Source organism: Streptomyces sp. SID12501, assembly GCF_010550245.1.
GTDB lineage: Bacteria > Actinomycetota > Actinomycetes > Streptomycetales > Streptomycetaceae > Streptomyces.
This window is the reverse complement of the sequence record NZ_JAAGLU010000024.1, coordinates 1-57,344: the sequence shown is the minus strand read 5'-3', so window position 1 is coordinate 57,344 and position 57,344 is coordinate 1. Positions and strand designations below refer to the sequence as shown.

At 70.0% G+C, this 57,344-nt stretch carries 49 protein-coding genes, 1 tRNA gene, 1 rRNA gene and 1 pseudogene (1 of these 52 running past the window's edge); 20 read left to right on the top strand and 32 right to left on the bottom strand.

Annotation, left to right across the window (positions count from 1 at the left end; genetic code table 11):
* The 5 genes from G3I71_RS27275 to miaA all read right to left on the bottom strand — a co-directional run.
* A protein-coding gene (locus G3I71_RS27275) for a M1 family metallopeptidase (protein ID WP_164318338.1) crosses the window boundary here: on the bottom strand, positions 1-262 show its start. 1,193 nt of this gene lie to the left of the window's left edge; 262 of the gene's 1,455 nt are visible here — the first part of the coding sequence; the start codon lies at positions 260-262; its stop codon lies beyond the left edge, outside the window.
* 69 nt (positions 263-331) lie between these two features.
* Positions 332-2,572 (bottom strand): bifunctional (p)ppGpp synthetase/guanosine-3',5'-bis(diphosphate) 3'-pyrophosphohydrolase, encoded by a 2,241-nt coding sequence (locus G3I71_RS27270; RefSeq protein WP_164318336.1) that lies wholly within the window; start codon positions 2,570-2,572, stop codon positions 332-334.
* Positions 2,573-2,870: 298 nt separating this feature from the next.
* Positions 2,871-3,740, bottom strand: coding sequence for a diaminopimelate epimerase (gene dapF / locus G3I71_RS27265; RefSeq protein ID WP_164318334.1), 870 nt, complete (start codon positions 3,738-3,740; stop codon positions 2,871-2,873).
* A gap of 150 nt (positions 3,741-3,890) precedes the next feature.
* A complete protein-coding gene (locus tag G3I71_RS27260) occupies positions 3,891-4,382 on the bottom strand; it encodes a hypothetical protein (RefSeq protein WP_164318512.1) in 492 nt (163 codons plus the stop codon).
* Positions 4,383-4,490: 108 nt separating this feature from the next.
* On the bottom strand, positions 4,491-5,429 hold the full coding sequence (gene miaA / locus G3I71_RS27255; protein ID WP_164318332.1) for a tRNA (adenosine(37)-N6)-dimethylallyltransferase MiaA: 939 nt from the start codon (positions 5,427-5,429) through the stop codon (positions 4,491-4,493).
* 181 nt (positions 5,430-5,610) lie between these two features.
* On the opposite strand from miaA, the gene G3I71_RS27250 reads away from it, so the two are divergent.
* On the top strand, positions 5,611-5,886 hold the full coding sequence (locus tag G3I71_RS27250; protein ID WP_164318330.1) for a hypothetical protein: 276 nt from the start codon (positions 5,611-5,613) through the stop codon (positions 5,884-5,886).
* 23 nt (positions 5,887-5,909) lie between these two features.
* Complete coding sequence (locus tag G3I71_RS27245; protein ID WP_164318328.1) at positions 5,910-6,179, top strand: antitoxin; 270 nt, start codon at positions 5,910-5,912, stop codon at positions 6,177-6,179.
* 93 nt (positions 6,180-6,272) lie between these two features.
* On the opposite strand, the gene G3I71_RS27240 is transcribed toward G3I71_RS27245, so the two are convergent.
* The 5 genes from G3I71_RS27240 to G3I71_RS27220 form a co-directional block, all read right to left on the bottom strand.
* Positions 6,273-6,992, bottom strand: a complete 720-nt coding sequence (locus G3I71_RS27240) for a class III extradiol dioxygenase subunit B-like domain-containing protein (protein WP_164318327.1) — start codon at positions 6,990-6,992, stop codon at positions 6,273-6,275.
* A gap of 34 nt (positions 6,993-7,026) precedes the next feature.
* Positions 7,027-7,296 (bottom strand): hypothetical protein, encoded by a 270-nt coding sequence (locus G3I71_RS27235; protein ID WP_164318324.1) that lies wholly within the window; start codon positions 7,294-7,296, stop codon positions 7,027-7,029.
* Between the two features lie 46 nt (positions 7,297-7,342).
* Positions 7,343-8,872 carry a tRNA (N6-isopentenyl adenosine(37)-C2)-methylthiotransferase MiaB gene (miaB, locus tag G3I71_RS27230; RefSeq protein WP_164318322.1) on the bottom strand — a complete coding sequence of 510 codons (1,530 nt, stop codon included), beginning with the start codon at positions 8,870-8,872 and terminating at the stop codon, positions 7,343-7,345.
* A gap of 386 nt (positions 8,873-9,258) precedes the next feature.
* Positions 9,259-9,951, bottom strand: coding sequence for a M24 family metallopeptidase (locus G3I71_RS27225; RefSeq protein WP_164318320.1), 693 nt, complete (start codon positions 9,949-9,951; stop codon positions 9,259-9,261).
* A 177-nt stretch (positions 9,952-10,128) separates the two neighbouring features.
* Positions 10,129-10,596, bottom strand: a complete 468-nt coding sequence (locus tag G3I71_RS27220; RefSeq protein ID WP_164318510.1) for a molybdopterin-dependent oxidoreductase — start codon at positions 10,594-10,596, stop codon at positions 10,129-10,131.
* Between the two features lie 177 nt (positions 10,597-10,773).
* Here G3I71_RS27220 and G3I71_RS27215 point away from each other — a divergent pair, with 177 nt between their 5' ends.
* The 4 genes from G3I71_RS27215 to G3I71_RS27200 are packed head-to-tail and all read left to right on the top strand — an operon-like array spanning position 10,774 to position 13,998.
* On the top strand, positions 10,774-11,160 hold the full coding sequence (locus tag G3I71_RS27215) for a molybdopterin-binding protein (RefSeq protein WP_203731525.1): 387 nt from the start codon (positions 10,774-10,776) through the stop codon (positions 11,158-11,160).
* A gap of 59 nt (positions 11,161-11,219) precedes the next feature.
* Positions 11,220-12,053 (top strand): molybdate ABC transporter substrate-binding protein, encoded by an 834-nt coding sequence (gene modA, locus G3I71_RS27210; RefSeq protein ID WP_164318318.1) that lies wholly within the window; start codon positions 11,220-11,222, stop codon positions 12,051-12,053.
* Positions 12,050-12,922: a molybdate ABC transporter permease subunit gene (modB, locus tag G3I71_RS27205; protein ID WP_164318316.1), complete on the top strand. Its 873-nt coding sequence runs from the start codon at positions 12,050-12,052 to the stop codon at positions 12,920-12,922. The genes modA and modB overlap by 4 nt, the downstream gene beginning before the upstream one ends.
* Positions 12,919-13,998: an ABC transporter ATP-binding protein gene (locus G3I71_RS27200; protein ID WP_164318314.1), complete on the top strand. Its 1,080-nt coding sequence runs from the start codon at positions 12,919-12,921 to the stop codon at positions 13,996-13,998. The genes modB and G3I71_RS27200 overlap by 4 nt, the downstream gene beginning before the upstream one ends.
* A 43-nt stretch (positions 13,999-14,041) precedes the next feature.
* Here the strand turns inward: G3I71_RS27200 and G3I71_RS51360 are convergent.
* Positions 14,042-14,230, bottom strand: a pseudogene (locus G3I71_RS51360) (hypothetical protein); the annotation flags it as partial.
* A 128-nt stretch (positions 14,231-14,358) separates the two neighbouring features.
* Between G3I71_RS51360 and G3I71_RS27190 the strand changes: the two are divergent.
* Positions 14,359-15,357, top strand: a complete 999-nt coding sequence (locus G3I71_RS27190) for a TAXI family TRAP transporter solute-binding subunit (protein ID WP_164318312.1) — start codon at positions 14,359-14,361, stop codon at positions 15,355-15,357.
* 22 nt (positions 15,358-15,379) lie between these two features.
* On the opposite strand, the gene G3I71_RS27185 is transcribed toward G3I71_RS27190, so the two are convergent.
* Both G3I71_RS27185 and G3I71_RS27180 read right to left on the bottom strand, forming a co-directional pair.
* Positions 15,380-16,792 (bottom strand): HAMP domain-containing sensor histidine kinase, encoded by a 1,413-nt coding sequence (locus G3I71_RS27185; protein ID WP_164318310.1) that lies wholly within the window; start codon positions 16,790-16,792, stop codon positions 15,380-15,382.
* 9 nt (positions 16,793-16,801) lie between these two features.
* Positions 16,802-17,488 carry a response regulator transcription factor gene (locus G3I71_RS27180; protein ID WP_164318308.1) on the bottom strand — a complete coding sequence of 229 codons (687 nt, stop codon included), beginning with the start codon at positions 17,486-17,488 and terminating at the stop codon, positions 16,802-16,804.
* A 340-nt stretch (positions 17,489-17,828) separates the two neighbouring features.
* Here G3I71_RS27180 and G3I71_RS27175 point away from each other — a divergent pair, with 340 nt between their 5' ends.
* The 8 genes from G3I71_RS27175 (at position 17,829) to G3I71_RS27145 (ending at position 24,520) form a co-directional block, all read left to right on the top strand.
* Positions 17,829-18,605, top strand: coding sequence for an amino acid ABC transporter ATP-binding protein (locus G3I71_RS27175; protein WP_164318306.1), 777 nt, complete (start codon positions 17,829-17,831; stop codon positions 18,603-18,605).
* Positions 18,606-18,756: 151 nt separating this feature from the next.
* Positions 18,757-19,596 carry a glutamate ABC transporter substrate-binding protein gene (locus G3I71_RS27170; RefSeq protein ID WP_203731523.1) on the top strand — a complete coding sequence of 280 codons (840 nt, stop codon included), beginning with the start codon at positions 18,757-18,759 and terminating at the stop codon, positions 19,594-19,596.
* A 113-nt stretch (positions 19,597-19,709) separates the two neighbouring features.
* The gene (locus G3I71_RS27165; RefSeq protein ID WP_164318302.1) at positions 19,710-20,378 is read left to right on the top strand and encodes an amino acid ABC transporter permease; all 669 of its coding nucleotides are present in this window, start codon (positions 19,710-19,712) and stop codon (positions 20,376-20,378) included.
* A complete protein-coding gene (locus G3I71_RS27160) occupies positions 20,375-21,259 on the top strand; it encodes an amino acid ABC transporter permease (protein WP_164318300.1) in 885 nt (294 codons plus the stop codon). The genes G3I71_RS27165 and G3I71_RS27160 overlap by 4 nt, the downstream gene beginning before the upstream one ends.
* 279 nt (positions 21,260-21,538) lie before the next feature.
* Entirely contained in the window at positions 21,539-23,281 is a 1,743-nt protein-coding gene (locus G3I71_RS27155) for an FAD-dependent monooxygenase (RefSeq protein ID WP_164318298.1), read from the top strand.
* Between the two features lie 61 nt (positions 23,282-23,342).
* The gene (locus tag G3I71_RS52965) at positions 23,343-23,495 is read left to right on the top strand and encodes a putative leader peptide (RefSeq protein WP_369335575.1); all 153 of its coding nucleotides are present in this window, start codon (positions 23,343-23,345) and stop codon (positions 23,493-23,495) included.
* A gap of 81 nt (positions 23,496-23,576) precedes the next feature.
* Complete coding sequence (locus tag G3I71_RS27150; RefSeq protein ID WP_164318296.1) at positions 23,577-24,122, top strand: cysteine dioxygenase; 546 nt, start codon at positions 23,577-23,579, stop codon at positions 24,120-24,122.
* Positions 24,113-24,520, top strand: coding sequence for a rhodanese-like domain-containing protein (locus tag G3I71_RS27145; RefSeq protein ID WP_164318506.1), 408 nt, complete (start codon positions 24,113-24,115; stop codon positions 24,518-24,520). Before G3I71_RS27150 ends, G3I71_RS27145 begins: the two co-directional genes overlap by 10 nt.
* Before the next feature lie 121 nt (positions 24,521-24,641).
* Here G3I71_RS27145 and recX read toward each other — a convergent pair whose 3' ends face one another.
* From recX to G3I71_RS27125, 4 genes are all read right to left on the bottom strand, one after another.
* Positions 24,642-25,586, bottom strand: coding sequence for a recombination regulator RecX (gene recX, locus G3I71_RS27140; protein WP_164318295.1), 945 nt, complete (start codon positions 25,584-25,586; stop codon positions 24,642-24,644).
* 6 nt (positions 25,587-25,592) lie between these two features.
* Positions 25,593-26,723 carry a recombinase RecA gene (recA, locus tag G3I71_RS27135; RefSeq protein ID WP_164318292.1) on the bottom strand — a complete coding sequence of 377 codons (1,131 nt, stop codon included), beginning with the start codon at positions 26,721-26,723 and terminating at the stop codon, positions 25,593-25,595.
* A 376-nt stretch (positions 26,724-27,099) separates the two neighbouring features.
* Positions 27,100-28,401, bottom strand: coding sequence for an AI-2E family transporter (locus G3I71_RS27130; RefSeq protein WP_164318290.1), 1,302 nt, complete (start codon positions 28,399-28,401; stop codon positions 27,100-27,102).
* 82 nt (positions 28,402-28,483) lie between these two features.
* Positions 28,484-28,678, bottom strand: a complete 195-nt coding sequence (locus G3I71_RS27125; RefSeq protein ID WP_164318288.1) for a DUF3046 domain-containing protein — start codon at positions 28,676-28,678, stop codon at positions 28,484-28,486.
* A gap of 80 nt (positions 28,679-28,758) precedes the next feature.
* Here G3I71_RS27125 and G3I71_RS27120 point away from each other — a divergent pair, with 80 nt between their 5' ends.
* Positions 28,759-29,703 (top strand): hypothetical protein, encoded by a 945-nt coding sequence (locus G3I71_RS27120; RefSeq protein ID WP_164318286.1) that lies wholly within the window; start codon positions 28,759-28,761, stop codon positions 29,701-29,703.
* A 27-nt stretch (positions 29,704-29,730) separates the two neighbouring features.
* On the opposite strand, the gene G3I71_RS27115 is transcribed toward G3I71_RS27120, so the two are convergent.
* Genes G3I71_RS27115 through G3I71_RS27105 form a run of 3 tightly spaced genes read right to left on the bottom strand, consistent with a single transcriptional unit; the run spans position 29,731 to position 31,660 of the window.
* Positions 29,731-30,039, bottom strand: a complete 309-nt coding sequence (locus G3I71_RS27115; protein WP_164318284.1) for an AzlD domain-containing protein — start codon at positions 30,037-30,039, stop codon at positions 29,731-29,733.
* A complete protein-coding gene (locus tag G3I71_RS27110) occupies positions 30,036-30,770 on the bottom strand; it encodes an AzlC family ABC transporter permease (protein ID WP_343243095.1) in 735 nt (244 codons plus the stop codon). Before G3I71_RS27110 ends, G3I71_RS27115 begins: the two co-directional genes overlap by 4 nt.
* Complete coding sequence (locus tag G3I71_RS27105) at positions 30,671-31,660, bottom strand: AraC family transcriptional regulator (RefSeq protein WP_203731521.1); 990 nt, start codon at positions 31,658-31,660, stop codon at positions 30,671-30,673. The genes G3I71_RS27110 and G3I71_RS27105 overlap by 100 nt, the downstream gene beginning before the upstream one ends.
* 307 nt (positions 31,661-31,967) lie before the next feature.
* Between G3I71_RS27105 and G3I71_RS27100 the strand changes: the two genes are divergently transcribed.
* The 3 genes from G3I71_RS27100 (at position 31,968) to G3I71_RS27090 (ending at position 38,613) form a co-directional block, all read left to right on the top strand.
* Positions 31,968-36,803 carry an ATP-dependent helicase gene (locus tag G3I71_RS27100; protein WP_164318280.1) on the top strand — a complete coding sequence of 1,612 codons (4,836 nt, stop codon included), beginning with the start codon at positions 31,968-31,970 and terminating at the stop codon, positions 36,801-36,803.
* A gap of 102 nt (positions 36,804-36,905) precedes the next feature.
* On the top strand, positions 36,906-37,745 hold the full coding sequence (locus G3I71_RS27095; protein WP_164318278.1) for an Fpg/Nei family DNA glycosylase: 840 nt from the start codon (positions 36,906-36,908) through the stop codon (positions 37,743-37,745).
* A 103-nt stretch (positions 37,746-37,848) separates the two neighbouring features.
* Positions 37,849-38,613, top strand: a complete 765-nt coding sequence (locus G3I71_RS27090; protein ID WP_164318276.1) for an SDR family NAD(P)-dependent oxidoreductase — start codon at positions 37,849-37,851, stop codon at positions 38,611-38,613.
* On the opposite strand, the gene G3I71_RS51355 is transcribed toward G3I71_RS27090, so the two are convergent.
* The 9 genes from G3I71_RS51355 to G3I71_RS27050 form a co-directional block, all read right to left on the bottom strand.
* Entirely contained in the window at positions 38,561-38,875 is a 315-nt protein-coding gene (locus tag G3I71_RS51355; RefSeq protein ID WP_239149386.1) for a hypothetical protein, read from the bottom strand. The two genes, G3I71_RS27090 and G3I71_RS51355, sit on opposite strands and share 53 nt — an antisense overlap.
* A 304-nt stretch (positions 38,876-39,179) precedes the next feature.
* Complete coding sequence (locus tag G3I71_RS27085) at positions 39,180-39,554, bottom strand: helix-turn-helix domain-containing protein (RefSeq protein ID WP_164318274.1); 375 nt, start codon at positions 39,552-39,554, stop codon at positions 39,180-39,182.
* Between the two features lie 109 nt (positions 39,555-39,663).
* Positions 39,664-40,209, bottom strand: coding sequence for a CinA family protein (locus tag G3I71_RS27080; RefSeq protein ID WP_164318272.1), 546 nt, complete (start codon positions 40,207-40,209; stop codon positions 39,664-39,666).
* Positions 40,206-41,045, bottom strand: a complete 840-nt coding sequence (gene pgsA, locus G3I71_RS27075) for a CDP-diacylglycerol--glycerol-3-phosphate 3-phosphatidyltransferase (RefSeq protein WP_164318270.1) — start codon at positions 41,043-41,045, stop codon at positions 40,206-40,208. Before pgsA ends, G3I71_RS27080 begins: the two co-directional genes overlap by 4 nt.
* Positions 41,042-42,613, bottom strand: coding sequence for a 30S ribosomal protein S12 methylthiotransferase RimO (gene rimO, locus G3I71_RS27070; RefSeq protein WP_164318267.1), 1,572 nt, complete (start codon positions 42,611-42,613; stop codon positions 41,042-41,044). Before rimO ends, pgsA begins: the two co-directional genes overlap by 4 nt.
* 104 nt (positions 42,614-42,717) lie before the next feature.
* Entirely contained in the window at positions 42,718-43,566 is an 849-nt protein-coding gene (locus tag G3I71_RS27065) for a RodZ domain-containing protein (protein ID WP_164318265.1), read from the bottom strand.
* 270 nt (positions 43,567-43,836) lie between these two features.
* A complete protein-coding gene (locus G3I71_RS27060) occupies positions 43,837-46,548 on the bottom strand; it encodes a DNA translocase FtsK (protein ID WP_164318264.1) in 2,712 nt (903 codons plus the stop codon).
* Positions 46,549-46,706: 158 nt separating this feature from the next.
* Positions 46,707-47,393 carry a two-component system response regulator gene (locus G3I71_RS27055; RefSeq protein ID WP_164318257.1) on the bottom strand — a complete coding sequence of 229 codons (687 nt, stop codon included), beginning with the start codon at positions 47,391-47,393 and terminating at the stop codon, positions 46,707-46,709.
* Positions 47,394-47,700: 307 nt separating this feature from the next.
* The gene (locus G3I71_RS27050) at positions 47,701-53,172 is read right to left on the bottom strand and encodes a HAMP domain-containing protein (RefSeq protein WP_343243091.1); all 5,472 of its coding nucleotides are present in this window, start codon (positions 53,170-53,172) and stop codon (positions 47,701-47,703) included.
* A 319-nt stretch (positions 53,173-53,491) separates the two neighbouring features.
* Between G3I71_RS27050 and G3I71_RS27040 the strand changes: the two genes are divergently transcribed.
* The gene (locus G3I71_RS27040; protein ID WP_164318254.1) at positions 53,492-56,239 is read left to right on the top strand and encodes a SpoIIE family protein phosphatase; all 2,748 of its coding nucleotides are present in this window, start codon (positions 53,492-53,494) and stop codon (positions 56,237-56,239) included.
* 50 nt (positions 56,240-56,289) lie between these two features.
* Here the strand turns inward: G3I71_RS27040 and G3I71_RS27035 are convergent.
* From G3I71_RS27035 to rrf, 3 genes are all read right to left on the bottom strand, one after another.
* Positions 56,290-56,365: transfer RNA gene (locus tag G3I71_RS27035), tRNA-Thr, on the bottom strand.
* An 83-nt stretch (positions 56,366-56,448) separates the two neighbouring features.
* The gene (locus tag G3I71_RS27030) at positions 56,449-57,111 is read right to left on the bottom strand and encodes a DegT/DnrJ/EryC1/StrS family aminotransferase (protein ID WP_164318504.1); all 663 of its coding nucleotides are present in this window, start codon (positions 57,109-57,111) and stop codon (positions 56,449-56,451) included.
* A gap of 114 nt (positions 57,112-57,225) precedes the next feature.
* A 5S ribosomal RNA gene (rrf, locus tag G3I71_RS27025) occupies positions 57,226-57,342 on the bottom strand.
* Positions 57,343-57,344 lie beyond the last annotated feature (2 nt).

Genomic DNA, 57,344 nt, shown 5'->3' with positions numbered 1-57,344 from the left:
AGAAGTCGAGGTTGATCCGTTCGAGTTCGGTGGTCGTCCAGGCGTCGATGGTCGTGACGGCGGACAACGGCTTGCTGTTGGTTCCGGAGTAGCTGAAGGCGAGGTCGTACGACGCCACGTCGTACCCGGGGTTGCCCAGGTGCGGGAAGAGGCGGTCGCCGACGCCCAGGGGTGCCGCGGGGGCACTCGCGGCGACGAGGCAGACGGAGACGGCGGAGGCGAGCAGCGCCGACGTGAACCGGGTACGGGGGTTGAGCAGCATGCACCACCGCTACCAGCGCCCGCCCGCCGGAGGGCGCCGACTCGCGCCGGGCCCACCCGAACGGGTGCCTCAGGGAACCGCCACGTGATGCTGCGCCCGGCTCACGTCGTACACGCCCGGCACATTGCGCATGGCCCGCATGAGGGCCGGAAGGTGCGCCGCGTCCGGGAGTTGGAGCGTGTAGGTGTGGCGTACGCGCTGCTGGCTGGGGGGTTCGACGGTCGCCGAGACGATCGCGACGCCCTCCAGGGCGATGGCTTCGGTGAGGTCGGCCAGCAGATGGGGCCGCCCGAACGATTCAGCGACCAGGGTGACCCGGGCCTCGGTGGTGTCCCCCCAGTGCACGCCGACCTCCGCGCGCCCCGTGCTCTTCATGTGCGCCACCCCGGCGCACTCCACCCGGTGGACGGTCACCACTCCCCCGCGCACGGCGAAGCCGGTGACCTCGTCGGGCGGTACGGGCGTACAGCAGCCGGCGAGCCGTACGGTCGCGCCGGGCTGGTCGACGACGGCGGTCGCGGCGGGGTCGGCGGACTCGGCACCGCCCTGGGCCGAGCGGGCGTCGACGGCCGCTCGGGCGGCCTCGGCGGTGGCCTCCTCGGCCTCCGAGGGGTCCCCTGAGGATCTCGGCGGCACATCCGCCGGATCGCTGTGCGCCGGATGGGCGGCCAGCCAGCGCTGGATGGCGATCCTGGCGACGGGCGTGTGCGCGTGGTCCAGCCACTCCCTGGAGGGCTCGGAGGCCGGGTCCTGCCCCATGAGGAGCTGGACGGTGTCTCCGTCGCGCAGGACCGTGCTCAGCGTCGCCAGCCGGCCGTTGACCCGGGCGCCGATACAGGCGTGCGCGTCCTCGCCGTACAGCGCGTACGCGGCGTCCACGCAGCTCGCGCCCTCGGGCAGCCCCAACGAGCCCCCGTCGGCCCGGAAGACGGTGATCTCACGGTCCTGGGCGAGGTCCTCGCGCAGGGTGGACCAGAAGGTGTCGGGGTCGGGCGCGGCCTCCTGCCAGTCGAGGAGACGGGACAGCCAGCCGGGCCGGGTGGGGTCGATGCGCTCACCGTCGGCGTCGAGGTCGGCCCGCGCCCCGTCGCCGCCGGTCTGCTCCTCCGAAGGAGGAGCGTAGGGATTGCCGAGCGCGATGACACCGGCCTCGGCGGCCTTGTGCATCTGGTGGGTACGGATGAGGACTTCGGCGACCTGGCCGTCCGCACGGGCGACGGCGGTATGCAGCGACTGGTAGAGGTTGAACTTGGGTACGGCGATGAAGTCCTTGAACTCCGAGACGACCGGCGTCATACAGGTGTGCAGCTCGCCCAGTACGCCGTAGCAGTCGGCGTCCTCGTTGACGAGCACCAGGACCCGCCCGAAGTCGGAGCCGCGCAACTGGCCGCGCTTGCGCGACGCCCGGTGCAGGGACACGAAGTGCCGGGGCCGGATGAGGACTTCGGCCTGGATCCCCGAGTCGCGCAGCACCGCGCGTACCTCGTCGGAGATCTCGGCGAGCGGGTCGTCCGCGCGGGCGGCGTTGTCGACGATCAGCTCCCGGGTGTGCCGGTACTCCTCGGGGTGCAGGATCGCGAAGACCAGGTCTTCCAGTTCGGTCTTGAGCGCCTGGACGCCGAGCCGCTCGGCGAGCGGGATGAGCACGTCCCGGGTGACCTTGGCGATGCGTTCCTGCTTCTCGGGGCGCATCACGCCCAGGGTGCGCATGTTGTGCAGCCGGTCGGCGAGTTTGATCGACATCACGCGGACGTCGTTCCCGGTGGCGACCAGCATCTTGCGGAAGGTCTCGGGCTCTGCGGCGGCGCCGTAGTCGACCTTCTCCAGCTTCGTGACGCCGTCGACGATGAAGCGGACCTCGGCGCCGAACTCCTCACCGACCTGATCGAGCGTCACGTCCGTGTCCTCGACGGTGTCGTGGAGCAGAGACGCCGTCAGAGTCGTGGTCTCCGCGCCGAGTTCGGCGAGGATCAGGGTCACAGCGAGCGGGTGCGTGATGTACGGCTCGCCGCTCTTGCGCATCTGACCCCGGTGCGAGGACTCGGCCAGGACGTAGGCCCGGCGCAGCGGTTCCAGGTCGGCGTCGGGGTGGTGGGCGCGATGCGCCTCGGCGACATGGCCGATGGCGTCGGGCAGCCGGTCGCGGGTCGCGGAGCCGAGGAACGCGGCCCTGCCCAGTCGGCGCAGGTCGATCCGGGGGCGGGACCGTCGGCGGGGCGCCAGAGCCCCGTCCTGTTCCAGCGGGGCCGTGAGCTTGGGCGAGGACGTCACAGCACCTGGGCTCGCGGGATTCGTGGCCTCCGCACTCATGGGCACCTCCGGCTACCTGGACCGGCGGACGGGATGCCCCATGGCGGACGACGGCTCAGGGGATGGCGTTGTTCCCCCGTCCGGGCCGGTGCTTGATGCTACCGAGCCCACCACGTGCGACCGACCACCTCTCGTCGAGCGTGAAACGGATCACCCATTCGAGCGACGACCCAGACACCCGTGCCTCCGAGCCACCTGGGCCGAGGCCAACCCCCACTTCGAACCATAGCGAGCCCTATAACCTGCGTTTCCATAGCCCACAGGACCTACAGCCTGCACTGTCAAGTCAACGACCGCTTCAGCGTGCCGCGATTTCCAGCCACTCCGCGTCGATCTCGCCCTCGGCGACGATCACTGCGGGACCCGTCATCTCGATCTCGCCGTCGATCCTCTCGGTGATCACCAGGCGCCCGCCGGGCACATCGACGGTGTACGTCACCGGCGTGCCGGTCACGGCCGGGTCGGCACCGTCGCGCCGGGCGGCGGCCACGGCGACGGCACACGCGCCCGTGCCGCACGAGCGGGTCTCACCGGACCCGCGCTCGTGCACGCGCAGCGCGACATGTCGCGGGCCCCGGTCGACCACGAACTCGACGTTGACCCCGTCCGGGTAGACGGAGGCCGGGCTGACCGGCGGCGCGGTGAACAGATTGCCCGCGTGCTCGAGATCGTCCACGAAGGCGACAGCGTGCGGGTTGCCCATGTTCACGTTCCGCGCGGGCCAGCTCCGCTCGTCGACACGCACGGTGACCTCCCCTTCGGGAAGGAGCGCCTTGCCCATACCGACGGTGACGTCGCCCTCTTTGGCGATGTGTACGCGCTTCACGCCCCCGCGCGTGGCGACAGCGATGTCCCCTTCGGTCACCTGTCCGGTCCGCTGGAGGTAGCGCGCGAAGACCCGCACCCCGTTGCCGCACATCTCCGCGATCGAGCCGTCGCCGTTGCGGTAGTCCATGAACCACTCCGCCTCGGCCGCCATACCCCTGGCCTCGGGATGCGCGGCGGAACGCACGACGTGCAGCAGCCCGTCACCCCCGATGCCCGCACGCCGGTCGCACAGGGCGGCGACGGCGGCCGGGGGGAGGTCGATGACGTTCTCCGGGTCGGGGACGATCACGAAGTCGTTCTCGGTCCCGTGCCCCTTGAGGAAGGCGATCCGCGTGCTCATTCCTCGATCGTACGGGGCGGGTACGACACGACGGGCCGTGGCTGGTTCGCAGGCCGGGCCATGCGCGTCCAGCCCGTCCGGCGCTTGAGGACGAGGCCGTTCAGGCCGAACGGGGGTCCGGGGGCAGAGCCCCCGATGACGGCGCCCGCCTCACCGCAGCCGGGCCACTCTCCACACGGCGAGCCCGATGACCACGACCACCATCACCACGTACGCCGGGACGACCCGCCAGTCCCGGCGGCTGCTCTCGCCGAGCCCCGGAGCCGTGTAGCCGACCCGGCGGGCGGCCATCATGCCCCAGCCCGCCGCACAGGAGCAGATGAGCAGTCCCAGCATGGCGATCACGGCTCCGCTGTCTCCGAAGTCGAACGCCAGCGGGAAGGCGAACATCAGGGAGCCCAGGGCTGCCAGGACCACGATCGGGGCGAGCTGCCAGATGCGCAGGCGGCGCTGCGGCCGGAGTTCGACCTCGACCTCGGGCCCGAGGAACATCTCGTCCGGTTCGGGTCCGTCGGCGGTCACGCCGCCCTGTGTCTCGTCGGGCCCGTCGGGGCTCAGACGATCCTCGTCCCGTTCCGCTTCGCCACCGTCACTTGTGACGTGTCCCGCGCCTTGTGCGGTGTCGCGAGGGGCGGCTTCCATCGCCACGCGCCCTCCCAACTCGGACTCCACTTGGTCGATCGAAGCTCGATGATGGCACGGCGCCGGAGGCCTGGATGACGGCCTGAGCGTCCCGATGCCAGGACGTGATCAGGCTGTGACCGGTCGTTCGACCAACGCCAGTGCGAGATGCGGAAGTTCTGTGAGATCCGCCGCAGCCCCACTCAACCAGTGCACCCGGGGATCGCGTCTGAACCACGAATCCTGACGGCGCGCGAAGCGCTTGGTGGCGCGCACGGTCTCGGTACGCGCGTCGTCCTCGTCGCACTCCCCCGCGAGCGCCGCGAGCACCTGCTGATAGCCCAGCGCGCGCGATGCCGTGAGCCCTTCGCGCAGGCCGTGCGCCTCCAGCGCGCGCACCTCGTCCACGAGCCCCGCCGCCCACATCCGGTCGACCCGGCGGGCGATGCGCTCGTCCAGCTCGGGGCGGGAGACGTCGACGCCGATCTGCACGGTGTCGTACACGGAGTCGTGACCCGGAAGGTTGGCGGTGAAGGGCTTGCCGGTGATCTCGATGACCTCAAGGGCGCGGACGATACGGCGGCCGTTGCTGGGCAGGATCGCCTGCGCGGCCTCGGGATCGGCGGCGGCCAGCCGGGCATGCAGGGCGCCGGAGCCGCGCAGTGCCAGCTCCTCCTCGAGGCGGGCCCTGACCTCGGGATCGGTGCCGGGGAACTCCATCTTGTCGACGGCGCCACGGACGTACAGACCGGAGCCGCCGACCAGGACCGGCCAACGTCCCTCGGCGAGCAGCGCGTCGATCCGCTCGCGGGCGAGCCGCTGGTACTCGGCGACGCTGGCCGCGACGGTCACGTCCCAGATGTCCAGCAGGTGGTGCGGGATTCCGCCGCGCTCCTCGGGCGTCAACTTGGCGGTGCCGATATCCATCCCTCGGTAGAGCTGCATCGAGTCGGCGTTGACGACCTCGCCGCCGAGACGCTGAGCGAGAAAGACGCCCAGATCGGACTTTCCGGCTGCCGTGGGGCCGACGACGGCGATGACTCGTGGGGTGGGGGCTGCGCTGCTCACCGCCACAGTCTCGCAAACCCGGGACGCGTCCTCGAACGAGCGACGTGACGGCGGCGATCCGGGGTCGTTGCCAGTTGCGAGGTTCGCGCCGCCGGATTCGGGAGGCGGTGACGGGGGCGACGCAAACGGACGCACCGGGCGACGCGGGATTTCGCCCGCAAGAGTAATATATGGAGTAGATATGGGCGTTTTTGCACGGCTTCTTGGACGGTCGAAGACCACGGAGGAGGCGTCGACCGCCGACGAGCAGTCCGTCGTCGTGACGGACGGGCCGGCGGCGGAGGAGACGGAAGCGGCGAAGGGGTCGCCCGAGGCCGGCAGCGGTGACGGGACGGAGAGCACGGCGGACATGACGGAAGCCGTGGCCGTGCCCGCCACCGAGGTCGTCGAGATCCCCAAGCAGCAGTCCGCCGAGGAGGCCGCCGACAGCGAGGCCGGTGAGGGCGCCCGCAGGTAACCGCCCGCGAGGGAAGGCGAAAAATGGGTCTGCTGGACAATCTGAAAGCAAAACTCGCCCCGGCCAAGGAGAAGGTCGCGGACTTCGCGCACCAGCACGAGGACCAGATCGAGCGAGGTCTCGACAAGGCCGCGAAGGTGGTCGACGAGAAGACCAAGGGCAAGTACAGCGACAAGATCCATACGGGCACCGGCAAGGCGAAGGGCGCCGTGGACCGACTCGCGCACAAGGACGGTGGCACCCCGGACGACACGTTCACGCCACCGCCGGACGCACCACCACCGGCTTCCTGACCGGCGCGAACGACAGCACGACACATCGACGGACGGCTGCGGAGCCCACGCTCCCGGCCGTCCTCCGTGTCACGGCAACGGCAGCAACAACTGCTACGACCAGGCCGCGACCACGTACCCCACGCCGTAGGGCGCGTCCTCGTACAGCAGTGTGCCCGCGAGGTCGGCGTTCTCGGCCGCGCCCGCGAGGACCTGCCAGGGCGCCCGGCCCGAGACCTTCAGTTCGTACGCCAGTTCCGCGTCCAGCGCCTTGAGTGCCGCCACGTCCGCCGAGCCGAGCGCCCGCGCGATGTCCGCGTCGAACCCGGCCGCCCGCTCGTCGAGGTACCCCGGTGCCTTGAGCGTGCGGCACGCGCCGGCGTCACCCATCACCAGCAGGGCCACCCTCTCCGGCCGCCCGCCGATCTCCCTCCCGACCGCGATGCACCGCTCGGCGGCCAGAGGCTCCCCCACACCCAGGCCCTCCACGGGCGCCTGGCACCAGCCGGTCCGCTCCAGCAGCCAGGAGGCGACGGCGAGCGAAGGCGGCAACTCCCGTTCCGTCGCTGCCGGACCGGCGTTCCCGGTACCCAGGCGTACGTCGAGGTCGACGCCGAAGCCGCGGAACGAGCCCCGGGTGCCCTCCGGGTGCGGTCCGCGCCCGCTCTGTCCGGCAGGCCCGACCACCAGCAGGCGGTCGGGGAGGGACGCCGCGAGCACGCCCAGCGCGTCCGTGCAGGCGGCGCGCGCGGTGTCCAGCTCGGGTGCGGCGCCCGCGGCCACGTCGGGGACGAGGAGCGGCGGACAGGGGCAGACGGCGGCGGCGACAAGCATGATCGGCAGGGTAACCCCGGAGGACGGCCCGGTGTCAGTCCTCGATGAGCACGTCGGTCAGGTCGATGACCGTGAGGAGGAGCACCACGAGCTTGCCGTCACTGATCACGTACTCGATGAAGAGGTTGCGGGAGAGGGCGATCTCACGCGTTGTCTCGTCACCGCGGACGGAGTGGGAGAGCTTGTGCCGCGGGTCGGTCACCAGTATGGCCAGGCCACGCTCCAGCATGTCACGCCGGTCGGTGGACAGGCTGTCGCGTACATGGGCGGCTTCTTCGGTGAACGCGACTCTGTACGGCAACATGTGGTGCTCCTTTCCACCCGCTTTCCACTCGCATTGTGGCAGGACGTCAGTCGCAGCCGCAGCCGCTCCCCGCGGCCACCGGCAGCGGAGCCGGCGCCCCGATCCCCGGCAGGCCCAGCATCACGCCCGCCGGCTTGACGGCCTCCGCGGTGTTGCGCTTCTCCCAGGCGTCACCCGCGCGCGTGGGACGCACGTTCAGGACGGCGCCCTCGGCGAGGAGGTGGTGCGGGGCGGCGTACGTGATCTCGACAGTGACCACGTCCCCGGGGCGCACCGCGGTGTCCGGTCGGGTGAAGTGGACCAGGCGGTTGTCGGGGGCGCGGCCGGAGAGGCGGTGGGTGGCGCCGTCCTTGCGGCCCTCGCCCTCGGCGACCATCAGCTCCAGGGTGCGGCCGATCTGCTTCTTGTTCTCGTCCCAGGAGATCTCCTCCTGGAGGGCGGCGAGACGCAGGTAGCGCTCCTGGACGACCTCCTTCGGGATCTGGTTGTCCATGGTGGCGGCAGGAGTGCCGGGCCGCTTGGAGTACTGGAAGGTGAACGCCTGCGCGAACCGCGCCTCGCGCACCGCGTGCATCGTCTGCTCGAAGTCCTCCTCGGTCTCGCCGGGGAAGCCGACGATGATGTCGCTGGTGATCGCCGCGTGCGGAATGGCGGCCCGCACCTTCTCGATGATCCCCAGGTAGCGCTCCTGGCGGTACGAGCGGCGCATCGCCTTCAGGATCGTGTCCGAGCCGGACTGCATGGGCATGTGGAGCTGCGGCATCACGTTCGGTGTCTCGGCCATCGCGGCGATGACGTCGTCGGTGAAGTCGCGCGGGTGCGGGGAGGTGAAGCGGACGCGCTCCAGGCCGTCGATCCTCCCGCAGGCCCGCAGCAGTTTACTGAAGGCCTCGCGGTCACCGATGTCGGAGCCGTACGCGTTGACGTTCTGGCCGAGCAGGGTGATCTCACAGACGCCCTCGTCGACCAGCGCCTCGATCTCGGCGAGGATGTCGCCGGTGCGGCGGTCCTTCTCCTTGCCGCGCAGGGCCGGGACGATACAGAAGGTGCACGTGTTGTTGCAGCCGACGGAGATCGACACCCAGGCCGCGTACGCGCTCTCGCGCCGCGTCGGCAGCGTCGACGGGAACGCCTCCAGGGACTCGGCGATCTCGACCTGCGCCTCCTCCTGCACGCGCGCGCGTTCGAGCAGGACGGGCAGCTTGCCGATGTTGTGCGTACCGAAGACGACGTCCACCCAGGGCGCCCGCTTCACGATGGTGTCGCGGTCCTTCTGCGCGAGGCAGCCGCCCACGGCGATCTGCATCCCGGGACGCTTCGTCTTCATCGGGGCGAGCCTGCCGAGGTTGCCGTACAACTTGTTGTCGGCGTTCTCGCGCACGGCACAGGTGTTGAAGACGACGACGTCCGCATCGCCGTCCGCATCCTTGGGAGCACGCACATAACCGGCGTTTTCGAGCAGACCGGACAATCGCTCGGAATCGTGGACGTTCATCTGGCACCCGTAGGTGCGGATTTCGTAGGTGCTGGTTCTCTGAACGTCCACTACCGGGCTCCGGTCACTGCTGCTGGTCATGTTTCAAGAGTAGGCGGTCGAGAACGGGGTCCCATCTCAGCAGTACGGCAGGCTCGACGCTGCCGCGGGGGAGGAACAGGACGATGAGGCAGGCAGTGGCGCGCTGGTGGCCCACGACACGATCGGTGCTCGCATGGTGGGTGTGTTTCACGCTTGCTCTGTGGCTGTTGGGCAAGGTTCTCGGTCAGGCTGCGGAGCTCGCCCCCTGCGCTGCGTCCGCGGGGTTGCTGGTGGCGATCGGGGAGGCGGGCGACTGGCTGCGACGGCGGTGGAATGCGCGCCGCCGCGCCGAATGAGTCCCGGTATCGCACGCCGCTCCGAGATCCCGCCGACCCGCGATCGTGTCTGGCCGGCCGGCTCGTTCTCCATGAAACCGGGGTGCCGGATCAGCCGAGGGTGAGCAGCTCCTCGTAGAAGCCGCCGAACTCCCTTTCCTGGTCGATGAGATGGATCTCCAGGATCCAGTGGCAGCGGCGACCGGCCTTGTCGGTGCGCCGCAGTGGGGTGTCGTTGGCGGGGGCGATGTACGACTCGGTGTCCGCGCCGTCGATCCACTCGTGCGGGAATTCGCCGACCAGGTGTCCGGCGTGCCAGCCGCCCAGCTCCCACCCGGCTTCCTTCGCGAGCCGTTCGACCTCGGCGTACAGCCGTGCGCCGGTGATGTCCGGGTCGGCTTCGAAGAAGCGGCGGCCGGCCTCGAAGACCTTCGGCAGGTCGTCGCACAGTCGGTGTCTGACCGGGTCGTCGCCCAGCACGAACGTCCGGCCGAAGTCGGCCTCGTACTCCTCGAAGATCGGGCCGAAGTCGGCGAACACGATGTCGTCCGCGCCGATCACCCGGTCCGGCGGGTTCTCCCGGTAGGGCTTCAGCGTGTTGGGTCCGGAGCGCACGATCCGCTTGTGCCAGTGCCGGGTCGTGCCGAACAGCTCGTTCGCCAGGTCCCGGACACGGTCGCTGACCGCCCGCTCGCCCTCGCCCGGCGCGACCAGCCCGCGCGCCTCGATCTCCGTGAAGAGCCGTTCGGCCTTGGCCTGGGCGTCCAGCAGTCGTGCCGTGCGTGTGGGTTCGTCGTCCGCCATGGGCCCGAAAGTAGGCTGCGGGATCGTTTCTCGGCAACCGAGAATGGCCACGGGGAGAGGTCTCGGTCGGCACCGGATCCTCCGCCCGGGTCCGGCACGTCCGCCCGTCCGCCCGTCCGCCCGTCCGCCGATGGGACGGGGCTCACCGTGATCCTCTCGTCAAGGTCATCCCCCCGTTCACGGCCACGCGCGGTATCCGCCGTCCACGCGGATCGCGTTGATCCCGCTGATGTGCCGGGCCCCGCAGCGGTCCTGCGGGAGGACGAGCTGCGGGCCGGCCCGGTCGAGCGGGGTGTCGTCGATGGTGACCGCGAGGAGCACGGGAGCACATCCGAAGTCGGGATCTATCTCGGCCCAGGACAGCAGGGCATGGTGGCCGTCCGCCCCGGCCACGGCGATCAGGAAGCGCAGGCGGTCCTTGCGGCGGGCGGGGTCGAATCCTGGCTCGGCCGCCGACAGCACGTCGTGCAGCAGTGGTCCGGTGAAGCGGTGGTGCCGGACGCCGCTGGTGGCGCACTCGAAGCTGACGTCGGCCTCGCGCTGGGGCCAGGCGAGCAGGTCGGGCACCGTCAGCCGGGACGGCCGGGCCAGATCACCGGCAAGGGAGAGCTCCGCCATCGGAACGGCGGCCGTACCCGCGGCCATATTGGCGGCTGTATTGGCGGCTGCGAGGGACTGACTCACGGGCTACCACCTCCCGGATGACCGTACCCGGACCCGCCTGCCGTGCAAACGCACATGCCATCTCTATGAATCAGAGTTCCAGCTCATGCGAAGCCACAGGAGACTTTCACCTTGCATCTGCGGCATTATCATCAGCGCATGCACACCTACCGGATCGGGGAAGCCGCCGCCCTGCTCGGTGTCAGTGCCGACACCGTGACGCGCCTGGTCGACGGCGGGAGACTCACCGCCGAACGGGACGAGCAGGGCCGCCGGATCATTCCCGGGCCGGTCCTCGCCGCCTACGCCCGTGAGACGCATCGCGCGGAGCGGGAGTCCACCGGCTCCTCGGCCCGCAACCGCCTGACCGGCATCGTCACCGACGTGATCCTCGGTGATGTGTCGGCGCAGGTGGAGATCCAGGCCGGACCGTTCCGGGTGGTGGCGTTGGTCAGCCGTGAGTCGGCCGATGAACTGGAGCTGGAGCCCGGTGTTCCGGCGGTTGCCGTGATCAAGTCGACCAACGTGGTCGTCGAAAGACCGTAGATGGTCCGCCAGGACCACAGGTGATTGTGTCCGTCAGGACCAGAGGGAGCAGACCCGTGATGACCCGTACCGCGCACCGGACCCGTCGGACCCTGCAGGTGACCGGTGCGGGCGTCGCCGCGCTGCTGGCCCTGAGCGCCTGCTCGTCGTCCGACGACTCCTCGTCGGCGAAGTCGGACCCCTCGGCGTCCGCGGCCACCTCGGCCTCGGACAAGGTGTCCGGCACGGTGACCGTGTTCGCCGCCGCCTCCCTCAAGGAGAGCTTCACGGCCCTGGGCGAGCAGTTCGAGAAGGCACACCCCGGTACGAAGGTCACCTTCAGCTTCGGCGGCAGCGACTCCCTCGCCGCGAGCATCACCGGCGGCGCCCCCGCCGATGTGTTCGCCTCCGCCAGCCCCAAGACGATGAAGATCGTCACGGACGCCGGGGACGCCTCCGGCACGCCCGCCACCTTCGTCCGCAACCAGCTGGAGATCGCCACCCTCCCGGGCAACCCCGACAAGATCGCCTCCCTCAAGGACCTCACCAAGGCGAGCCTGAAGGTCGTGCTCTGCGACAAGACGGTGCCCTGTGGCGCCGCCGCGCAGAAGGCCCTCGACGCCGCGAAGCTGAAGCTCACCCCCGTCTCCTACGAGCAGGACGTCAAGGCCGCCCTGACGAAGGTCGAGCTGAAGGAGGCCGACGCGGCCGTCGTCTACAAGACCGATGTGCACGCGGCGGGTGACAAAGTGGAGGGCGTGGAGTTCCCCGAGTCCGCCGGCGCCATCAACGAGTACCCGATCGTCCAGCTCAAGGACACCGAGAACGCCGAGGCCGCCAAGGCCTTCATCGCGCTGGTGCAGTCCGCCGAGGGCCAGCAGATCCTGACCGAGGCCGGGTTCCTCAAGCCGTGACCCTCCCGACCGACGAGTCCGGTGCCGCGGCCGAAACCCTCAAGGGCGGTCCGCGCCGTCGGCGTGTCCGGACGGGCGGACGCGGCGTCGGCCAAGGCGTGCCACTCGCACTGCTGGTGCCCGCGCTGATCGGTCTGGCGTTCCTGCTCGTGCCGCTGATCGCGCTGCTCGCACGGGCCCCGTGGCGCGGCCTGCCCGAGCTCCTGAGCAGCGCCGAGGTGTGGCAGGCCCTCCAGCTGTCCCTGGTCTGCGCCACGGCCGCGACCGCGGTGAGCCTGGTCGTCGGTGTGCCGCTGGCCTGGCTGCTGGCCCGGGTCGAGTTCCCCGGACGGGGCCTTGTACGGGCGCTGGTCACCCTGCCGCTCGTGCTGCCGCCGGTGGTCGGCGGTGTGGCGCTGCTGATGGCGCTCGGCCGCAACGGCATCGTCGGGAGGTCGCTGGACTCCTGGTTCGGGATCACGCTCCCCTTCACCACCGCCGGGGTCGTGGTGGCCGAGGCGTTCGTAGCTATGCCCTTCCTGGTCATCAGCGTCGAGGGCACCCTGCGCGCCGCCGACCCGCGCTTCGAGGAGGCCGCCGCGACGCTCGGCGCCTCCCGCTTCACCGCGTTCCGCCGGGTCACCCTCCCGCTGATCGCGCCGGGCATCGCGGCCGGCGCGGTACTGGCCTGGGCCCGGGCGCTGGGCGAGTTCGGCGCGACGATCACCTTCGCCGGCAACTTTCCGGGCCGTACCCAGACCATGCCGCTCGCCGTGTATCTCGCCCTGCAGAGCGACCCGGAGGCCGCCATCGCCCTCAGCCTGGTCCTGCTGGCCGTGTCCATCGCGGTGCTGGCGGGCCTGCGCGACCGTTGGATGACAGCAGGATGACCGAGACCCGTCACTCCGCTGCCGCCGACCCCGCCCTGGACGGCCTAGACGCCCACCTCGTCGTCGAGCGCGGCGCCTTCCGTCTCGACGTGGCACTGCGCGTCGCGCCCGGCGAGGTCGTCGCACTGCTCGGCCCGAACGGCGCCGGAAAGACCACCGCCCTGCGCGCCCTCGCCGGCCTGACGCCGCTCACCGGCGGCCGTCTGCGGCTGGACGGCACGGCGTTGGAGCGTATGCCGCCGGAGTCCCGCCCGGTCGGCGTGGTCTTCCAGGACTACCTGCTCTTTCCGCACCTGACCGCCCTGGACAACGTGGCGTTCGGGCCGCGCTGCCACGGCTCGACCAAGGCGGAGGCACGTGCGCAGGCCGCCGAGTGGCTCGGCCGCCTGGGCCTCGCGGATCACGCCGGCGTCAAGCCGCGCAAGCTGTCCGGCGGCCAGGCCCAGCGCGTCGCCCTGGCCCGCGCACTGGCGACCCGCCCCCGCCTGCTGCTCCTCGACGAACCGCTCGCCGCGCTGGACGCCCGTACCCGCCTGGAAGTGCGCGCCCAACTCCGCCGCCACCTGGCCGAGTTCGAGGCCGTCGCCGTCCTGGTCACGCACGACCCGCTGGATGCCATGGTGCTGGCGGACCGGCTGGTCGTCGTCGAGGACGGCCGGGTCGTCCAGGAGGGCAACCCCTCCGACATCGCCCGCCATCCCCGTACGGACTACATCGCCCAGCTGGTCGGCCTCAACCTCTACCGGGGCGAGGCCGACGGCCACACCGTCCGCCTCGACGCCGGCCCCTCCATCACCACCACCGAGGCCCTGGTCGGCCCGGTCTTCGTGGCGTTCCCGCCGAGCGCGGTCACCCTCTACCGCGACCGTCCGACCGGTGCCAGCGCCCGCAACCTCTGGCGCTGCGAGGTGGCCGGCCTGGAGAGCCACGGCGACCAGATCCGTGCCGACCTCACCGGAGAACTTCCGCTGGCCGCGGACCTGACCACGGTCGCCGCCGCCGAACTCGATCTGCACCCGGGCGCGGAGGCCTGGGCGACGGTGAAGGCCGCGCAGACCCACGCCTACCCGGTCTGAGGACACGCCAGAGCCGAGCCCCACCCGACAAGGCAGGCAGTACGTGAATCAGGGCCGTGCCGTACGCGACGTACACGACGTCGGCCAGCTCGTGCGCCAGCCGGTCCAGCGGGCCCGTGACCGCGACCTCGGCGGGCGCACCGCGGGTCTCGAGGCCGAAGGCGAGGTGGATCTCCCGGACGAGGTCGGCGGGAGAGAAGTGGGAAGCGGAAGGAGAGGTACCGGGGCGCATGCGGTGACTCCGGCGACCTCACGCCGACACTCCGGGCGCCGATCCGATCGTCGTACAGGCAGGTACGGCAAACACCTCTCCCCCTATTTCCTGGCCAGCACGGGGGCCGTACTGGCAGGATCTCGCGCATGTTGAAGGTGCTCCCCAGGATCCGCAGGCGACAGGCCCTCATGGGCTCGGCCGCCGCATTCGTGGTCTTCGGGCTGCTGCTGTGGTGGCTGCTGCCGCTGGACGAGGACCCGCCGGCCGGGACGATCACGTTCAGCACCGGATCTCCCGCCGGCGTCTACCAGCAGTACGGCTCGGGGCTCAGGACGGCCTTCGCGAAGGACATGCCGAACCTGGACGTACGGCTGTTGAACAGCCAGGGATCGCAGGAGAACGTCGAGCGGGTGGCCACGGGCCACGCCGACTTCACCATCGCCGCGGCCGACGCGGTGGAGACGTACAAACTGAGGAAGCTGCCGGGGGCCGACACCCTGCGCGGGGTCGCGCGCCTGTACGACGACTACGTGCAGCTGGTCGTTCCGCGCGACTCCAAGATCTCGACCATCCAGGACCTGCGGGGCAAGCGTGTGGCCATAGGGCTGGAGAACTCCGGCGTACGGCTGATCGCGAACCGGGTGCTGGCCGCCGCCGGTCTCGATCCGACCAAGGACATCAAGCCCTTCGCCGACGGCATCGACACCGGGCCCGGGCGGCTCCGGAAGGACCAGATCGACGCTTTCTTCTGGTCGGGCGGACTGCCCACGAACGGTCTGGTGCAGCTGGCGAAGAACTTCGCCTTCCGCTTCGTCCCGATCGACGCGGACCTGGTCACCAAGCTGCACGAAGAGGGCGGAGCCTCCCGCTACTACCGGGCCACCAACATGCCCGAGTCGGCCTACCCGTCCATCCAGGACGGCTCGACCGTGGCGACGCTCGCGGTGTCCAACCTGCTCATGACACGCGAGGACGTGGACCCGAGGCTCACCGAGTGGCTGACCCGGTCGGTGATCAACAGCCGGGACCGCATCGGCGCCCACGTCCACTCGGCACAGCTCGTGGATCTGCGGACCGCCATCTACACCGACCCGTTGGCCCTGCACAAGGGCGCCCGGCGCTACTACCGCTCGGTCAAGCCGTAGGGCCGGTCGCGACACGGGAACCTCAGGACGCCGGGCCCGACCTCGGCACGCACACCGTCACCTTCAGGCCGTGCGGCTCGTGATGGTCGTACGAGATCGTGCCGCCGCCCGCTGCCAGCAGGACCCGGGAGATGGACAGACCGAGGCCCGAGCCCTTGACGTTCTGATGCCTGCCGCTGCGCCAGAAGCGGTCGCCGATACGGGCGAGTTCGTCGTCGGTGAGGCCCGGGCCGCCGTCGGTGACCACGACCGTCGAGGTCGCGCCGTTCGACGCGACCGACACCCGCACGCACTCGTCCCCGGGCGTGAACTTCACCGCGTTGTCGATCACCGCGTCCAGGGCGCTGGACAGCGTGACCGGGTCCGCCCAGGCGGTGGTGGCCGGGCAGTCGCCGACCAGGCGCACGCCCTTGGCCTGGGCCAGCGGGGTCCAGGCCGCGACGCGCTCGGCCGTCAGCGCGCCGATGTCGGTGAGTGCGAGGTCCGCCTCGGCGTGCTCGGCCAGCGCCAGGTCGAGAAGGTCGTCCAGGACCTCGGCCAGGCGCTTGCCCTCGGTCTGGACCGAGGCGATCTCCTCGTTTCCCTCCGGCAGTTCGAGTGCGAGCAGTTCGATCCGCAGCAGCAGCGCCGAGAGTGGATTGCGCAGCTGGTGCGAGGCGTCGGCGACGAAGGCACGCTGCTGCTCCAGCACGTCCTCGACGTTGTCCGCCATCTCGTTGAACGCCCGGGCCAGCCGTCTGAGTTCCGGCGGCCCGCCGGCCACGGCCACCCGGGACTTCAGGCTCCCGGTCGCGATGCTGTGCGTGGTGGCGTCGAGGACGCGTACGGGCCTGAGCACCCAGCCGGTGAGGCGCAGCGCGGCGCCCACCGCGAGCAGCATCGCGGCGATCTCGCCGGCTCCGATGATGAGCCAGCCGTGCAGCGTCCGTGAACGCATCTGCCCGGTGGGCGAGTCGGTGACCACGACGGCCACGACGTCGCCGTCCCGGATGACCGGCGACGCGACGACGAGCCGGTGCTCCTGCCAGGGCCAGACCTGTTGCGGATCGTGGCTGCGACGGGAGAGGAGCGCCTCGGCGAACGCGTCACGCACCTCGCCCGTTTCCGGTAGGTACCAGTCGGTCGGCGCGTTGGCCATGGGTGCGTCGTTGCGGTAGAAGACACCGGAACGGATGCCGTAGACGTCGTAGTAGCTCTCGAGTTCCCGTTGGAGGGTCTCGCCGCGCTCGTCGGTGTCCGCGTCCTTGACGCGGGACCCGGTGGGCCGGTCGGTGACGAACTGGGCGAGCGCCGCGAAACGCGCGGTGTCGTCGATCCGGTCGACGACGACCGTCTGCTGCTGGGCGGCGGCCACGCTGATGGCGAGCGGGATGCCGAGCGCGAGCAGAACTGCCGCCATCAGGACGATGAGCAGGGGAAGGAGACGTGTGCGCACCCGTACCCGCTACCGCGTCGGGGCGACGAGCCGATAGCCCACGCCGCGGACGGTCTCGATCAGCGCCGGCATGCGCAACTTGGCGCGCAGGGACGCGACATGCACCTCCAGAGTGCGGCCGGTCCCCTCCCAGCTGGTCCGCCAGACCTCGCTGATGATCTGTTCGCGGCGGAACACCACTCCGGGACGCTGCGCGAGAAGGGCGAGCAGATCGAACTCCTTGCGGGTCAGCTGGACCACCGAACCGTCCACGAGGACCTGCCGGTTGGACAGTTCGATCCGCAGCGACCCAAGGAGCAGCGCGTCCTCCCCTGCCTCGGCGGCGTCCTCGTGGACACTGCGCCGGCTGACGGCGTGGATCCGGGCGAGCAGTTCCCCGGTGTCGTACGGCTTCACCACGTAGTCGTCGGCGCCGAGATTGAGGCCGTGGATGCGGGAGCGGATGTCGGAGCGCGCGGTGACCATGATCACGGGAGTGTTGGTGCGCTTGCGGATCTTGCCGCACACCTCGTACCCGTCCTGGTCGGGCAGGCCCAGGTCGAGCAGCACCACGCCGAAGCCGTTTCCTTCCGGGACGAGCGCCCGGAGGGCCTCCTCGCCACTGCGGGCGTGCGTGACGTCGAAACCGTGCCGCGCCAGGACCGCGGAGAGCGCGGCGGCGACATGGTTGTCGTCCTCGACGAGGAGCAGTCTCATCGCGACCCCTTTCGGTTCACAGGCTTCATGGGCTTCATGGACTTGGGTTCATGAGAGCTTCGGTCCGTCGGCCGTGCGGTTTCGACTTGTACACCACACGCTGGTGCACCAAACGCGGTGCACCAGCGGAGTACACCATGTGGACACACGCACGCGCGTGCCTGGTTCCGGCTGCGGAACGCTTCCGTTATCCAGCCGGTACACCTCTTTCGGGGGACGCCACAAAGCGTGTTGACCTGACATCAGATCGTTATCCTCAAGTTCCCCTCAGATGTGCTGACGCTGGTCTCGCGGGGTCACTACTGTCCTCCGAAACCGAGCAGGACGGAGCCAGCAAGCCATGACCGAAGTATCGATGGCCAAGGACGACGTGGCCGCGACCGGCGATCTGGTCGTCCTGAAGAGCGTCAACAAGCACTTCGGCGCGTTGCACGTGCTCCAGGACATCGACCTGACCATCGCCCGCGGCGAGGTGGTCGTGGTCATCGGACCTTCCGGGTCCGGTAAGTCGACCCTGTGCCGTGCCATCAACCGTCTGGAGACCATCGACTCGGGAGACATCTCGATCGACGGCAAGCCGCTGCCCCAGGAGGGCAAGGCGCTGGCCCGGCTGCGGGCCGACGTCGGCATGGTGTTCCAGTCCTTCAACCTGTTCGCGCACAAGACCGTGCTCGAGAACGTGATGCTGGGCCAGATCAAGGTCCGCAAGGCCGACAAAAACGCGGCCGAGGAGAAGGCCCGCGCCCTGCTCGACCGGGTGGGCGTGGCCACTCAGGCGGACAAGTACCCCGCACAGCTGTCCGGCGGCCAGCAGCAGCGTGTCGCCATCGCCCGTGCCCTGGCCATGGACCCCAAGGTCATGCTCTTCGACGAGCCGACGTCGGCGCTCGACCCGGAGATGATCAACGAGGTCCTCGAGGTCATGCAGCAGCTCGCCCGCGAGGGCATGACCATGATCGTCGTCACCCACGAAATGGGGTTCGCCCGTTCGGCCGCCAACCGAGTGGTGTTCATGGCGGACGGCCGCATCGTCGAAGAGGCTGTGCCGGACCAGTTCTTCAGCAACCCGCGCAGCGACCGCGCGAAGGACTTCCTTTCCAAGATCCTTCACCACTGATCCCACGGCTCTTCCCACAGCCGGCGCTCCACTCGGCGCCTCCCGCAGCAGTGAGGGAAGCCGCCCCACGGGCGGTTTCCGAACCACGGACGAACTGCGTCATCCGCACGTGACGGCCCGCATTCACTTCATCACTCAAAGGATGTTCACCATGAAGCTTCGCAAGGTCACCGCCGCGACCGCCGCAGCTCTTGTCCTCGCCCTCACGGCGACGGCCTGTGGAGGCGACGACGACAAGGCCGACACCGGCTCGGGCGGCGGTGACAAGATCAAGGTCGGCATCAAGTTCGACCAGCCCGGTATCGGCCTGAAGCAGCCCGACGGTTCCTTCGCCGGCTTCGACGTGGACGTGGCGACGTACGTGGCCAAGCAGCTCGGCTACGAGCCCGCCCAGATCGAGTGGGTCGAGACCAAGAGCGCCGACCGCGAGACCGCGCTGGCCCGTGGCGACGTCAAGTTCATCGCGGCCTCGTACTCGATCAACGACAAGCGCAAGGCGAAGGTCGACTTCGCCGGCCCGTACCTGCTCGCCCACCAGGACCTGCTCGTCAAGTCGGACTCCACGATCGCCAAGGGCACGGACCTCAACGGCAAGAACCTGTGCTCCGTGACCGGCTCCACCTCGGCGCAGAACATCAAGGACACGATCGCCCCGAAGGCCAACCTGCGTGAGAACTCGGGCTACTCGGAATGCATCGCCGCCCTGCAGAGCGGTGCCGTCGACGCGGTGACCACGGACGACTCGATCCTCGCGGGCTTCGCCGCCCAGGAGAAGTACAAGGGTCAGTTCAAGCTGGCGGGCCTCAAGCTGAGCAACGAGAACTACGGCATCGGCGTCAAGAAGGGCGACACCACGACCGTGGACAAGATCAACACCGCGCTGGAGAAGATGGTCAGCGACGGCGCCTGGGATACCGCGGTCACGAAGAACTTCGGTCCGGCCGGCTACAAGAACGAGCCGGCTCCGAAGATCGGCACGATCGTCAGCTAGCACAGGGTTCCGCAGGTGCGCCGCCGCCCACCGCGATCAGGGCAGCGGCGCACCGCGTCTGCCACATACACCTCGTACGCCACATACGCCTCACACCCGGAAGCGCGGGGATCGTGTTCGACTTTCTTGATGGTTACGACGTCCTCGGGGCGTTCTGGATGACGGTGAAACTCACCGCCCTCTCCGCCCTCGGCTCCCTGGTCTGGGGCACACTGCTGGCCGCCATGCGGGTCAGCCCGGTCCCGCTCATGCGCGGTTTCGGCACCGCCTACGTGAACATCGTCCGCAACATCCCGCTGACGGTCATCATCGTCTTCACCTCACTCGGCCTCGCCGACATCTTCGGCATGACGATGGGCGCGTCCGACGACTTCGAAGCCCAGGGCTTCCGGCTGGCGGTGCTCGGCTTCGTCGCCTACACCGCGGCCTTCGTCTGCGAGGCACTGCGCTCCGGCATCAACACCGTGCCCCCGGGGCAGGCCGAGGCGGCCCGCGCCATCGGGCTGAGCTTCAGCCAGGTGCTGGGCCTCGTCGTGCTGCCGCAGGCGTTCCGGTCGGTCATCGGCCCACTGGCCAACGTACTGATCGCGCTGACCAAGAACACCACCGTGGCGGCCGCGATCGGCGTGGCCGAGGCCGCGAGTCTGATGAAGTCAATGATCGAGAACGAGGCTCAGTTGCTGCTCATCGGCGCGGTCTTCGCCTTCGGGTTCGTGGTGCTCACCCTGCCCACCGGACTCGCCCTCGGCTGGCTGAGCAAGCGACTGGCGGTGAAGCGATGACCTCCGTCCTCTACGACGCGCCGGGCCCCCGCGCCAAACAGCGCAACGTGGTCCTCACGATCGTCTTCTTCGTCCTGCTCGCCCTGTTCCTGTGGTGGATCTGGCGGACGATGGACGACAAGGGCCAGCTGAAGTGGGCCCTGTGGGAGCCGTTCACCACGTCACAGGCCTGGACGACCTATCTGCTGCCCGGCCTCGCCAACACCCTGAAGGCCGCGGCGCTCTCCATGGTGATCGCCCTTCCCCTGGGTGCGGCCCTGGGTATCGCACGGCTGTCCGACCACCGGTGGGTGCGCGTTACGGCCGGTACGGTGGTCGAGTTCTTCCGGTCCATTCCGGTGCTGCTGCTCATGCTGTTCGCCGCCGCGTTCTACGTCAGCTCCACGGACATCAGCAGTGAGGACCGCCCCCTCTACGCGGTCGTCACCGGCCTGGTGCTCTACAACGCCTCGGTGCTCGCCGAGATCGTACGAGCGGGCATCCTGTCCCTCCCCAAGGGACAGACGGAGGCCGCCCTCGCGATCGGTCTGCGCAAGGGCCAGACGATGACGAACGTCCTGCTCCCGCAGGCCGTCACGGTCATGCTGCCGGCGATCGTCAGCCAGCTCGTCGTCATCGTGAAGGACACGGCGCTGGGCGGCGTGATGCTCAACTTCACCGAGCTTCTCAACGCGCGCAGCACGCTCGCGGCGAACTACGCCAACGTCATCGCGAGCTTCATCGTGGTTGCTGCCATCTTCATCGTGATCAACTTCCTCATCACCACCTTCGCGAGCTGGCTCGAGGGCAGGCTGCGGCGCGGCAAGAAGTCGACCGGTGTGGTGCTCGGAGCGGCGACGGTGGCCGGCACGGAGGCGACCGGCGCGGGCGGCTCCATCTGACGGACGCTCAACTCATGTGACCTGCCCCGGAGGCAGTGATGTGACCGACACGGAGGCAGTGGCGCGTTCGCCACTGCCTCCGTCGTCTGACGCCGGCACCGGGTGCACATGCCGTACCAGGGGAAACGCCGAATGTGTCGGGGCGGGCTCCTGGGGTGCGTCCAGCTTGACCGGGTGGCGCGGAGTCTGTTGCATACGTTTTGTGATCGTGCACCCCGCTCCAACTTCCTGTTCACTTGTGTCGATGAAGACGTCGCTCTGGGCAGGGGGCGCCGCGCCATGGACCCGGTGATCATCGTCGGAGCGGGGCCGGTCGGGCTCACGCTGGCGCTTGCGCTGGCGCGCCAGGACGTCCCCTCGGTCGTCCTCGACGAGGGGCCGGGCAAGGACGACCAACGCCCCGCGCGCACGGTCGTGCTGCGCGAGGACACCGCCGCGCTGCTGGAGCGGCTCACCGGTACGCCGGTCGCCGACGCCGGTTTCCACTGGGCCGGATGGCGGTCGATGCGGCGCAAGCAGGTGATGCGTCAGATCTCTTTCGGCACCGAGGAATCGGACGGGCCGACCGACGCGCTCCCGTCGGGATTCGGGCAGGGGCTCGGGTCGGGGCTCGTCACGGAACCCGGCACGGAATCCGATACCCCCCTGCACATCGCCCAGCACGTGCTGACCGGTGCCCTGCGGACCGCCATCGCGCACGAACGGCTCGTCAAGGTCGCCGTCAACAGCCGCCTCGACTCCGTCGAGCAGGAGCCGTCCGGCGTCACGGCACACACCCGCGGCCCGGGCGGCACCTGGTGGCGCGGCAGTTACCTCGTCGGCTGCGACGGCCCACGCTCCACCGTGCGCAAACTCCAGGACATCCGCTTCCCCGGACGTACGGCCGTGGAACGACACGCCGTGGCCGCGCTGCGTACGGAACTTCCATGGCCCGGCGAGGCCTTGTTGCACCGGATGCCGCCGTGGCGGACGACCGGGCCCTCGGCCGGGGAGATCACCGCCCGCCCGCTCCCCGACGGTGTGTGGCGCCTGGACTGGCTGCTGCCGCCCGGCAAGGACCTGGTCACGCCCGAGCTCCTGGTGACCCGCGTCCGGGAGACCCTCGCGGGCTGGAGCGGCGGCACCACACCGCCGTACGACCTGCTCGACACGGGCGTCCACATCGTCCACCACCGGCTCGCCCGACGCTGGCGGGCCGGCCGGGTCTTCCTCGCCGGGGACGCCGCGCACCTGCTCGGCACGCTCGGCACACAAGGGCTGGACGAGGGCCTGCGGGACGCCGACAACCTCGCCTGGAAGCTGGCCCTGGCCTGGCACCACGGCCCGCACGAGGCCCTGCTGGACAGCTACCAGATCGAACGGCGCGCGGCCGTCTCCGCCCGGCTGCGCGCCGCCGACCAGGCGCTGCCGCTGCTGCGCGGGGGTGCGGGGCTGCGGTCGTACGTCCCCGGGTCGGCCCGCGGACACGACTCGCTGCTCACGGACGGTCACCTGGGGCGCGGCATCCTGGGCGAGCCGGGGACGTACGGCCGTTCGCCGCTGGCGCCCCAGCACATCGAGGCGGAGATCTCGGTGGACACCCCGCCCGGCGCGCAGGTGACGGACGTACGGGTCACCGCCGAGGACGGTTCCTTCGTACGGCTGCGGGAGCGCCTGGGCCGCGGTGCGCTGCTGGTGGTGCTGATCGCGCCCGGTACGGGTGTGTGGGAGCGCAAGCACTGGGTGAGCGCCGGGATCATGCCCCGGCTGGCCGCCGCGGTGGCCGCGCTGCCGCATCCCGCCGAGCTGCTGGTCACGGAGAGCTATCCGGGCGCCGCCGCCCACACCGTGCTTCTGGTCCGCCCGGACGGTCACCTCGTCACGGCGCTGAGTGGGGTACGCCCGGCCGACCTGTACGCGGCGGCCGAGGCGACGCTGGGCGGACCTCCGCAGGACAGGACGAACGACAAGGCCGACAGGACGGGCAGGGCCGACAGGACGAACGCGACGGCGAACGCGGAAGCCGCGGCAGGCACCCGCTGACACCCGCCCTCCGTCCGCGCCCGCTCTCCCCTCTCCCGCCCTCTCCCGCCCTCTTGTCACCATGCGTCCACATGGTGACAACGAGTTGACCGGTCAGCACCGTCATGCTGTACTCCGGAGCGTGACCGACGCTGACACCGATGTGCGCCTGTGGCGGAGGGTCCATATGGACCTCGTCCGCTATGCGGGCTGCGTGTGTCGTCCGTCCTGCTGAATTCGCATCCCTTTTCTCGCGCGCGCCGCTCTTCTCTCCGCGCCGCTGCGTGCTCCCCGCGAACGCACCAGGACGGTACCCGTGTCCGTGTCACCCCCTGTATCCGTAGCCGCCCGGGTCTCCGGGACTTCCCGGACCCCGACGCAGGCGGACCTGCTCGACTTCGTACGACGTACGGCCGCCGACGCCGAGCTGATCGCCTCCCTGCCGCTCGACCCCGAGGGCCGCACCTGGGTGCGCCTCGATGGTCCCGGCGGCAGCGAGGCCTGGCTGATCGGCTGGCCGCCCGGCACCGGCACCGGCTGGCACGACCACGCCGACTCGGTCGGTGCCTTCCTCACCGCGGCCGGTGAGCTCAAGGAGAACTCGCTCGCCGCCCGGCTGCCCACCGACGGCTGGCAGACCCTGGAACTCACCGAGGGCGTCGACCGGAAGCGGCGGCTGCCGGAGGGCCAGGGCCGGGGCTTCGGCCGCCATCATGTGCACGAGGTGCTCAACGAGTCCCGCGACCAGCACGCGATCTCGGTCCATGCCTACTACCCGCCCCTGCCCCAGATCCGCCGCTACAGCCGTACGGGACAGGTGCTGCGACTGGAGCACGTCGAGCGCCCGCAGGACTGGCAGTGAGCGAACAGCCGGTCGGTATCGACGAGTTGCTGGACCGCGTGCGCGAGACCTACGCGCGCGTGGAGACACACGAGACGTACGAGGCCGCGCAGGCCGGCGAAGCACTGCTGGTGGACATCCGGTACGCGGCCCTGCGTGAGCGCGACGGCCTGATCCCCGGCGCGCTCGTGGTCGAGCGCAACGAGTTGGAGTGGCGCCTCGACCCGCTGGGCAGCCACCGCGCCCCTCAGGCGACCGGCCACGACCTGAGAGTCGTAGTGATCTGCAACGAGGGATACGCGTCGAGCCTCGCGGCCGTGTCCCTGCACCGGTTGGGGCTGCGCAGGGCGACCGACCTGGTCGGAGGGTTCCAGGCGTGGCGGGCGGCGGGGCTTCCGGTGACGGCGCAGGCAGCCTGACGCCCGAAGCCGCCGTACCGTCCGCCCGGCCCCGAACGCGGTCGGCGCCCCCGCGCGTCCAGCGTGTTCAGGGCCGGGGCGCAGACCTCTCGGGCCAGCCGCACCTCCGGCACCACCGGGCTCAGAACTCCTCGTCCGCAAGGAACTCGGTGTCCTCGCCCTCCTCCTCCAAGGCCTGCCGTACGACCCGCAGGGCCATGCCCTGGGGGTAGCCCTTGCGGGCGAGCATGCCCGCAAGGCGTCGCAGCCGCTTGTCGCGGTCGAGGCCGCGTGTCGCACGCAGCTTGCGGGCGACGAGTTCACGCGCGGTCGTCTCCTCCTGCTCGGAGTCGAGCTGCCCGACAGCTTCATCGATGAGTGTCGCGTCCACGCCTTTGGTACGCAGTTCCTGTACGAGTGCCCGCCGGGCCAGTCCCCGGCCGTGGTGGCGGGACTCGACCCAGGCGTCCGCGAACGCGCTGTCGTTGATCAGTCCGACATCCTCGAACCTCGACAGCACCGCCTCGGCCACCTCGTCCGGGATCTCGCGCTTGCGCAGGGCGTCCGCGAGCTGCTTCCGCGTTCGCGGGGTCCCGGTGAGCAGGCGCAGACAGATCCCCCGCGCCCGCTCAGCCGGGTCCGCCGGCGACTCCGCCTTCTCGGCCCTCGACGAGGAGACGGAACCTCCGTCCTGTGGGTCGCCGCCCGACTCGCCGAAGCCACGCTGCCGACGCCGGCCACGCCCTCCGTGTGAGCCCTCGGCGCGTGAGTCCTCACCGCGTGAGCCACCTTCGCCGTACGGGCCGCTCTCGCCGCTCAGGGCACCGCCGCCACGGCGTCCCCCGGCTCCCGGAGAACCGCCGCCGCGACGTCGACCGTCCCCGGGCGGACCGGCACCGCGCCGCGGTCCGGCGTCTCCGTCACCCTCGTACACCCCGTCGCCTTCACGGGCACGGGCCCCGTGGCCACCCCCGTATGGCCCGGCATCCCCGTGGGCGCTGTCACCGGCCCCGGCGGATCCCCCGCCGCCCCGGCCTTCCGAGGCACCGGGGTGAGCGTGATCGGCCCAGTCGGTTCGTCGTGTCACGGCGGGCTAGCTCTTGACCGCCGTGGCCGTTGCCTTGGCCTTGGTGGTCTTGGCCGCCGGAGCGGGCACCGTCTTGGCGGCCTCGTCCGAGGCGACCGTGACCGCCGCGTCCGCGCCCGGCTCGGCAGTGGGCTTCTCCGGCTTCACACCGACCCCCAGCTTCTCCAGGATCTTCTTCTCGATCTCGTTGGCGAGGTCGGGGTTGTCCTTCAGGAAGTTGCGCGCGTTCTCCTTGCCCTGGCCTAGCTGGTCGCCCTCGTACGTGTACCAGGCGCCGGCCTTGCGGACGAAGCCGTTCTCCACGCCCATGTCGATCAGACCGCCCTCGCGGCTGATGCCCTGCCCGTAGAGGATGTCGAACTCGGCCTGCTTGAACGGTGGCGCGACCTTGTTCTTGACGACCTTGACGCGGGTGCGGTTGCCGACCGCGTCCGTGCCGTCCTTCAGCGTCTCGATGCGACGGATGTCGAGTCGCACCGAGGCGTAGAACTTGAGCGCCCGGCCGCCGGTCGTGGTTTCCGGCGAGCCGAACATCACGCCGATCTTCTCGCGGAGCTGGTTGATGAAGATCGCGGTGGTCCCGGACTGGCTCAGCGCACCGGTGATCTTGCGGAGTGCCTGGCTCATCAGACGAGCCTGCAGACCCACGTGCGAGTCGCCCATCTCGCCCTCGATCTCCGCGCGCGGCACCAGGGCTGCGACGGAGTCGATGACGATCAGGTCGAGCGCGCCGGAGCGGATCAGCATGTCCACGATCTCCAGAGCCTGCTCGCCGTTGTCCGGCTGGGACAGGATCAGGTTGTCGATGTCGACGCCGAGCTTCTTCGCGTACTCCGGGTCGAGGGCGTGCTCCGCGTCGATGAAGGCGACCTGGCCGCCGGCCTTCTGCGCGTTCGCCACCGCGTGCAGGGTCAGGGTCGTCTTGCCGGAGGACTCCGGGCCGTACACCTCCACCACTCGGCCGCGCGGCAGGCCGCCGACACCGAGGGCGACGTCGAGCGCGGTCGACCCGGTGGGGATGACTTCGATGGGCTCATTCGGCCGCTCGCCCAGGCGCATCACCGCGCCCTTGCCGAACTGCCGTTCAATCTGCGCGAGCGCGGCGTCCAACGCCTTGTCGCGGTCGGTTCCTGCCATGGGTTCCACCCGATTTGCTTGAGTCGATCGCTTCACGTCAAAGACGCTAACGCCTGCCACTGACAATGCGCCCCGACGCCCGTCCGGCCTGTGGATAACTCGGGCACATCTCTATGAAAACCCTGACGAAATCCCCGTCGAGAGCCTCGCCGGAACCTCAATCAGAATGGATGTTCGATTTCCGTGTCAAGCGCAACACCCGGCACCTCCGAGACTAGGTTCACGGTCAGCCGAGGTCCGGGATGTCGGGTTCGACACCCCAGTGGCACCTGGCACGGGGCACCTACGACCGGACAGGACGGTGCCGAGCACCCCTGTCACACGGCAGGCGGCTGCACGGCGTCCGTCGCGGGCAGGGCGGCGGCCAGGGCTCCGCTCAGGCGGGCGTGGAGCCTTCCCCCGACGACGGCCCCGACCCCGGTTCGGGCGCCTGGGCGGAGTGCGCCGAGTCCTCGGCGCCGGCACCCTGCCGCCCCTCCAGCAGACTCCGCAGCCGCGTGAGGATGCTCGTGCCCCGATTGCGGTGCCCCTGGACACGAGGGTCGTCCGTGACGTCGTACCGCTTCACGTACGCCCCCAGGAACGCCTGGAGCGTGGCGACCGCAGGGATGGCGATCAGCGCGCCGACCGCGCCGAGGAGCGCCGTGCCGGCGATGACCGAGCCGAAGGCGACCGCGGGATGGATGTCGACGGTCTTCGCGGTCAGCTTGGGCTGCAGCACGTAGTTCTCGAACTGCTGGTAGAGCACGACGAAGACCAGCACCCACAGCGCGTACCAGGGATCGACGGTGAAGGCGATCAGCATCGGCAGGGCACCCGCGAGATACGTACCGATGGTCGGGAGGAACTGCGACACCAGCCCCACCCAGACGGCGAGCACGGGCGCGTACGGCACGCTCAGGAACTCCAGCAGGACGTAGTGGGCGACCCCGGAGATGAGCGCCATCAGACCACGCGAGTACAGATAACCGCCGGTCTTGTCGACGGCGATCTCCCACGCGCGCAGCACCTCGGCCTGCCGGGCGGGAGGCAGTACGGAGCACAGTGCGCGGCGCAGTCTCGGCCCGTCGGCGGCGAAGTAGAACGCGAACAGTGTGATCGTCAGCAGCTGGAAGAGCCCGCCCAGCACCTGGCCGGAGACGTCCAGGACGCCTGTGGCGCTGTTCTGTACGTAACTGCGCAGCCAGTCGGAGCGGAGCAGGCCCTCCTGGACGTCCACACGCTTCAGGTCGGTGCTGAAGTGCACGTTGATCCAGTTGATGACGGAGTCGAGATAGGCCGGGAAGTCCTCGACGATCTTGATGATCTGGCCCGCGAGCATGGAGCCGAGCAGGGTGATGAACCCGGCGATCGCGATGAGCAGGCCGATGAAGACCAGGAAGGTGGCCAGTCCCCGGCGCATCCCGCGCGACGCCATGCGGCTCACCGCGGGTTCGATCGCGAGCGCGGCGAAGAACGCGATGAGGATGTTGATCAACAGGCCTGTGAGCTCGTGGAAGGCCCAACTGCCCAGCTGGAACAGGCCGACGAGGGCGAGCGCCAGCATCATGGCGCGGGGCAGCCAGCGAGGCATGCGCGCGCCCTGTCCGGCGGTGTGCCCGGCCGGGGGTGTGGGCGGCGTCGCGCCGAACGGGGCCGCCTGCTGTCCGAGCTGTCCGGTCTCGTCTGTGGATGCCACGGTGCAAGTCTCGCCCACGCCAACGGCAATGAGTCGCCACCCTGCGGTCTACGGGGTCGACCGGCGTCGTTTCAGTGCGATTTCACCGGTTCTCCGACGGAACGTTCATGGCCGCGCACACCACACGCCACACGTCCTTCGCCTCCCAGCCGGCGTTCAGGGCCTCGTGCACGGTCCGTCCGCCGAGCTCCGTCATCACGTGATCGCGCGCGAAGGTGTCGGCGTACCCCGAACCGAAGTGCTCCGCCATCCGCTGCCAGAAGACCGTCAACCGCATGACTTCAGTATCCCGCCCCTGGGGGTGGGCCGACGCCGGGACCGCTCGCCGGGACCACTCCGCGCCCTACGGTCTGACGCATGGCCGAAACAGGAGCAGCCCCACTCCCCCCGACGCCCCCCGCGCGTTCCCCGCTCTTCCGTGCCGAGCACTTCGTGTGGCTCACCGCGCGCGTGCTGGAGCAGCGCCGCTTCGCGTACCACTTCCTGAACGGAGGCGCCGACGCGGTCGAGACCGCGCTGGACGCCTACCGCAACGAGGACGGCGGATACGGTCATGCGCTGGAACCCGATCTGCGCGGCCCCGTCAGCCAGCCCCTGCACACCGCGCACGCGCTGCGTGTCCTGGACGCCATCGGGCGCTGCGGCGGGCAGCGGGTGGAGCGCGTGTGCCGCTATCTGACCTCGGTCTCCGCACCGGACGGCGCGCTGCCGGCGATCCACCCCAGCCAGCGCGGCTATCCGGCGGCGCCGTTCATCCCGATCGCCGCCGACCCGCCGAGTGAGCTCCTCGCCACGGGCCCCGTAGTGGGCCTGCTGCACCGCAACGAGGTGTGGCACGCCTGGCTGTTCCGGGCCACGGACTTCTGCTGGCAGGCGGTCGACTCCCTGGAGAAGTCCCATCCGTACGAGGTGGAGGCCGCCGTGGCCTTCCTGGACTCGGTCCCGGACCGCTCACGCGCGCAGGCGGCGGCCGACCGGCTGGGCCGCCTGGTACGCGAACACCGGCTCGTGGCACTCGACCCGGAGCGCCTCGACGCCTCCCCGGTGGCGCCCGGCTACGCCCCGGGCGAGCACCACTTCCCTTACGACTACGCGAGGGCACCGGGCTCACTCGCGCGCGCGTGGTTCACGGACGAGGAGATGACGCGTTCCCTGGACTTCCTCGCGAGCGAGCAGAGCGAGGACGGCGGCTGGCCCATCCGCTGGCGTGCGTGGGCACCGGGCACGTCCCTGGAGGCGCGCCCCATGGTGACGGTCGAGGCCCTGCGCACCCTGAAGGCGTACGGCCGCCCCATCGGCTGACGTCAGGACCGCGGGCACGGCCGACGTTCAACCGGTCATCGCCCTGACCCCCGCCGTCACCACCACTGCCGCCGCGACGACGACCAGGAAGGGAGCACGCAGCACCAGCGCCACGGCGGCTGCGGCGAGCCCTGCGGCCTTCGCGTCCACAACGAGCACCCGCCCGTCGGCGAAGGCCTGCTGGGCCGTGAGAGCGGCGAGGAGAGCCACGGGAAGCAGGGCGGCCAGCCGTCTGACGAGTGGACGTTCCAGCACACTGGTGGGCACGAGGAATCCGACGAGCTTGACGACGTAACAGCCGAGGGCGGTCACACCGATCGCGATCCAGACGTTCAACGGTCCTCCTCCTTCCTGTCCCGTTTCCTGTCCCTCTGCCCGTTCCTCGCCCCACGACGGCCCTGGGCCCAGAGGACGGCGGGCGCCGCGAGCGCGGCCACCAGAACCGGCACACCGGCCGGCAGTACGGGCAGCATTCCGAGCCCCAGCACCACCGCGAGGCCCGCGACAGCGCGCTCGACGCCGGACTTCAGCATCGGCGCGAGCAGCGCCAGGAAGACGGCGGGCCCTGCTGCGTCCAGACCCCAGGCGTCGGTGTCCCCGATGGCCTCGGCCCCCAGCCCGCCGAGCAGCGTCGTGAGGTTCCACAGCACGTACAGACTGAGCCCGGTGACAGCGAACCCGATACGGGCGCTGCGCCGCGTGGGCTGCGCCAGGGCGACCACCGTGGTCTCGTCGATGACCCATTGGGCCGCGAACGGACGCACCGCGCGCGGGAGGGCCAACAACTGCGACAGACGCAGCCCGTAGAAGGCGTTGCGCACCCCCAGGAAAAAGGCACCCGCTGCCGCGGTGAGCGGATTGCCGCCGGCCGCGAGCGCGCCCACGAGCGCGAACTGGGAGGCCCCGGTGAACACCAGAAGGCTGAGCGCACAGGTCTGGAGAAGCGTGAGCCCGTTGCCTACCGATGTCACCCCGAAGGCGAACCCGGACAGTCCGACGGCGACCCCGACTCCGAGGGCGTCTCGTACGACGGCGGCGTCCGGTTTGCCTCCGTCGTCGGCACGTATGTCTGCGCGAGCTGTCTGTTCTGCCACCCGTCGGATGGTAGGAGCAGGTGCCCCGTCGGGTCTTGTACGTTCTTGCGCTCGCGCTGGTACGCCCCTGGGGGCACGCCCACGATCCGGGTGAAATGCCGGTTGAGGTGCGGCTGATCGGTGAAGCCGACGGCGACTGCCGCGTCGGCGGGTGCGGTCCCCGCGTCCAGCAGCCGTCGCGCCCGACGCACGCGCGCGTCCGTCAGCCAGGCGTGCGGCGGCAACCCGTACGTGTCCCGGAACGCCCGCAGCAGCGCGAAGGGGCTGGTGCCCAGGTCTCTGGCGAGTTTCTCCAGAGTCGGCGGCCCTGCCATCGTCTCCTCCAGCACGGCACGCGCGCGTGCCGCGATCCGCGCGCCGGCCGTGGGCACCACCCGTTCCTGAAGGGTCCCGCCGTTGAGCCGGAGGAGCCGGGTCACCACCACCCGCAGCAGCGTGTCGGCCGCCAACGCGTTGCCCTGCTCGGCCGCGCGCAGCACGTCATGTACGAGAGTGACCGAGTACGGATCGTCGAACACGGGAGCGACAAAGCCCGGGGTCCCCCGAATCACGGTGGTCTCCGCGGCGATCTCGGCCACCACATCGGGTGCCGGGTAGACAGCCCCGTACCGCCACCCCTCGGGAACCCCGGCACGCCCCGTATGCGGCGTATCGGGATTGACGAGCGCGAGCGCTCCCGGCCCCGCGTACTGATCGACCCCCCGATGACGGAAGACCTCCGCCCCTTCCGTGATGGCGGCGATGACGAAGTTCTCGTGCGTGTGCCGGACAAAGGTCTTGTGGATGTACCGCGCACGCAGAAGATCGACACCGGGCAACTCCGCGTACTGCCAGTGCCGAGCCAGCTCACCCGAACCCGCCATACCTCCATTCTCCGCGAAGGAGACGCGGCCCGCCGAGGCGCACCTCCGGGGACGTGCCGGGGGTGTCCGCCCACAGCGGTCGGCGCGCCGACACCGCCAAGTCGGTGAGCAGCCGATTCCGCGCCAGACCGACGACGGACACCCCCCGGCGCGGCCCCGACCCACAACGCGACAGCAGGCACGACCACCGGCCGGGCAGCCCGCACACAGCCACACCGGCTCGCCACCACCCCGCCCAACCGCCCCACCGCCGGAGGCGAACTCGCAGGTCAGGGCAATTGTCAGTGCCGGGGTGCAGGATGGACGCATGGTCAGCTCCGCACACCGAGCCCTCGACGGCTTCTCCCCCGCGACCCGCGACTGGTTCACGGGGGCCTTCTCCGCGCCCACCGCGGCCCAGGCCGGCGCGTGGGCGGCCATCGGCGAGGGCTCGGACGTGCTGGTGGTCGCCCCGACCGGCTCCGGCAAGACCCTGGCCGCGTTCCTCGCCGCCCTCGACCAGCTCACCTCGGCACCCCCGCCGGCCGACCCCCACAAACGCTGCCGCGTGCTCTACGTGTCACCGCTCAAGGCCCTCGCGGTCGACGTGGAACGCAACCTGCGCAGCCCTCTCACGGGCATCCGCCAGGAATCAGTACGCCTGGGTCTGCCCGAGCCCGAGGTCAAGGTGGGCATCCGCTCCGGCGACACCCCGCCCGCCGAGCGCCGCGCCCTGGCCACCCGCCCGCCGGACATCCTGATCACCACCCCGGAGTCACTGTTCCTGATGCTCACGTCGGCCACGCGCGACGCGCTGACGGGCGTGGAGACGGTGATCCTGGACGAGGTGCACGCGGTCGCGGGCACCAAACGCGGCGCACATCTCGCGCTCTCGCTGGAGCGGCTCGACGAACTGCTGCCGAGGCCCGCCCGGCGCATCGGCCTCTCCGCGACCGTCCGCCCGGTCGACGAGATCGCGCGTTACCTCTCCCCCCAGCGCAAGGTGGAGATCGTCCAGCCCAAGTCCGACAAGGAGTTCGACCTCTCGGTCGTCGTCCCGGTGGAGGACCTGGGCGAACTGGGCGGCTCCCCGGTCGCCGACGCGAACGAGGGGGCCGAACGGCCGTCCATCTGGCCGCACGTCGAGGAGCGGATCGCCGATCTCGTCCAGGCGCACCGCTCGACGATCGTGTTCGCCAACTCCCGCCGCCTCGCGGAGCGCCTGTGCAACCGGCTCAACGAGATCGCGTACGAGCGGGCCACCGGCGAGCCCCTCGCCGAACACCACGCACCCGCCGAGCTGATGGGCGGCTCGGGCGCGGCCCAGGGCGCCCCTCCGGTCATCGCCCGGGCCCACCACGGATCGGTCTCCAAGGAGCAGCGCGCGCTCGTCGAGGAAGACCTCAAAGCGGGTCGGCTGCCCGCCGTGGTGGCCACCTCCAGTCTCGAACTGGGTATCGACATGGGCGCCGTGGACCTGGTCATCCAGGTCGAGTCACCCCCGTCCGTGGCCTCCGGGCTGCAGCGCGTCGGCCGCGCCGGGCACCAGGTGGGCGCGGTCTCCACAGGCGTCGTCTTCCCCAAGTACCGGGGTGACCTCGTCCAGGCGGCCGTGGTCACCGAGCGTATGCGTACGGGTTCCATCGAGTCCCTGAGGGTCCCCGCCAACCCCCTTGACGTCCTCGCCCAGCAGCTCGTCGCGATGGTCGCGCTGGACACCTGGCAGGTCGACGACCTGCTGGCCACGGTCCGCCGAGCGGCGCCCTTCGCCTCCCTCCCGGAGTCGGCGTTCACCGCGGTCCTCGACATGCTCGCGGGCCGCTATCCGTCCGACGCGTTCGCGGAGTTGCGCCCACGCGTGGTGTGGGACCGCGTCGCCGGCACCGTGACCGGCCGCCCGGGCGCGCAGCGGCTCGCCGTCACCTCCGGGGGCACGATTCCCGACCGCGGGCTCTTCGGGGTCTTCCTCGCCGGCGCCGACCCCAAGAAGGGCGGTGGCAGGGTCGGCGAGCTGGACGAGGAGATGGTGTACGAGTCCCGCGTGGGGGACGTCTTCACCCTCGGTACGAGCTCCTGGCGCATCGAGGACATCACCCGCGACCGTGTCCTGGTCTCCCCCGCTCCCGGGGTACCGGGCCGCCTCCCCTTCTGGAAGGGCGACCAACTGGGCCGCCCGCTCGAACTTGGCCGTGCGGTGGGCGCGTTCCTGCGCGAGGTCGGTTCCCTGCCCGAGGAGGACGCCCGCCTCCGCCTCCTCGCCGCCGGCCTCGACACCTGGGCCGCCGGCAATGTGCTCTCCTACCTGGCCGAACAGCGCGAGGCCTGCGGCCACATCCCGGACGACCGGACCATCGTCGTGGAGCAGTTCCGCGACGAACTCGGCGACTGGCGGGTCGTCGTCCACTCCCCCTTCGGTGCCCAGGTCCACGCCCCGTGGGCGCTCGCGCTCAGCGCCCGCCTCTCCGAGCGGTACGGCATGGACGCCCAGGTCATGCACGCCGACGACGGCATCGTGCTGCGCCTCCCGGACGCCGATCTGATGAGCCTGGACCTGCTCGACCAGGAGCCGGTGAAGACCGGCCTGGAGTACGACGCCGAGAAAGCTCCCGTAGGCGCCGCCGACATCGCCTTCGACAAGGGCGAGGTCAACCAGATCGTCACCGACCAGGTGGGCGGCTCGGCCCTGTTCGCGGCCCGCTTCCGCGAGTGCGCCGCGCGCGCCCTGCTGCTCCCGCGCCGCAGCCCCGGCAAGCGCACCCCGCTGTGGCAGCAGCGTCAGCGGGCCTCCCAACTGCTCCAGGTGGCAAGCGAGTTCGGTTCGTTCCCCATCGTTCTCGAAGCGGTCCGCGAGTGCCTCCAGGACGTCTTCGACGTCCCCGGGCTCGTGGAGTTGATGGGCGACATCGAGTCCCGCAAGGTGCGCCTGGTCGAGATCACCACCCCGGAGCCCTCCCCCTTCGCCCGCTCCCTCCTCTTCGGGTACGTCGCGCAGTTCCTGTACGAGGGCGACTCGCCGCTGGCCGAGCGGCGCGCCGCCGCCCTGTCGCTGGACTCCCGGCTGCTGGCCGAGCTGCTGGGCCAGGCCGAGCTGCGCGAACTGCTCGACGCCGAGGTCCTGACCGAACTGGAGCGGGAACTCCAGTGGCTCACCGAGGACCGCCGCGCGAAGGACGCCGAAAGCGTCGCGGACCTGCTGCGCCTGCTCGGCCCGCTCACCGACGCCGAGCTGGCCGAGCGCGGCGCCGATCCGCAGTGGGCCCGGGAGCTGGCCGGCGCCCGCCGCTCGATCCGGGTCCGCATCGGCGGCGCCGACCACTGGGCGGCGATCGAGGACGCGGGCCGCCTGCGCGACGCGCTCGGCACAGCACTGCCTGTCGGCGTCCCGGAGGCCTTCACCGAGCCGGTCAAGGACCCGCTGGGCGACCTCCTCGCCCGCCACGCCCGCACCCACGGCCCGTTCACCTCGGCCACGGCGGCAGCCCGTTTCGGCCTGGGTGTGGCGGTCACCGAGGGCGCGCTTCGGCGTCTGGCGGCCGGCAGCCGTGTCGTACAAGGGGAGTTCCACCCGGCCGGCATCGGCCAGGAGTGGTGCGACGCGGCGGTCCTGCGCCGTCTCCGGCGCCGCTCCCTGGCCGCGCTGCGGCACGAACTGGAGCCGGTGCCGCCCGCGGCGCTCGCTCAGTTCCTGCCGCAGTGGCAGCACGTCGGCAAGGGCCACGGGCTGCGTGGCGTCGACGGACTGGTGCGCGCGGTCGAGCAGTTGCAGGGCGCCTCCGTGCCGGCGTCGGCCCTGGAGAAGCTGGTCCTGCCGTCCCGGGTGTCGAACTACGCCCCCGCGATGCTCGACGAACTCACGGCAGCCGGGGAAGTCGTCTGGGCCGGGGCGGGCGCCCTCCCCGGCAAGGACGGCTGGGTGTCCCTGTACCTGGCGGACACGGCCCCACTGCTCCTGCCACCGCCCCACCCACTGGAACCCACCGCACTCCACCAGTCCGTCCTGGACGCCCTCACCGGGGGCTACGGGCTCTTCTTCCGCCAGATCGCCGACCAGGTCCGTGCCACCACGCACCCGGACGCCACGGATCCTCAGCTGGCCGACACCGTCTGGGAACTGGCCTGGTCGGGCCGGCTCACGAACGACACGCTCGCCCCGATGCGCTCCCTCCTCGGCTCAGGGCGTACGGCAGGATCGACGGCACACCGGGCCAAGCGCGCCGTCCCGCGCGGCAGGTACGGCTCGCTGACGGCCGCCGCACGCCCCGCCTCGCGCAGTGGCCCGCCGACCGTGGCCGGCCGCTGGTCCCTGCTCCCCGAACCTGAGCCCGACCCCACCGTCCGCGCCCATGCCCTGGCCCGCACCCTGCTCGACCGCCACGGGGTGGTGACGCGGGGAGCCGTTTCGGCGGAGGGTGTCGAGGGCGGCTTCTCAGCCGTGTACCGCATCCTCTCCGCATTCGAGGACAGCGGTCAGGCCCGTCGCGGCTACGTGGTGGAGGGCCTCGGCGCCGCCCAGTTCGCCATGGACGGCGCGGTGGACCGCCTCAGGGCAGCAGCGATCGTCCGAGACCGCGGCGACTCCCGCCCCGCCCCGGCCTTCGGCACCGGCACGGCCGACACACACGACGTCGCGTTCCCTACTGGCCACGACTTCGCAGCGGACTTCGACCTCGACTTCAGTGCCGAGTCCCCACATGCCCCCGCCGCGCAGAACAGACACGCCTACACGCACGGTTTCGCCGGAAACGCCCTGTCCCGGGCCTCCTCCTCCGAAGCCGCCCGTGCCGTCGTCCTCGCCGCCGCCGATCCGGCGAACGCGTACGGTGCCGCGCTCCCCTGGCCCGAACCTCCGACCGGCGCCGGCCACAAACCGGGCCGCAAGGCCGGTTCACTGGTGGTACTGGTCGACGGAGAGCTGACGCTCTACATGGAGCGCGGCGGTAAGACACTGCTGGCCTGGCCCTCCGAACCGGACGGCCGGACCACCGATGACCCGCGTCTGCGCGCAGCATCGGAAGGCCTGGCCGCAGCGGCCCGCGCGGGTTCCCTGGGCACGGTCACGGTGGAGCGAGTCAACGGCGCCTCAGCCCTGACCTCCCCCTTCGGCACCCTCCTGGAAGGAGCGGGCTTCATAGCGACCCCCCGCGGACTGCGCCTGCGCGCCTGATCACCTACCACCTGCCTCCCGCCACCTGCCACCTGCTCGCCCGTCGCCTACTCGCTCGCCCGCTCAAGGCCCCGTCCCACCCCGACATGTCACCCTGGACCCATGCCCGAAGGTGACACGGTCTGGCAGGCCGCGAGGCGGCTGCACAACGCACTCGCCGGCGAGGTGCTGACCCGTTCCGACCTCCGTGTGCCCAAGTTCGCCACGGCCGACCTCACCGGCCGCACCGTCCTGGAGGTCACCCCGCGTGGCAAGCACCTCCTCACCCGCGTCGAGGGCGGCCTGACCCTGCATTCGCATCTGCGGATGGACGGCTCCTGGAAGGTGTACGAGAACGGCCGGCGCTGGAGCGGCGGCCCGTCGCACCAGATCCGGGCGATCCTCGGCACCGCGGACCGCACCGCCGTCGGCTACCGCCTCCCCGTACTCGAACTCCTGCGCACCACCGACGAACACCGGGCCGTCGGCCATCTCGGTCCCGACCTCCTGGGCCCGGACTGGGACCCCGACCAGGCTCTCGCCAACCTCCTCACGGACCCCGCCCGCCCCCTGGGCGAAGCCCTGCTCGACCAGCGCAACCTCGCAGGCATCGGCAACGTGTACAAGAGCGAGCTGTGCTTCCTCCTGGGCGTCACCCCGTGGCTCCCCGTCGGGGGCCTGCCCGCCGACCGCACCGCGAAGCTACCCACCCTCGCGAAGAAACTCCTCGAAGCCAACCGGGACCGCCCGGTCCGCAGTACGACGGGCCGCCCCGGCCAGAACCTCTTCGTGTACGGCCGCGCACCGCGCCCCTGTCTGCGCTGCCAGACGCCGGTCCGCATCGCCAACCAGGGCGACGGCTCCCGCGAACGCCTCACCTACTGGTGCCCGACCTGCCAACCGGGCCCGACCCCCACCCCCGGCGCCCCCAGAGCACACCGGAAGCCACTCCCGTACAACTGACACCGCGCACACCCCACAACGGGAACCTCACGCCGGCGCCTCGCAGAACCGAACCGTGCCGGAACAATTGACGACCCGTCAGAAACCCTCGTACCGTCCCAGCATGCCCGTACAGGCGTACGACCTCACCGGACGCACCGCATTCGTCACCGGGGCCGCCAGCGGCATCGGACGCGCATCCGCCGTACTGCTCGCCGAGGCGGGTGCCCTGGTGCACTGCGCCGACCGCGACGCACAGGGACTGCACGAGACGGCGACGCTGATCAAGGGCATGGGCGGCACGGCCCGTACCCACCACCTGGACGTCACCGACCGGGCCCAGGTCCGGCAGGCCGTGGCCGGGTGCGAGCGGCTGGACGTCATGGCGGCGGTCGCCGGGATCATGCACAGCAGCCCCGTACTGGAGACCCTCGACGAGGATCTCGACCGGGTCCTGGGCATCAACTTCAAGGGCGTGCTCTACGCCTGCCAGGAGGCGGCCCGCCTGATGATCTCCGGGAACACCAGGGGCAGCATCATCACCATGGCCTCGGGCGCCGTCGACACCGGCAACCCCGGCCTGCTCTGCTATGGCGTCGCGAAGGCAGCCGTCGTCCAGCTGACGAAGACGCTGGCCGCCGAGATCGGCCGCCACGGCATCCGCGTCAACGCGGTCGCGCCGGGCTGGATCCGTACACCGATGACCGACCGCCACGACGGCGAGGCTCAGGCCCACACCGAGGCGCTGATGGCCCGGATGGCCCCGCTGGGCCGGGTCGGCGAACCGGAGGAGGTCGCCCACGCGGTGCTGCACCTGGCGTCCGACGCGTCGGCGTTCACGACGGGCCAGATCCTCCGCCCGAACGGCGGCGTGGCGATGCCCTGGTAGACCCGCGACCGCCGCCGTCACCGTCACTCGCACCGACACCCGCACCGATGCGCCCCCGCACCGCCCCCGTGACCCCCATGACCCGCGCCGCCCGAGCCTTCGGTACACAGTGCACCGGCAGCAGACTCAGCCCCCACCCCCCGGCCGCGACCGTCCCCTCCAGCACCCCCGCACCGGGTGCCAGCGCGAGCCGCAGGACGGCCCACCACCACACGGCTCCAAGCCCCAGAAGCGCCCCCCAGCGAGCTATACGTACCGCCATGGCCCACCTCCAGCCCCACGCTAGAACGCGACGCTCTCCCGCACACAGGGCGCATCACCGGCACAGAGGCGCACCGCTTTCCCAAGGACGGACACCCGGGAAACCCGCACGCGCCCGCCTCCTCCCCACCATGACCGCCCCACGCCCCACCGGCAAACGCACCCATGGACGGCCCACGAGAGTGCGCAGGCAGGTGCCCAGGGCGTGTGCACAACGCGAAAAACCCCGACCGCTCCTCCGGGTCTCCCCGGAGAAGCCCCGGCCGGGGCTCTCACACACTCACTGCTCGTACTGTTCGCGCACCTCAGGCGGCGACGACGTCCACCGCTTCGGCGGGCGCCTTGATGGTCACCCGTTCCGGTGGCACACCGGCCACCGACACGGAACCCAGCCTGGGACGCACCGGTGTGGGTACAGGTTCGTTGGCCGCAGCAGACTGGGCCAGCTCGGCGAGAGCGAGATCGTCGCTCACTTCCCGCATGAGCTCGGACATCCGTACGTCCAGCGCGTCGCAGATCGCGGACAGCAGCTCGGAGGATGCCTCCTTCTGCCCCCGCTCCACCTCGGAGAGATAGCCGAGTGAGACTCGGGCGGACGAGGAGACTTCGCGCAGAGTACGGCCCTGGCGCTGGCGCTGCCGACGCAGCACGTCACCCAACAGGCGACGGAGCAGAATCATCGGTGGCTCCCTCCTCGGACCGTGTAGCCGCATCCTTCACGCCCCACCGTACCGCCTTGCGCCGCGGCCGTGCGGGGAGCGATGTCGTGTTCACTCAGGGCTGCAAACATCAGGTCCCCCCGTTCTGTTCCGTATCCTGTGCCCGCTCGTTTCCGGTCTGTTCGCCCGCGATCTCCTCCAGGAGGAGTGCGAGTACGCTCCGTACACTCTCCTTACGAATTTCCGCCCGGGAGCCGTTCAACCGCAGCGACGCCACTTTTCCGCCACCTTCGAAACCGGAATCCGCTGCGCGAGGGCCGGCCACGGCCACGAAAACCGTTCCGACGGACTGCCCGTCCTGCGGTTCCGGGCCGGCGACACCGGTCGTCGCGATACCCCAGTCGGCGCCGAGAACCCTGCGGGCGCCGGCCGCCATCTGGGCCGCGACCTGCGGATCCACTGCTCCTCGGGTGGCCAGCAGGGCTGCGTCGACACCCAGCACCTGGTGCTTCAGTTCGGTCGCGTACGCCGTCACCGCGCCCCGGAACGCCTTGGAGGCCCCGGGCACCGATGTGATCTCCGCCGCGACCAGACCACCCGTGAGGGACTCCGCGACAGCGAGCGTCTCACCCCTCACTGTCAGTAGTCTCACCACGTCGGCGGCCACGGAACTCACCGTTCCGCCTCCATGGACGCGGCCTCGCGGTCGGTGATTCCCTGGCGGCGCAGCACAATGGCCTGTCTTACATAGTCGAGCCCGGTCACCACGGTCAGCACCACCGCCGCGGCCATCACCCAGAACCTCAGCGTCGCCAGCGGTCCCGTCAGCACCAGCACGTACATCCCGACGGCCACGCCCTGCGTGAGCGTCTTGAGCTTGCCGCCGCGGCTCGCGGGGATCACGCCGTAGCGGATCACCACGAAGCGCAGCAAAGTGATCCCGAGCTCACGCCCGAGGACCACTCCGGTCACCCACCATGGCAGATCACCGAGTGCGGAGAGACAGATCAGCGCCGACCCCATGATCGCCTTGTCGGCGATGGGGTCGGCGATCTTCCCGAAGTCGGTGACAAGGTCGTACGTACGCGCCAGATGACCGTCGAAGATGTCGGTGATCATGGCGACGGCGAAGGCCGCCCAGGCGAACGAGCGCCATGCCGGATCGTACCCGCCTTCGGCCAGCATCAGGGCCACGAAGCCCGGCACAAGCAGCAGGCGGATCATCGTAAGAATGTTCGCGATGTTCCAGAGGCTGGCCTGATTGACGGCCGCGGCGCCCAACTTCCCGCCACGCACCGCCTTCCCGCCCTCCTGATCGCCAGAATCCAGGGAGTCGACAAGAGGCTCGGACACCCCGGAAACCACAGCGGCGCCGAAGGCCCCGGGGGCGACCGAGGGGCCGACGGCCCCGGTGGCACCCATCGCGCCCGGCACAGCCACCGCACCCGGCACGCTCTTGGCGTTCCGCGCGCCGGAGGAGCCGCCCGCTGCGGATGCCGGGACTCCGGTCATCTGGCCGCCTCCTCTGAATGCGAACACGCGAGCGAGCCAACCGGGCCCGGGAGCAGCTCGGCCAGCAGGTCGACACCTTCTGTACCGACCACTTTCGCCTCGACCATACGACCGACACTCAGCTCTTCGCCGCTCGTGAGACCGGCGAAGTCCTCGAAGTTGGTGAACAGCACCTGCCCGTCGGTCTCCGGCGCCTGGTGCGCGCCACGGCCGTACGCGCCGTCCTCGCCGCCGACCGACTCGACCAGCACGTGCACCGTCTCGCCGACGCGCTCATCCGCGCGCTGCGAGACCAGTTCCTCGGCCAGCCGCGACACCCGGGCGAGCCGCGCCTCGACCACGTCCTCGTCGAGCTTGTTGTCGTACGTCGCCGCTTCCGTGCCGTCCTCGTCGGAGTACCCGAAGACACCGATGGCGTCCAGACGCGCGTTGGTCAGGAACCGCTCCAGCTCCGCCAGGTCGGCCTCCGTCTCACCGGGGAAGCCCACGATGAAGTTGGACCGCACGCCGGCCTGCGGCGCCTTGCCCCGGATGGTGTCGAGCAGCTCCAGGAAGCGGTCGGTGTCACCGAAGCGCCGCATCGCGCGCAGCACGTCGGGCGCGGAGTGCTGGAAGGAGAGGTCGAAGTAGGGGGCGACCTTCGGGGTCGAGGTCAGTACGTCGATGAGCCCCGGGCGCATCTCGGCGGGCTGGAGGTAGCTCACCCGCACGCGCTCGATGCCGTCGACGTCCGCGAGCTCGGGCAGCAGCGACTCCAGCAGCCGGATGTCGCCCAGGTCCTTGCCGTACGAGGTGTTGTTCTCGGAGACGAGCATGACCTCCTTGACGCCCTGCTCGGCGAGCCACCTGGTCTCGTTCAGTACGTCGCTCGGGCGGCGCGAGATGAAGGAGCCGCGGAAGGACGGGATGGCGCAGAAGGTGCAGCGCCGGTCGCAGCCGGAGGCGAGCTTCACCGAGGCGACGGGCGCGCCGTCGAGCCGCCGGCGCAGCGGTGCACGGGGGCCGGAGACCGGAGCGACGCCTTCGGGAAGATCGGCAGGAGCCTCAGCCGGTTCCACCGGCCCGGCGACCGGCCCGGCTTCGGCGTCCGTGGCGGCACCGTGCCCCGGAAGGGCGACTCCCGCACCCGCGCCCTGCCGCTCCGCCGGACTGATCGGCAGCAGCTTGCGCCGGTCGCGCGGGGTGTGCGAGGCGTGGACACCGCCGTTCAGAATGGTCCGGAGGCGGTCCGAGATGTCGGCGTAGTCGTCGAAGCCGAGCACGCCGTCCGCCTCGGGGAGCGCCTCGGCGAGTTCCTTGCCGTACCGCTCGGCCATGCAGCCCACCGCCACGACGGCCTGGGTTCTGCCGTGCCCCTTGAGGTCGTTGGCCTCCAGAAGGGCGTCGACGGAGTCCTTCTTGGCGGCCTCGACGAAGCCACAGGTGTTGACGACGGCGACGTCCGCGTCCTCGGCGTCCTCCACGAGTTGCCAGCCGTCCGCCTCCAAGCGGCCTGCGAGCTCCTCCGAGTCCACCTCGTTACGGGCGCAGCCAAGGGTGACAAGTGCGACGGTACGGCGTTCAGGCATGGACTCAAGACTACTTCGTCCCACTGACACCCCACGTCGACGGGGCTGGCCCCGTCCTGGGCCAGCCCCGTACCTGTCAATCAACCCCAGAAGCGGAGTGCCGCTTATCCGACCTCGGGGTCGCCCTTCGTGTACGTGAGTCGCTCCACGGCACCCGGCTGGAACTCGTCCTCGATCTTCTTGCCGTTCACGTACAGCTGGATGGCGCCCGCGTCGCCCAGGACAAGGTTGATCTCCTCGTTGTCCTGGAAGGTCTGCGACTGGCCCTGCTTGAGCAGGCCGTCGAAGAGCAGGCGGCCGTTGTGGTCCTTGGCGGAGATCCAGCTGCGTCCGTCCGCGGCGCTCACCTGGACGGTCACCTTGTCGCGCGGCGCCGCCGCGATCGCGCTGTCCGACGGGTCCGGCTTCGGGTCGGCTGGCTTGTCCTTCTTGGGTGTGGCGGAGGCCGGGGCGCTGGCCGTGGGCGTGGAGCCCTCGGCGACCTGCGCCTGTGTGCCCTCGTCACCGCCCTTGACCAGCGTGAAGCCGACGAAGCCGATCACGGCGACGATCGCGGCGACCATCGCCGCGGTCCAGTTCGGTCCGCGCCGCTCGGGGCGGATGCGTTCCGCCTCGAACATGGGCGCGGCGGGGGTCGGCGCCGGACGCCCGCCGTGGGCGTCGGCGAACTGCGAGAGCAGCGGTTCGGGGTCGAGGTGGACGGCACGGGCGATCGTCCGGATGTGCCCGCGCGCGTAGACGTCTCCGCCGCAGGGGGCGAAGTCGTCCTGTTCGATCGCGTGCACGATGGCGATCCGGACCCGGGTGGCGGAACTGACGTCGTCGACGGTCAGCCCTGCCGCGATGCGCGCCTGCTGGAGGGCGCGGCCGATCGAAGGGCGGGCTGCTTCCTCGCGATCGTCGCGGTCTTCTTCGAACGGACGCTCGTCTTGTGGAGAGTTGCCGATGGACACGGGGGCGCCTTTCGAGCGTTTAGCCACCTGTGCTGGAGGTTCAGTTTAGGGGGGTTCGGAAAGAGTGGGGCAACCGGGCGGACGGACTTTGTACGCCATCGGAATGGCCAGGACACGCCGATGGCGAGGTCATGGAGAGGCAAGGATCTGCCGTCTCCCTCAACTTGACGTACGCGGAAGGGAAACGGTTGCCCAATGATCCCTTACGAGTGAGTCACGATCGACCACCCGGTTGCCGCACACACGGACGCCCGTACACCGGACGACTCCCTAGGAGTCAGCCTGCCCACGAATCACCGCGAGCATCTCGTCCAGCCCGTCAGCCTTCACAAGAACGTCACGTGCCTTGGACCCCTCGCTCGGCCCGACGATCCCCCGCGTCTCCATGAGGTCCATCAGCCGTCCCGCCTTGGCGAACCCGACGCGCAGCTTGCGCTGGAGCATCGACGTGGACCCGAACTGGCTGCTGACGACGAGTTCGGCCGCCGCGCACAGCAGTTCGAGATCGTCGCCGATCTCCTCGTCGACCTCCTTCTTCTGCTTGGTGCCCACGGTGACGTCGTCCCGGAAGACCGGCGCCATCTGGTCCTTGCAGTGCTGGACGATCACCGCGACCTCGTCCTCGGTCACGAAGGCACCCTGCATACGGGTGGGCTTGTTGGCGCCCATCGGCAGGAACAGTCCGTCGCCCTTGCCGATCAGCTTCTCGGCTCCGGGCTGGTCGAGGATGACCCGCGAGTCGGCCAGCGAGGAGGTGGCGAAGGCGAGCCTCGACGGCACGTTCGCCTTGATCAACCCGGTGACCACGTCGACGGACGGCCGCTGCGTGGCGAGGACCAGGTGGATGCCGGCCGCGCGCGCGAGCTGCGTGATGCGCACGATGGCGTCCTCGACATCCCTGGGGGCCACCATCATCAGGTCGGCGAGCTCGTCGACGATCACCAGGAGATACGGGTAAGGGTGAAGCTCGCGCTCACTGCCCTCGGGCAGCTTGACCTTGCCGTTCCTGATGGCCTCGTTGAAGTCGTCGATGTGCCGGTATCCGAACGCGGCCAGATCGTCGTACCGCAGATCCATCTCCCGTACGACCCACTGGAGCGCCTCCGCGGCCCGCTTCGGGTTGGTGATGATCGGCGTGATCAGGTGCGGGATGCCCTCGTACGCGGTCAGCTCGACACGCTTGGGGTCGACGAGGACCATCCGGACGTCTTCCGGAGTCGCCCGGACCATGACCGACGTGATCAGGCAGTTGATACAGGACGATTTGCCCGAACCGGTCGCACCTGCGACGAGCAGGTGGGGCATCTTCGCGAGGTTGGCCATCACATAACCGCCCTCGACGTCCTTGCCGAGCGCGACCAGCATCGGGTGGTCGTCCTCGGCCGCGTCGGCCAGCCGGAGCACGTCCCCCAGGTTGACCATCTCTCGATCGGTGTTGGGGATCTCGATGCCGACCGCCGACTTGCCGGGGATCGGGCTGATGATCCGTACGTCGGGGCTGGCGACGGCGTACGCGATGTTCTTGGTGAGGGCGGTGATCCGCTCGACCTTCACCGCGGGGCCCAGTTCCACCTCGTACCGCGTGACCGTCGGACCGCGGGTGAAGCCGGTGACCGCGGCGTCGACCTTGAACTCCATGAAGACGTTCGTGAGGGAGGCCACCACCACGTCGTTCGCCGCGCTGCGCGTCTTGCCGGGGCCGCCGCGTTCCAGCAGGTCGAGGGACGGCAACGAGTAGGTGATGTCCCCGGAGAGCTGGAGCTGCTCGGCGCGCGGCGGCAGGTCGCGCATCGTCTCCGGCGGCGCCTTCGTGAGGTCCGGGACCCCCGCCTTGACCGGTTCCGCCCTGAGCTTCTCCTGCTTGGGGCGTGCCCCCGGGACGGGAGTGCGCGTCGGGGCCGTCTCCTCGCGGTCGCCGGCTCCAGTCACCCCCTGGGTGAGGTCGGCGACGATCGGCGAGGGCGGCATGCCGTGCAGGACGGCCCCGTCGAGCGCGGCAGCGGCGGCCGCGGCGACGTCCACGGCGTCCATCGGCCGCCCGGGGTCGGGCTGGCGCACCGCGGAGCGCCGGGGGCGGCTCCGGCGCTTGGAGAGCGCCTCCTGCTCGGCACCGTCCGGGTCGTACTCCTCGGGGGCGGACCCGCGCCTGCGGGGGCGCCCGGGCAGCGACTCTCGCCACTGGTCGTCGTACCGCTCGTCGTCCCCTGAGAGCCCGTCCTCCTCGGGGTCGCGGAGGATACCGAGCCGGATCCCGAGCTGCCGCAGCCGCTGCGGAATCGCGTTGACGGGCGTCGCGGTGACGACGAGCAGCCCGAAGACCGTCAGCAGCACCAGCAGCGGTACGGCGAGGACGTCGCCCATCGTGTATGTCAGCGGGGTCGCCGCGCCCCAGCCGATGAGCCCACCGGCGTCCCTTATGGCCTGCATGCCGTCACTGCGCGCGGGCGCGCCGCACGCGATGTGGACCTGCCCGAGCACACCGATGACGAGCGCCGAAAGACCGATGACGATCCGGCCGTTGGCGTCGGGCTTCTCGGGATGCCTGATGAACCGTACGGCGATGACCGCGAGCAGTATCGGCACGAGCAGGTCGAGGCGGCCGAACGCGCCGGTGACCAGCATCTCGACGAGGTCACCGACGGGTCCGCGCAGGTTGGACCAGGTGCCCGCGGCGACGATCAGCGCGAGGGCGAGCAGCAGCAGTGCCACGCCGTCCTTCCGGTGTGCCGGGTCGAGGTTCTTCGCGCCCTGCCCTATACCGCGGAACACGGCACCGACGGCGTGCGCGATGCCGAGCCACAGGGCGCGTACGAGTCTGTAGACGCCCCCGGTGGGGCTGGGTGCCGGAGGGGGCGCGGCCTTCTTCACCGCCGCTCGCCTGGCGGGCGCCTTCTTCGCCGCGGCCTTCCTCGCCGGAGCCTTCCCGGGCACGGCTGCCTTCTTCGCGGGCGGCTTCTTGGCTGCGGAAGGACGTGAGGCCATGTGTGTGAGGTTACCGGGAGACGCCCGCGGACACGTGTGCCTACTGCTTCACCCGTTCGTGTCGCCGTTGCGTGAGCACGGAACTGACGCGTGCTCACGCGCAACTGCGCTCGGTGTACGGGTGACTTCTGTGCGGGAAGTGGCGCCCGGTACGTGGGTCAGTTCGGCGACGGCACCGTGGGTGCCCCGCTGCCGGTGCCCGGTTCGAGCGCGTCCAGAGCCCGGCGCAGGCCGGTCAGTTTGCGTTCGAGATGGGCTGCCGTGGCCACCGCCGCCGCGTCCGCCGACTCGTCGTCGAGCTGTTTGGACAGCGCCTCCGCCTGCTCCTCGACGGCCGCGAGCCGCGCGGACAGCTCGGCGAGCAGACCCGCCGGTTCCTTGGCCGCACCGACCGACACCTTGCCGCCACCGCCTTCCAGCTGCAGCCGCAACAGGGCCGCCTGCTCCCGGAGTTGGCAGTTCTTCATATAGAGCTCGACAAACACCGAGACCTTCGCCCGCAGCACCCACGGGTCGAACGGCTTGGAGATGTAGTCCACCGCGCCCGCCGCGTAACCCCGGAAGGTGTGGTGCGGACCGTGGTTGATCGCGGTGAGGAAGATGATCGGGATGTCCCGGGTCCGCTCCCGCCGCTTGATGTGAGCGGCTGTCTCGAAGCCGTCCATACCCGGCATCTGGACGTCCAGCAGAATGACCGCGAAGTCGTCCGTCAGAAGTGCCTTGAGCGCTTCCTCCCCGGACGATGCCCGTACCAGTGTCTGATCCAACGCAGAGAGGATGGCCTCCAGCGCCAGCAGATTCTCCGGCCGGTCATCGACCAGGAGGATCTTGGCCTTCTGCACCATGGCCCGCCCTCCTCGCCCCGGCTTGGGGCCTCCCCTGTCCTCAGGACTTGGGGCAGCACCACCCGGCGCCGCCCCAGGGGACGGCTTCCTTGCGCCGCCCGTCCTCGTGCCGGTCATGGTAGCCGCACCCTGCCCGTCGCCACACCCTGTCACCGCGATGTCACTGTGCACGTAGCAGAAACGTAGCGGGAGACCAGAAGGTTCCCCGAATCCCGTACTTCTACACGGCATCGGCCACACTGAGTCAGCAACTCCGCGTGAACACCGAGGGTTCCCGTCCGCGTGACGGAAACACCCAGCTCAACCGTCACTCGCCTCGCATCCACTGTTCCATCACCGACAGCAGGTGATCGGGGTCGACGGGCTTGGTCACATAGTCCGAGGCCCCCGACTCGATCGCCTTCTCCCGGTCGCCCTTCATCGCCTTGGCGGTCAGCGCGATGATCGGCAGCCCGGCGAACTGCGGCATCCTGCGGATCGCCGTCGTCGTCGCGTACCCGTCCATCTCGGGCATCATGATGTCCATCAGTACGACTGTCACATCGTCGTGCTGTTCCAGGACTTCGATGCCCTCCCGGCCGTTCTCCGCGTACAGCACCGACAGCCCGTGCTGCTCCAGGACGCTCGTCAGCGCGAACACGTTGCGGATGTCGTCGTCGACGATCAGCACCTTCTCGCCGTCGAACATGATGCTGCGGCGCGGCGGCTGCGGCGCCTCCTGTTCCCCTGCCCCCCACTGACCGTTGGCCCTGGAGGACGCGTTCAGTTCGGTCACCGACACGCCCCTGCGGCGCCGCCTGAAGAGCGCGGCGGGCCCGTTCTGCGCCTCGTGGTACGACTTCACCTCGGCCGGTGTCTCGATGCCCGACCCGGCCAGCTCGGCCTCGGAGGCCAGCAGTTCGCCGACCTCAAGAGAGGGCGCCAGCTGCGCGTAGCCCTGCGGGGGCAGTTCGCTCGGGTGCAGCGGCAAATACAGCGTGAACGTCGAACCACGGCCCGGCTCGCTCTGCGCGTGGATCTCACCGCCGAGCAGCCGTGCGATCTCCCGCGAGATGGACAGGCCCAGCCCCGTACCGCCGTACTTGCGGCTGGTCGTGCCGTCCGCCTGCTTGAACGCCTCGAAGATCACCCGCATCTTGCTGGCCGCGATACCGATACCCGTGTCGGTCACCGAGAACGCGATCATGTCGGCGTCCGCGTCCCGCAGCGAACCCGCCTCCAGCAACTGCTCCCGGATGGCCACCGGGACTTCGGCTCCGGCCGGCCGGATGACCAGCTCGACCGCTCCCGTGTCGGTGAACTTCACCGCGTTGGACAGCAGGTTGCGCAGCACCTGGAGCAGCCGCTGCTCGTCGGTGTGCAGCGTGGCGGGCAGATCGGGCGAGACCCGTACGGAGAAGTCGAGGCGCTTCTCCGCGGTCAGCGGCCGGAAGGTCGCCTCCACGTAGTCGACGAGCTGCACGAGCGCGATGCGCGTCGGGGAGACGTCCATCTTGCCCGCCTCGACCTTCGACAGGTCGAGGATGTCGTTGATCAGCTGGAGCAGGTCCGAGCCCGCCCCGTGGATCGTCTCGGCGAACTCGACCTGCTTCGGGGTCAGGTTGGTGTCCGCGTTGTCGGCGAGCAGCTTGGCCAGGATCAGCAGCGAGTTGAGCGGCGTACGCAGCTCGTGCGACATGTTGGCGAGGAACTCGCTCTTGTAGCGCATCGACACGGCGAGTTGCTCGGCGCGCTCCTCCAGTACCTGCCGTGCCTCCTCGATCTCCGTGTTCTTGACCTCGATGTCGCGGTTCTGCTGGGCCAACAGCTCGGCCTTCTCCTCCAGCTCCGCGTTGGACGACTGAAGCGCCTTCTGCCGGTTCTCCAGCTCGGCCGAGCGCTCCCTCAACTGCTCGGTCAGCTCCTGCGACTGCTTCAGCAGCACCTCCGTCTTGGTGTTGACGGAGATGGTGTTGACGCTGGTCGCGATCATCTCGGCGATCTGGTTGAGGAAGTCCTTCTGGATCTGCGTGAACGGCGTGAACGACGCCAGTTCGATGACACCGAGCACCTTGCCCTCGAACAGCAGCGGCAGCACGATCACCTGCGCGGGCGGGGCCTCACCGAGCCCGGAGGAGATCTTCAGATAACCGCTCGGCGCGTTCTCCACAAGGATCGTGCGCTTCTCCTCGGCGGCGGTCCCGACCAGCGCCTCACCGGGCCGGAACGACGTGGGCATGGAGCCCATGGAGTAGCCGTACGAGCCGAGCATGCGCAGTTCGTACGCGTTGTCCGGGGCGCTTCCCGGGTCCTTGCCGTCGAGCATCCGCATCGCCAGGAAGAACGCGCCGTGCTGGGCGGTGACGACCGGCGTCAGCTCGCTCATGATCAGCGAGGCGACGTCGTCGAGGTCCCGGCGGCCCTGCATCAGGGCGGAGATGCGGGCGAGGTTGCCCTTGAGCCAGTCCTGTTCCTTGTTGGCGATCGTGGTGTCGCGCAGGTTGGCGATCATCTTGTTGATGTAGTCCTGAAGCTCCTGGATCTCGCCGGAGGCGTCCACGTCGATCTTCAGGTTGAGGTCACCACGGGTCACGGCGGTCGCCACACGCGCGATGGCACGCACCTGCCGGGTCAGGTTCCCGGCCATCTCGTTCACCGACTCGGTGAGGTCGCGCCAGGTGCCGTCGACGTCCCGCACGCGCGCCTGGCCACCGAGCTGGCCCTCCGTACCCACCTCGCGGGCGACTCGGGTGACCTCCTCGGCGAAGGACGACAGCTGGTCGACCATGGTGTTGATCGTCGTCTTGAGCTCGAGGATCTCGCCGCGCGCGTCAATGTCGATCTTCTTCGTCAGGTCACCCTTGGCGATGGCCGTGGTGACCATGGCGATGTTGCGCACCTGGCCGGTCAGGTTGGACGCCATCCCGTTCACCGACTCGGTGAGGTCCTTCCAGGTACCGGACACACCAGGCACCCGCGCCTGCCCGCCCAGGATGCCGTCCGTACCCACCTCACGGGCCACCTTGGTGACCTGGTCGGCGAACGAACTCAGCGTCTTCACCATGGTGTTGAAGGTGTCGGCGAGCTGCGCGACCTCGCCGCGCGCCTCGATCGTCACCGTCCGCGTCAGGTCGCCGTTGGCGACGGCCGCCGCGACCTGGGAGATGTTCCGCACCTGGACGGTCAGGTTGTTGGCCATCAGGTTGACGTTGTCGGTGAGGTCCTTCCAGATGCCCGTGACGCCCGACGCGTGAGCCTGCCCGCCGAGGATGCCCTCCGTGCCGACCTCTCGGGCCACCCGGGTCACCTGCTCGGCGAACGACGACAGTTGATCAACCATGGTGTTGACCGTCGTGACGAGTTCGAGGATCTCGCCCTTCGCGTCAACAGTGATCTTCTTCGACAGATCGCCCTTGGCGACGGCGGTCGTGACCTCGGCGATGTTGCGCACCTGGATGGTCAGGTTGTTCGCCATGAAGTTCACGGACTGCGTGAGGTCCTTCCAGGTGCCGGAGACACCCTGCACCTCGGCCTGACCGCCGAGCATGCCCTCCGTACCCACCTCACGGGCCACCCTCGTGACCTCCTGGGCGAACGACGACAGTTGGTCGACCATCGTGTTCAGGGTGTTCTTGAGCTCCAGGATCTCCCCGCGCGCGTCCACGGTGATCTTCTGGGACAGGTCACCGCGGGCCACAGCGGTCGCCACCTGCGCGATGTTGCGCACCTGGCCGGTCAGGTTGGAGGCCATGCCGTTCACGGAGTCGGTGAGGTCGCGCCACACACCGGCGACCCCGGGCACCTGCGCCTGCCCGCCGAGCCGGCCCTCCGTACCCACGTCACGGGCGACCCGGGTCACCTGGTCGGCGAAGGCCGAGAGCTGATCGACCATCGTGTTGATCGTGTTCTTCAACTCGAGGATCTCGCCGCGAGCGTCGACATCGATCTTCTGGGACAGGTCGCCGTTGGCCACCGCGGTCGTCACCTGCGCGATGTTCCTCACCTGGGAGGTCAGGTTGCCGGCCATGAAGTTGACGGAGTCGGTGAGTTCCTTCCACGTACCGGACACGCCGTCCACGCGCGCCTGACCGCCGAGGCGGCCCTCCGTACCCACGTCACGGGCCATCCGCGTCACCTGGTCGGCGAAGCTCGACAGCTGGTCCACCATCGTGTTCACGGTGTTCTTCAGCTGAAGCATTTCGCCGGAGACATCGACGGTGACCTTCTGCGACAGATCACCGTTGGCCACGGCGGTCGTCACCTGGGCGATGTTCCTCACCTGTCCGGTGAGATTCCTGAACGCCGTGTTGACGGAGTCCGTCAGGTCCTTCCACGTACCCGCCGCACCCGGCACCTGGGCCTGGCCGCCCAGCTCGCCCTCGACACCGATCTCCCGCGCGACCCGCGTGACCTCGGCGCCGAACGCGGACAGCTGGTCGACCATCCCGTTGACGGTGTTCTTCAGCTCCAGCATCTCGCCGGCGACCTCGACGCTGACCTTCTGCGACAGATCACCGCTGGCCACAGCGGTCGTCACGGCGGCGATGTCCCGTACCTGGGTGGTGAGATTCCGGAAGACCGTGTTGACGGAGTCCGTCAGGTCCTTCCACGTACCCGCCGCACCCGGCACGTTCGCCTGCCCACCGAGCCGCCCCTCGCCACCGACCTCGTTGGCGACCCGGGTGACCTCGTCCGCGAACGTCCGCAGCGTCTCGGTCATCTGGTTGATCGTCTCGGCGAGCTGGGCAACCTCACCGCGCGCCGAAACCGTCACCTTCTGCGACAGATCACCGTTGGCGACCGCGGTCGTCACCTGCGCGATCCCGCGCACCTGGGCCGTCAGGTTGCCGGCCATAAGATTCACCGAATCGGTGAGGTCTTTCCACACACCGTCCACACCCGGCACCTGCGCCTGGCCGCCGAGTTCACCCTCCGTACCCACCTCGCGCGCGACTCGCGTCACCTCGGAGGAGAAGGACGACAGCTGATCGACCATCGTGTTGACGGTGTTCTTCAGCTCAAGCATCTCGCCGGCCACGTGAACCGTGACCTTCCGCGACAGATCACCCTTGGCAACCGCCGTCGTCACCAGCGCGATGTCCCGCACCTGCGCCGTCAGCCGGTACGCCATGGTGTTGACCGAGTCCGTGAGATCCCGCCACGAACCGGACATCCCGCGTACCTGGGCCTGACCGCCCAGCTTGCCCTCCGTACCGACCTCGCTGGCCACCCGCGTGACCTCGTCGGTGAATGTCGACAACTGGTCGACCAGGTTGTTGACCGTGCGCCCGACCTTGAGGAACTCCCCGCGCAGCGGATGCCCACTGCCGTCCGCGGCCGGCGCCCGCAGCTCCATCCGGGGCGACAGATCGCCCTCCGCGACCGCGCTCAGCACCCGGCCGACCTCGGAGACCGGGCGTACGAGATCGTCGACGAGCGCGTTCGAGGCGTCGATCGCCACAGCCCACGAGCCCTCGCTGGCGCCCGCTTCCAACCGCTCGGTCAGCTTCCCCTCGCGCCCCACCATGCGCCGCACACGCGACAATTCACCCGTCAAGTGGAGATTGCGGTCGGCCACCTCGTTGAAGACCGCCGAGATCTCCGACATGACACCGTCGCCGGACACCGTGAGGCGTTTCCGGAAGTTCCCGTCACGCATCGACTCCAGAGCCGACAGCAGCCGGTCCAGGGAAGCCGTGTCGACCTCTGTCGTTCCATTGCGTGGTTTACGACGGTTACTCAGGGGTTGTCCGCCTTTCGCGCGCGTTTTAGTGCCCCGCGTCGCTGCGCCAGACTCCACTGTGTCCCTCCCGCAGGGGTCGACCGTTACTGCTCTGGGTGCTCTGCCGCCATTACTCGGGCGTACCCGGATACTGCCAGCCGTGCCTAGACCTTCTCCTGGAGCCTGCCCAGTGTTTCACCCTGTCCGAACCCGGCCATAACAGTTCGGCAGCTTCGCACACCGTCCGCACACTCTGGGGACGTAAACACTGCAGACCTGCATCCGCATGGACCGCGAAGGTAAGTAACCTGGCATACGGCTGTCCAGCCACACCGGTCCGTCCGGTCTGGGCGGTGGCACGACCACGAGCGGGCAGGCATCGGAGGGGCACCGCACCATGACCACCGGACTGCATCCCGGGGAAACACCCCAGGATCCCCGGCCGACGGGGAACCAGACCCTGCCCCGGCAGGAACGGGTCGGCCCCGGCACCCTGCACGCCGACAACCGGACGAGGAGTTCTGTGATCACCGCGCGCGCGGCCGCCACCTTCGACCCCGTCGGGCGATCGGTAGCGACCGCCCGTTCCTTCGTCCGCGACACCCTGCAGGGCTGGGGATTCGCGGACATCATCGACGACGCCGTGGTCCTCACCAGCGAACTGGTGACCAACGCGGTGATCCACGCGGGCACCTCCGCGGACGTCCTGTGTCTACGCAGTGACGACGGCGTCCGCATCGAGGTGGCCGACCGCTACCCGGAGCGCGAGATCCCCCTCCAGGGGTCACCCGTCAACATCGGCAGCCCCGACCGGGAGGGAGGCCGTGGCCTCCAGCTGTGCGCGGCCCTGGCCGGCCGCTGGGGCGTCGAGTACACGTCCACCCAGAAACAGGTCTGGTTCCAACTCGACGTCCCGGAACGCGCGGTGGGCACCCGCTCCGCGGGCCCGGCCCTGCCCGCCGCCCTCCTTCCGCTGGCCGACGGCCGGGTCCGGGTCGCGGTGATCCAGATCGACCGCGTCGGATCCATCGCGGCATGGAACGAGGACGCCGACGAACTCTTCGGCTACGCACCCGAGTCGGTCATCGGCAAGCCCCTCACCGACCTCGCCGCCTGGCCGCACACTCCTGGCACCAGCACGGGCATCGTCGAGGCCCTCCAACTCTCCCGCTGGGAAGGCACTTACGGCATAAGGGGCGCCAACGGCCGCGTCACCGCGGTGTACGCCTCCCACCTCCGCGTCCGCGACACGGACGGCGAGCCCTCGACGGTCTGCCTCCTCGTACGCGACCACGAACGGGCGGTCCTGCAGACCCCGTTGCGCGGCAGCTCGTCCGACACGACGTCGAGCTCCGAGGGCCCGAACGCCGACCCCTTCGAGGTGTTCATCGGCTCCCCGGCTCCGGACGACCTCGACGGGCTGCTCCAGCGCACGGTGGAGCGCGCCCGCGACATGCTCGACGCCGACTCCGCCTTCCTGCTCCTCGCCACGGACGACGAGACGGAGCTGGAGGTCCGGGCCTCGACGGGCCTTCCCTCCGCCCGCCAGCGCTTCGCCCGCGTCCCGGTCGAGGCGGGCCCCGGCCGCTACGGCTCGGCCCGTATGCCGGCCGTCCACGACGACCTCTCGGCCGTCCCCGGCGCCGTCCCCCTGCTGAACGGCACGGGCATGCGCTCGGTCGTCACCGTCCCCCTGAAGGTGGAAGGCCGCCTCACCGGCTCCCTCGGCGTCGCCGCCGAGTCCCCCGGCCGCTTCACCAACGAAGAGGCACTGCGCCTCCAATTCGCCGCGGACCGCATCGCGTTGGCGGTGGAATCGGCCCGCCTCGGTGAACTGGAACGTCTGCGCCGAGGTTCCCTCAGCTTCCTCGTGGAGGCCTCCGACCTCCTCGCCGGAACACTCGACCGCGACCAGACCCTCGCCCTCATGGCCCAGATGACGGTCCCGACCCTGGCGACCTGGTGCGCGGTCTACACGATCGCCGACCAGGCCTCGGAGCCGTACCTCTCGTACGTCCTGCACGAGGACGAGGACCGCATCGACGGCCTCAAGGCCCTGCTGTCGAAGATCGCCCCGCCGGACCCGGTCCCCACCCCCGGCGCCCGCGTCTGGTCGGCCCCCGCGGCGGCGGCCCACCAGGCGGCCCTGCGTACGTCCATGCGCAGCCTGGGCCTCAACACGCCCACCTCGGTCGGCTCGGGCATCGGCACGACTCTCGCCACGGCGGCGGCAGTCGGCGGCGAGACGGTCGTCCTCCCCCTGGTCGCCCGGAACCGCGTGATCGGCATGCTCACCCTCGGCAAGCCGACGGACGAACACTTCCGCCAGGAAATCCTGGAACTGGCCGAGGACCTGAGCCGCCGGGCCGCCCTGGCCCTGGACAACGCCCGCCTCTACTCGGAACGCACCGCCATCAGCCAGTCCCTCCAACGCAGCCTCCTGCCACCGGAGTTGCCGGAGATCGACGGCGTGGAGGTGGAGGTCATCTACCGCGCGGCCGGCGAGGGCAACGAGGTCGGCGGCGACTTCTACGACCTCTTCCCCATCCGCGACGGCGCCTACGGCTTCGCCATCGGCGACGTCTGCGGCACGGGCCCGGAGGCCGCGGCGGTGACGGGCCTGGCCCGCCACGCGCTGCGCCTGCTGGCGAGGGAAGGCTTCGGGGGCCCGGCGGTCCTGGAGCGCCTCAACTCGGCGATCCTCGACGAGGGCGCCCGCAGTCGCTTCCTGACCCTCCTGTACGGCGAGTTGTGGCCCCAGGAGGACGGCAGCGCCGTACTGAAGGTGGTTTGCGCCGGCCACCCCCTCCCGCTCCGCCTGCGCCAGGACGGCACGGTGGAGCCGGCAGCGGAGCCCCAGCCCCTCCTGGGCGTCCTGGAGGACCTGGAGCTGTACGAGCAGACGATCACCCTCGACCCCGGCGACGTCCTCCTCTGCGTCACTGACGGCGTCACAGAACGCCGTGAGGGCACCCGCATGCTGGGCGACGACGGCCTGACGGACGTCCTGAGGACGTGTACGGGCCTGACGGCCGGCGCGGTGGCGGCCCGCATCATGCGCGCCGTCGAACGCTTCGCCTCCGACGCCCCGTCCGACGACATGGCGATCCTCGCGATGCGCGTGCCGGGCCTCCCGAAGAACTGACGACGGGCATGCAGAAGGCCCCGCCCAATTGGGCGGGGCCTTCTGCTATATGGAGCCCCCCAACGGAATCGAACCGTTGACCTTCTCCTTACCATGGAGACGCTCTACCGACTGAGCTAGGGGGGCCAGTTACCTCTCGAGGTTTCCCTCGCGGCAACGAAAGAGATCATACCCCGAACAGACCCGTGCTCCCAACTACTCCCGCACGATCAGAACACGGGCTGCAACAGCCCCCCGAGCGAGTTGCACGCGGACACGATCCGCTGCATGTCCTTCTTGGTCAACGAGGCGTCCACCGGCAGCGCAAGCGTCTCGTCGACAGCCAGCTCGGTCTCGGGCAGCGAGACACAGCACCGGAACGCGGGCATCCGATGCACGGGCGCCTTCACCGGCACCCGGCAGTCAACTCCCCTGGCCCGCAAGGCCCGAGCGAAGGCATCCCGATCGGGCCGCCCATTGCCGGGCACCCGCACGACGTACTGCTGGTAGGTGTGGCCGTCCCCGTCGTCGGGCGTCCGCACACCCCTCAGCTTGAGATCGAGGAACGCCGCACGCTGCCGCCGCTGAGCGATCTCGTCGTACGGCGCCTCGGACTCCCCGTGCTGCAACACCAGAAGCCCACGCCGCTGCCCGACCTCGATCAACCTCCCCATGTCGGCCGGCCGCCCGAAGCGGTATACGACAACGACGGCCGCCGTCCGAGGAGTTACGGCCGCCTCGACACCTGACACCTCCAGGCAGTACGTCACCGGATCTATGTCGGCGAACACAGGCAGCGCACCGGCCAGGATCACGGCCTCGGCGACTTCCACGTTCCCGAAGGCCGACACGACGACCTCGTCACCGACTCCGACGCCGGCGGCCCTGAGCATTGCAGCAGTACTCATGCTCTGGATGTTGGGCGCGAGACGTGAACGCCAAGTGACGCACAACAAAAAAGGGTTGGACCCCGAACCGAAGTTCAGGATCCAACCCTTTCAATATTTGTTCGGCGGTGTCCTACTCTCCCACAGGGTCCCCCCTGCAGTACCATCGGCGCTGTGAGGCTTAGCTTCCGGGTTCGGAATGTAACCGGGCGTTTCCCTCACGCTATGACCACCGAAAC

Coding starts and splice junctions, on each gene's coding strand:
- G3I71_RS27270 (WP_164318336.1), bottom strand. CDS start 2,572: ATGAGTGCGGAGGCCACGAATCCCGCGAGCCCAGGTGCTGTGACGTCC.
- dapF (WP_164318334.1), bottom strand. CDS start 3,740: ATGAGCACGCGGATCGCCTTCCTCAAGGGGCACGGGACCGAGAACGAC.
- G3I71_RS27260 (WP_164318512.1), bottom strand. CDS start 4,382: ATGGAAGCCGCCCCTCGCGACACCGCACAAGGCGCGGGACACGTCACA.
- G3I71_RS27250 (WP_164318330.1), top strand. CDS start 5,611: ATGGGCGTTTTTGCACGGCTTCTTGGACGGTCGAAGACCACGGAGGAG.
- G3I71_RS27245 (WP_164318328.1), top strand. CDS start 5,910: ATGGGTCTGCTGGACAATCTGAAAGCAAAACTCGCCCCGGCCAAGGAG.
- G3I71_RS27240 (WP_164318327.1), bottom strand. CDS start 6,992: ATGCTTGTCGCCGCCGCCGTCTGCCCCTGTCCGCCGCTCCTCGTCCCC.
- G3I71_RS27235 (WP_164318324.1), bottom strand. CDS start 7,296: ATGTTGCCGTACAGAGTCGCGTTCACCGAAGAAGCCGCCCATGTACGC.
- miaB (WP_164318322.1), bottom strand. CDS start 8,872: ATGACCAGCAGCAGTGACCGGAGCCCGGTAGTGGACGTTCAGAGAACC.
- G3I71_RS27225 (WP_164318320.1), bottom strand. CDS start 9,951: ATGGCGGACGACGAACCCACACGCACGGCACGACTGCTGGACGCCCAG.
- G3I71_RS27220 (WP_164318510.1), bottom strand. CDS start 10,596: ATGGCCGCGGGTACGGCCGCCGTTCCGATGGCGGAGCTCTCCCTTGCC.
- G3I71_RS27215 (WP_203731525.1), top strand. CDS start 10,774: ATGCACACCTACCGGATCGGGGAAGCCGCCGCCCTGCTCGGTGTCAGT.
- modA (WP_164318318.1), top strand. CDS start 11,220: ATGACCCGTACCGCGCACCGGACCCGTCGGACCCTGCAGGTGACCGGT.
- G3I71_RS27200 (WP_164318314.1), top strand. CDS start 12,919: ATGACCGAGACCCGTCACTCCGCTGCCGCCGACCCCGCCCTGGACGGC.
- G3I71_RS27190 (WP_164318312.1), top strand. CDS start 14,359: ATGTTGAAGGTGCTCCCCAGGATCCGCAGGCGACAGGCCCTCATGGGC.
- G3I71_RS27180 (WP_164318308.1), bottom strand. CDS start 17,488: ATGAGACTGCTCCTCGTCGAGGACGACAACCATGTCGCCGCCGCGCTC.
- G3I71_RS27175 (WP_164318306.1), top strand. CDS start 17,829: ATGACCGAAGTATCGATGGCCAAGGACGACGTGGCCGCGACCGGCGAT.
- G3I71_RS27170 (WP_203731523.1), top strand. CDS start 18,757: ATGAAGCTTCGCAAGGTCACCGCCGCGACCGCCGCAGCTCTTGTCCTC.
- G3I71_RS27160 (WP_164318300.1), top strand. CDS start 20,375: ATGACCTCCGTCCTCTACGACGCGCCGGGCCCCCGCGCCAAACAGCGC.
- G3I71_RS27155 (WP_164318298.1), top strand. CDS start 21,539: ATGGACCCGGTGATCATCGTCGGAGCGGGGCCGGTCGGGCTCACGCTG.
- G3I71_RS52965 (WP_369335575.1), top strand. CDS start 23,343: ATGCGTCCACATGGTGACAACGAGTTGACCGGTCAGCACCGTCATGCT.
- recA (WP_164318292.1), bottom strand. CDS start 26,723: ATGGCAGGAACCGACCGCGACAAGGCGTTGGACGCCGCGCTCGCGCAG.
- G3I71_RS27125 (WP_164318288.1), bottom strand. CDS start 28,678: ATGCGGTTGACGGTCTTCTGGCAGCGGATGGCGGAGCACTTCGGTTCG.
- G3I71_RS27120 (WP_164318286.1), top strand. CDS start 28,759: ATGGCCGAAACAGGAGCAGCCCCACTCCCCCCGACGCCCCCCGCGCGT.
- G3I71_RS27105 (WP_203731521.1), bottom strand. CDS start 31,660: ATGGCGGGTTCGGGTGAGCTGGCTCGGCACTGGCAGTACGCGGAGTTG.
- G3I71_RS27100 (WP_164318280.1), top strand. CDS start 31,968: ATGGTCAGCTCCGCACACCGAGCCCTCGACGGCTTCTCCCCCGCGACC.
- G3I71_RS27095 (WP_164318278.1), top strand. CDS start 36,906: ATGCCCGAAGGTGACACGGTCTGGCAGGCCGCGAGGCGGCTGCACAAC.
- G3I71_RS27090 (WP_164318276.1), top strand. CDS start 37,849: ATGCCCGTACAGGCGTACGACCTCACCGGACGCACCGCATTCGTCACC.
- G3I71_RS51355 (WP_239149386.1), bottom strand. CDS start 38,875: ATGGCGGTACGTATAGCTCGCTGGGGGGCGCTTCTGGGGCTTGGAGCC.
- G3I71_RS27085 (WP_164318274.1), bottom strand. CDS start 39,554: ATGATTCTGCTCCGTCGCCTGTTGGGTGACGTGCTGCGTCGGCAGCGC.
- pgsA (WP_164318270.1), bottom strand. CDS start 41,045: ATGACCGGAGTCCCGGCATCCGCAGCGGGCGGCTCCTCCGGCGCGCGG.
- rimO (WP_164318267.1), bottom strand. CDS start 42,613: ATGCCTGAACGCCGTACCGTCGCACTTGTCACCCTTGGCTGCGCCCGT.
- G3I71_RS27060 (WP_164318264.1), bottom strand. CDS start 46,548: ATGGCCTCACGTCCTTCCGCAGCCAAGAAGCCGCCCGCGAAGAAGGCA.
- G3I71_RS27055 (WP_164318257.1), bottom strand. CDS start 47,393: ATGGTGCAGAAGGCCAAGATCCTCCTGGTCGATGACCGGCCGGAGAAT.
- G3I71_RS27040 (WP_164318254.1), top strand. CDS start 53,492: ATGACCACCGGACTGCATCCCGGGGAAACACCCCAGGATCCCCGGCCG.
- G3I71_RS27030 (WP_164318504.1), bottom strand. CDS start 57,111: ATGCTCAGGGCCGCCGGCGTCGGAGTCGGTGACGAGGTCGTCGTGTCG.